Genomic DNA, 55258 nt, shown 5'->3' with positions numbered 1-55258 from the left:
GGCCAAACCCAGGCCGAGCTGCGGCCCGCGCCTTGCGAGCGCACGCACCACGGCCCGCGGGCTAACCGACGCGAATTTGAAGACACTCCCTAGGCGCTCCCGGCAGCCCCGGCGAGGCCAGGCGCCCGGACGGCCTGAGGACCCTGACGGCCCGCGACCGGTGAACGCACCGCCCGTCAGGCGGTGCCGGGCTTCGGGTTGCGGCGCGGCGGAAGAGGGCGGTCCGGCGGCCACGCCTCGGGGCGGATGCGGGACGCCATCAGGGCGATGTCGTCCTCGGCGCCCGAGCCGAGTTCGTCGAGGATCGTGTCCACGAGCACGTCGAGCGACGCGTCGCGCGGGAGGCGCAGGGCGGTGAGGCGGGCCAGCGACGCGTCGATGTCCTCGCCGCGCCGTTCGACCAGGCCGTCGGTGTAGAGCAGGAGGACCGGGCCCGGCCACGACGGGATCACCATGGACTCGTAGCCGCCGACGCCGGTGCCCAGGGGCGGCCCGGCGGGGACGTCGAGCAGGCGTACGCCCTGCTCCAGGATCGCCGCCGGCGGCAGGTGCCCCGCGTTGGCCAGCGTGCACGCACCCGCCGCCGGATCGACGATCGCCAGCAGGCAGGTCGCCGCGCGTTCGAACCCGGCGGCCGCGATCATCTCGTCGAGCCGGTCCAGGATGGTGTGCGGCGGCAGGTGCGCCGCGGCCAGCGCGCGGAGCATCGATCGGTAGTGGCTCATCGCCACCGCCGCTTCGACGCCGTGGCCCATGACGTCGCCCATCACCTGGAGTGTGCGCCCGCCCGGCAGCGGGATCGCGTCGAACCAGTCGCCGCCGACCAGCACGGACGCCCCGGCGGGCCGGTAGCGCGAGGCGATCTCGACGTCGGGGTGCGGGCCGCGCGGCTCGTTCAGCAGGGCCTGCTGGAGTTCGAGGGCGACCGCGTGCTCGTGTGTGTAGTGCACGGCGCTGTCGAGGGCGACCGCGGCGCGTCCGGCCAGCTCGCGCGCGGCCACGACGTCCTGCGCCGAGAACCCGGGGGAGTCGCCCGCGCGCAGCACGGTCAGCGTCCCGATCGCGTGGCCGCGCGCGGACAGCGGCACGAGGAGGCCGGAGTGCACTCCGGCGGCCAGGTAGGGGGCGAGGCGTTCGGCGTTCGGCGCGTGCCGGCGCATCGACTCGTGGGACGCGAAGTTGTCCATCACCGGCGCCCCCGAGGCCAGCCCCCGGTGGACGGCCGAACCCTCCTGGTAGTCGATGGGCCGCCCGGGCGGGTGCACGACGTCGGCCACCGACTGGAGCGCCGGCACGTAGGCCAGCGCCGCGCGGTGCATGCGCAGCGTCCCGTGTACGACTCCGCGTCCGATCTCCGCATGGCCTTTGGGGAACACGTCGACGGCGACCATGTCGCCCAGCAGCGGCAGCGCGAAATCGGCGAGTTCGACGCACGTGGTGTCCATGTCGAGCGTCGTGCCGATGCGCTGCATGGCGGCGTCGAAGATCTCCAGGCGTTCGCGGGCCCTGATCAGCTCGTGGTGCTCGTGCTGCGCCTCGCTCACCTCGACGACGACCGCCGCGACACCGCGGACCCGGCCGTCGTGTTCGAGGCGGTGGTAGACGCCGTACCAGTAGCGCGTGGGGTGCGGCGAGTCGGCGTGCGTCTGGCCGCTCGTGGTGATCTCGCGGGGGCGGCCGTCGACCAGGAGGGCGCGCAGTTCCTCCTCGCCCGCGTCGAGCCCGGGCAGCACTTCCGCGATGGTCCTGCCGATGTGGTCCTCGGCGGGTACGCCGTTCATGCGGGCGAGGGCGGGATTGACGAACGCGTACTTCAGGTCCAGGTCCAGGATCCCGACTCCGGCCGCCGTGCCGTCGAGCAGGAGTGCCAGGATCTGCTGGTCGACCCACGGCTGCGCACCCGAAGTCACAGGCGTCCTTCCCCGGGCGCGACCGACTTGGGGACGGGCGCCCGGAGTCCATCGTGCGTCGTACCGCGCCGGGGCGCACGTGCTCCCACCCAGATGGGCGTACGCATTCCGGTCCTCCCTTGCGCGCCTGCCTCCCAACGGGCGCGCCGCCACGCGCCCGTGCGCCCCGCGGCGTCCGCCCGGTCCGTGATCAGCGGATAGAGTTGTGTGCCGCGTCCATCCGGCGAACCGGGGCGTTCGCTGTGCGGCCGCGCAACATCGCGCCGAGCTGCGGGGACGTTATTGTGCCGGGGGCTGGACGCACATGCGCTCGCTCCCCGACAGGTCGCCTGATTCGAGGTCAATTCGTGTCCCTGGTGCTTCGCCGAACCCGCTCGGCAACGAGCGACGACGAGACGACGGCCACCCGGTCCGGCGGGCCGGACGGGGCGCCGCCCGCGGAGGCGGAGGGACCACTTGGACGGCGGCACATCTGGGCGATGACGGCGGCCGCGCTCGCGTGCGTGCTGGTCGCGGCGTACACCGGCATACGGATGCCCAACGCCTGGTCGGCGACGTTGCAGTCGGTCTCGTTCCAGGACGGCTTCCACCGCCGGTTCCTGGTCGGCACGCTGATGGACCCGATCGCGGACGCGGCCGGCTACCACTACCGCATGTACGCGCTGCTTTCGTTCCTGATCCTCGCCGGCCTGCTGGCGGTGCTGGTGTACCAGGCCGTCGTGACGCGGCTGCCGGCACGTCGCTTCCTGATCCTGGCGTTCTTCCTGCTGCCGACCGGCGGCTACCTGTTCCACGAGGTCGGCTACTTCGACCAGGTCCTGTACCTGCTGCTGTTCGGCGCGCTGTGGATGCTGGGCAGGGGCTGGTGGATCCCCGCGTCGCTGACGATGGTCCTGGCGATGTGCGTGCACGAGATCACCGCGCTGACCGTGCTGCCGCTGTTCTTCGTCGCGTGCCTGCGCGTGCTGCCGCTGTCCCGCACGATCGTGGCCGCGGTCCCGGCGTGTGCCACGGGGCTGCTCATCCTGACCGCGAAGCCCACCTCGTCCGGTACCTCCCTTGCGCTCCAGCGCAAGCTGGAAGAGGCGCACTTCCCGGTACGCCCGGACGCGCTCGAACTGTTCTCGCGCACGCAGGAGGACAGTTGGAAGATGTACTCGCAGAAAGAGGTCTTCCTCTATCTGCTGCCGCTGATCGTCTTGATCGGCGTCGCGCTGCTCCTGTTCGCGCGGGCGGGCGACCGCCCGGCGAAGCTGCTGGTCATGTCGGTGCTCGCCGCGCTCGCCCCGGCCATGGCGACGTTTGCGGGATGGGACCGCGAGCGCTGGGCCTTCCTGCTGATCGTCAACTTCTTCGTCATCCTCTGGTTCTGGTTCGGCGATTACCAGGTCGGATTGAAGTCCGTGCAGTTCGGGGTCGTCGTGGTGGCGCTGCTGCTGACCGTGCACGTGCCGCTGACGTACTTCGACGGCTTCGAACCGCGTTCGCTGACCGGTCGCGGCATCAGCGACTTCTACGAGTACGTGACCTCGGGCGACTTCTTCGACAAGCCGCGCCTGTAACGCCCGACGGCCCGAGTGCGGCCCGGCTTACTGGAACGCGTTCCAGTTCTGCCGGGTCGTTTCGGCATGTCCCGACTGGTCCGCGACCTTCCCCCTGTCGACACGGAACCGGGCCGATCCAAGACCGAGCGGGTCCGGTCAAAAGCGAAACAGGTTTCACCTCGACCCGCGGCGACGGACGGCTTCCGGCGAATCGTCGCGCCGGTCAATCGCCGTGCCCCAACCGCCGGTTCGGTCGCTTTGGCGACTCACGGGGCACTCTTCACATCGTGCGGCGCTGCTGTTACACAAGCCTCCCGTTGCGGAACCGGATGATCAGGTTCCGTCCCGAGACCGTGTCGTCCCCTCGGTCTGCTTCGCCATGCCCACCCGTACAGCCATAGCCCGCTCGGGGAGGAAACGCGTGTCCGACAACAGCGAGAAGCCGACTGAGACGCCAGGCGAGAGCCCAGGTGAGAACCCGGTCGAGAAGCCCGGGGAGAACCCGGCGGCGAGCTCCGGGGAGCCCCGGCAGGAAACTCCGCAGGAGGCGTCGGCCGAGAAGCCCGACGCGGCCGCCGCCGCTTCCGGTTCGGCCGCCGAGCCGCCCTCCGGACCGCCCGCGAAGACGGCGGTGGCGGACGGTCCGTCCTCCGGAGACCCCGCGTCCGGGGACGACGTCACCGGACGCCTCGAAGGTGCCTCGAAAGCCCGCGTCTTCAGCGTGCTCGCGGTCATCGTGCTGTTCTCCGAGGTCGTGCCGCTGCAGTACTCGATGGTCTCCACCGCGGTGCAAAAGGTCGGCCAGGACTTCCCCACGGCCGGCGACAACGTCAGCTGGATGATCATCATCCTGGGCCTCGTCGGCGGTGCCACGACGCCCATCCTCGGCAAGCTCGCGGACCTCGTGGGCAAGAAGCTCGTGCTGATGGCCAGCAGCATCGCCTTCCTCGCCGGATCGCTGATCTGCGCGCTGACCGAGAGCTGGGCGGTCTTCCTGATCGGCCGCGGCCTCCAGGCGACCGCGTTCGCCATGGCCGCCATCGCGGCCGGGCTCATCCGCGACCTCATGCCGCGCAAGTACGTGCCGCTCGCCATCGGCGTCATCGCCACCGGCTTCGGCGTCTCGGCCCTCGCGTCGCCGTTCCTGACCGGCTGGCTCACCGACCACTGGAGCTGGCGCTCGATCTTCTGGTTCCTGACGATCTACATCCTGGTCCTGATCCCGATCTTCTGGATCGTCGTCCCGGAGACCAAGCTCAAGGTCAAGCAGAACCTCGACTGGTTGGGATCGGTCCTGGTCGGGGCCGGCGCGGCGCTGGCGCTGGTCTACCTGTCCAACGGGCAGCAGTGGGGCTGGGGCGAGTTCACCGCGTACATCTACCTGATCGGCGGCGTCGCGCTGCTGGTGCTGTTCTACTGGTGGGAACTGCGCGCCCCCGAGCCGATCATGGACCCGAAGCTGCTGCGCACGCCGCGCGTGTCGATCGTGCTCGCGATCGGCCTGTTCTCCAACATGATCATCGGCGTGCAGGCGTACGCCGTCGCGTACATGGCGCAGATCGACAAGGAGGTCGTCGACAACGGCGTCGTCCAGGGCTTCGCCGCCCAGTCGGGGGTCTCGGCCGACGCACTGCGGCAAGTCCTCGTGTTCGACGGCGACCTGGCGTACGCACTCGGGTTCAGCCTCATGGCGCTGGCGGTGCACATCACCGCGTGGCAGGCGATCCCGGGCATGTTCACCGGACCGGCCGCGGGTGAGTGGGGCAAGCGCCGCGGGCTGCGGGAGCCGTACCTCTGGGCGATGATCCTGATGACGGCGACCATGGTCATGTACGCGCTCTGGCACGGCACCTGGGTGCAACTGCTGCTGATCAGCATCGTGTTCGGCATCGCCTTCGGCATGTACTACGGCGCCGCGAACAACCTCATCGTCGAGGCGGTGCCGCAGGAGCAGCAGGGCATCGGGGCCAGCATGCTCGGGCTCACGCAGTCCTTCGGCAGCGCGGTCGGCACCGCGATCCTCACCGCGATCGTGTCCGCACACCCCTACCAGGTCATCGCGCCCTCGCAGACCGGAGGACCGCCGACAACCGTCGACGTCACCCAGGTCTACACCGACGAAGGCTGGACGCTCGTCTTCTGGGCGATGGCCGCGGCCGGCCTGGTGAGCGTCGTCCTGGCGTTCGTCATGCGCGCCGGACGCACCCCCGCGACCGGCGGCACGCTGCACTGACGCGGCGGCTCGCACGGTAAGCACAAAAGAGGAGGGGGCGGCCCGGGGCCGCCCCCTCCTCCGCTGTCGTATGTCGGCCTGCCGCTGGTGCTGTTGTTTCGTCCGTTCTGCTGATTCTGCTGATTCTGCCGATTTTGCGGTCGCCGGTTCCGAGGCCCGGCAGGACCAACGTGTTCGTCGGTTGGCGGGCGCGAGGCTCGGCCTCCGATGCTACTGTCGGTGATTCTTGTGATGCTCAAGGTGACGGTGGGGTGGGCATGACGCGCTCGTGAGCCGTGCCGGTGCCCGGAGCGCGGCGGCGCCCCGCGCGAGGGTGAGGGATTCCGGTGATCCAGCAACTGACGGCCGACCCGCGTGCCGAGACCCGTCCGCCCGGCACGGACGCCGTTCGCGAGGCGGTCGCCGCGGAGATCGCGGCCCGCTTCCCCCGCGGCACGAACGGCCTCGACGACATCGCGCGGTACGCCCTGCAGACGCCGGGCAAGCTGCTGCGCCCGCTTCTCGTGTGCCACAGCGCACTCGCCTTCGGCGCCGACCTGCACCAAGTCCTGCCCGCGGCCGCCGGGTTGGAATGCGCGCACGTCGGAAGCCTCGTCCACGACGACATCCTGGACGGCGACCTGGTACGCCGCGGCAAGCCGACCGTGCAGGCGCTGCACGGACCCCGCCAGGCGATCCTGGCCGGATCCGCCTTGTACTTCACATGGTTCGCCGCGCTCGCCGACTGCGCGGAGCGGGGCGTCGGAGACCGCCAGATCCGCCAGGCGCTCGCCATCCAGGCACGGGCCGGAGCCGAGGCGTGCCGTGGCGCGTCCGCCGAACTCGACCTCGCCGGCGACATGGACAGCGGTGCGGCCGCCTATCTCGCGATGGCCGGTCGCAAGACCGCCGCACTTCTCGCCGCCGCCTGCCAGGTGGGCGCCGCCCTCGCGGACGCGCCCGCCGACGCGCAGGCGAGCATGGCGGCGTACGGCGAACACCTCGGCCTCGCCTTCCAGATCCGCGACGACCTGCTGCCGTATGCCGACGCCGACGGCCACGCCGGGAAGCCCCGCGAAAGCGATCTGCGCAACCGCCGCCCCACGCTGCCGGTGTTGCTGGCACTGGACATGGCCGACGCGTGCGACCGGCAGGCGATCCGCCGCCTGTTCGCGGGCGAAGCCGACGACGAGGGAACGGGCGCCAGGTCTGTCGAGGGCGGCGTCGCGACAGGCGCGCGGTCCACCTCGGACACCGCGGCCGAAAGCCCTGACCGGCGCGACGCCCACCGCGAACTCCGGGACCTGGTACGGCGATGCGGAGCCGCGGCCCGGACGCGCGACATCGCCGAACAGCACGCGGCCCTCGCCCGGGCGGCGCTCGCCGACCTGCCGCCAGGGCCGCACGTACGCGCGCTCGAAGGGCTGACCCGCGCGCACGCGCTGCCTCAGCCCGGGAGGCCGTCCGCCGGGGAGCCGGCCCGCACCGACGAGTCCGGGCACCGGACCTGACGCAGCAGGCGCCAGCAGGCCCACGGGTCGTCGCGGTACGCCCGCCGCGCCAACGACGGCCCGAGCGCTGCCACTCCGGCAAGCCGCTGGCGGTACAACTCCACCGCGAAGCGGTGCAGCGGAAAATGCGCCTCGGGGGCGCCGGTCACGAACCCGTCGGCCGCGCCCAGCGCCGTACGCGCCTGCCCGACCACCTCGGCCAGCAGCGCCCGGACGCCCGGTGTGTCCCGGCCTTCCGCGAGGTCGGCGCGGGACACTCCGTGCCTGGCCAGCGCGTCCAGCGGGAGATAGAGGCGACCTCCGCGCATGTCCTCGGCGAGGTCCATGAGGAAGTCGCTGCGCTGGCAGCCGTCGGCCAGCCACCGGCAGCACTCCGCCCACTGGTCGCCGCCTCCACCGGGATGGACCAGCCCGGCCGTGGCCATGGCGAACGGCCAGGACAACTGGTCGATGTAACGCTGGTAGTCGGCTTCCGTCGCGAACTCCGAGAAGTCGAGGTCCACGCGGGCGCCGGTGAGGTACTCCTCGACCCAGCGCCACGGCAGCCCGCGAGTCTCACACGAGTTCAAGTAGGCGCGCATCAACGGGTGGTCGGCGGTGCCGCCGCCCATGGCCGCACGTGCGCGTTCCGTCCAGTCGTCGAGCCGGCGCACCCGGCTTTCCACGGTTCCCCAGTCGCAGAGGTCGTCGGTGAAGCCCGCGAACGCGTAGCCCGCGCAGACGTGTGGCTGGAACTCCGGCGGCGCGAGGAAGCGGACGGCGGCGAACAACGCCGGTTCGCGGCGGCGCAGGAACCGCGCCGCCGCGCGGTAGTCGGCCCGCAGGCCCTGACCGTCGATCAGCGCGGTGTCGAGACAACTGCCCCACGATCGCACGCCTTCGCCTCCCGTGGACGTGTCCCCGGACACCCGAACGGCAACAGGATGGTTCGCCGGCACTGCCCAACGAACCCGGTATTCGCAGGTCACGGACACACGACCAATCGGTCGGTCGGGCAGCGCGGGTGCCGGGCGTGGTCGGCGCGGTGCCCCAGGGAGAGCCGCGCGGCGGATGTGCCGGGCGCGCGCGTAGGGTGCGGGGCATGGGCAACCTGGTGGTGGGCTTCGACCTGGACATGACGCTGATCGACGGGCGCGCCGGAATCGGTGCGGCGTGGCAGGTCCTGGCGGAGGAGACCGGCGTACCGGTCGACGTCGAACTCGTGGTGTCGCGACTGGGGCCACCGCTCGAGCACGAGATCGCGGAGTGGTTCCCCGCCGAGCAGGTGGTTCCGGTGGCCGCGCGCTACCGCGAGATCTACCCCGAACTCGCGCTCCCGGGGACGGTCCTGCTGCCCGGCGCGCGCGAGGCCATCGCCGCGGTGCACCGGCACGGAGGCCAGGCCATCGTCGTCACCGCCAAGGCGCTCGGCAACGCCGAGGTGCACATCCGGCACCTGGACCTGGCCGTCGACAAGGTGGTCGGCGGCCTGTGGAGCGACGGCAAGGCGATTGCCCTGCGAGAGCACGGCGCGTCGGTGTACGTCGGCGACCACCTCGGCGACGTCGCCGGCGCCCGCGCGGCCGGGGCGACGTCGGTGGCCGTGGCCACCGGGCCGATCGCCGCGGTCGACCTGCGCGCGGCGGGAGCCGACGCGGTGCTCGACGACCTCACCGCGTTCCCGGCGTGGCTGGACGCCTTCCAGGCCGCGGCGCGCTGACGAGACCGCTCGGCGCCCGCCGGGCCCCCTGCGGGTGACCGGTCAGGCGTTCGGGTGCGACTCCCACGGCGGGCGCTGCTCGGGCGGGTAGGCGGCGGCGCCTCCGCCGTACGGGCTCGGCCCGGCGTACGGCTGCTGGGGAGCAGCACCGGGCGCGGGTGCGCGGAAGGGGTCGGCGGGCGATCCGCCCATCGGCGCGCCCGCCGCGCCGCCCACCGGTCCGGGCGCCGTCCCCGGCGCGTGGTGCGCGCTGTAGGCGTCGGCGTACGTCGGTCCGCCCAGCGGTCCGCGCGCGTCCGCGGCCGCCTGCCACTGCTGTTCCGTCCAGCCGTCGCTGGTGACGCGTCCCGCGGTGACCCGCGCCGCCTGGCGGAAGACCTCGCGCAGCGCCGCGTCCGCGATGCGGTCGTGCCCGAACAACGCGACCTCGCCCAGGCCGTGGCCGCCCGGCACGGCGTCGCCCAGGCGCTGGACGGTCGCCGGGTCGCGCACCAGGTTCCACAGGTGGAACAGCGACGAGTCGTTGAGCGGCGCGCGGAGGTTGTTGTAGCGCGTGAACAGGAAGAACAGCAGCGCGCAGCACGCGCCGGTGACGATGAGCACGGCCCCGAGGTTGGCCGACCACAGCGCCGTGTCGTCGGAGGGCGAGCCGGACAGCGGCTCGGCGAACAGGCCCGCGATTGCGACCAGCGGGATGAGCGACAGCACGATGCGAACAGTCCGCAAGCTGGCGGTTCGCGCAGGCGGGTTGAGCAGACCCATACCGAACAGCGGGTCGCGCAGCGTGCGTACGGCCGGGGCGTCGGCGACGGCGAGCCGGACGCCGGCGACGGTCGCGGTGCCGCCCGCCCCTCCCACCGCGCTGCCGACGGCCGCGTCGAAGGCGGCGGACGGCGCGGCAGCCCCTCTCGGGGTCGCATCGGGCACTGCGCTCGGCGGTGCGCCTGGTGCGGTGCCCGAGACTGCCGGGCCCGGGGCCACGCGGCCGTCCGGCGTGATGGTGACCGCGCTGCGGGCCCATGCGGTCAGCACCGCCACGTCCGCGACCCGTGCGGGTCCGCCGGCCAGGAAGGCCAGACGGTGCAGGTCCAGTGCGTCCTGGGCATCGGGCGCGTTGCCGCGGGCGCGGCCCGCGCGCAGGACGGATCTTGCGTACCAGACCGCGACGGCCAACAGGACCGCGCTCACCACCAGCCACACCACGTCGAGGCCCCCTCGGACATCCCGTCGACCGACATTGCGCCGAACACCGTCGCCGACCGCACGAGTGCGCCCGGCGACCGCGAGCCGCGACCCGCCCTCCCCGAGGGGCCGCGTGTTCACGCGTCCACGTGTCCGCTGTCCGACCAACCGACGTGGTTCACCGGACCGGCACCACGATCGCATGCCGGGCGCGCCGCCGCTGATCCGCGGCGCCGGCTGCGCTTCGGCGCACGCGAATCGTCAGGCGGTGTTCAGCCGGCGTTCCACAGTTCGTCGTATCGCTCCGCCGTGGGCGCGTGGCCGGGCAGCGGGAAGTCGGCGTTGTCCGCGCGGGCCCGCAGACCGTCGAGGACGAGGGCGACCAGCCGCTCGCGCGCGTTCGCGTCCTCGGAGGTCGGCACCGGCGGACGCCGCGAGAACTGCTCGATCACCAGGAACACGTCGATGGTCGTGGCGTCGGCGCGCAGGACGCCCGCGCGGTGGGCGCGCGCGACGACCTGCTCGGCGAGTTCGTCCGAGCGGCGGCCGGCTTCCGCCATCTCCTCGGTGAAGCGCACGGTCCCGGCGATCGGCGCGAGGGAGCCTGGGCCGAACGCGACGCACTCGCGCACGTAGTGGCACAGGCCTTCCCACGGGTCCTCGACGGCGAGCGCGGCGCGGGCCGCCTCCGAGTACTGCTCGGCGGCCAACACCGTGAGTCTCTGGAGCAGTTCCTCTTTGGTGCCGTACCGCCGGTACAAGGACGCGATGCCCACGCCCGCGCGCTCGGCGACCGCGGAGACGGGGGCGTCGGCGCCCTGGGTGGTGAAGACCTCGCGGGCCGCGGCCAGCAGTCGCAGGTCGTTGCGCGCCGCTTCGGCCTGGCGGCCCCGCCTGCGCGGCCGTTCGCTCGTGCTCATGGTCACCAGGATAGTCATTGCGGAGCGCTCCACTCCGTTATAGTTTAACGGAGCGCTCCACTCCGTTATTTTTCGAGAGGCAGGCCACCATGAAGGCGGCAGTCGTCACCACGTTCGGCGGACCCGAGGTCCTGCACATCGCCGAGATCCCCACCCCCCACGTCGGGCCCGGCCAGGTACGCGTCAAGGTGCGCGCCGCCGGCGTCATGCCCTTCGACACCGGTCTGCGCGCCGGGCGGTTCCCGCCCGCGATGACGCCCGGCTTCCCGGAGAGGCCCGCCGTGCCGGGCAACGAGTTCGCAGGTGTCGTCGACGAGATCGGGGAGGGGGTGACCGGCCTTGCGCCGGGCGCCGAGGTCCTCGGGTTCGCGACCACGGGCGCGTACGCCGAATTCATCGTCGTCCCCGCGGACCAACTCGCCCGCAAGCCCGCCGACATGCCCTGGGAGATCGCCGCGGCGCTCTCCGGAAACGGCCAAGGCGCACACATGGCGCTCAGCCAACTCGCGGTCGGCCCGGGCGACACCGTCCTGATCAACGCGGCCGCGGGAGGCCTCGGGACCATCGCCGTGCAACTCGCCAAGGCGCGCGGAGCGGCGACCGTGATCGGCACCGCCAGCGAGCGCAACCACGACTACCTGCGCTCCCTCGGAGCCGTCCCGGTCACCTACGGCCCCGGCCTCGTCGACCGCGTGCGGGCGATCGCCCCGGACGGCGTCGACGCCGCACTCGACGCCGCCGACCCCGAGGCGCTGCGCGACTCCGTCGAACTCACCAAGGACCGCAGCCGGGTCCTCACCATGGTCTCCGACGAAGCCGCCCGGGAACTCGGCCTGCGCGAGTGGAGCGGCGCGCGCAGCGGCGAACGCCTCGCCGAACTCGCCGACTTGTGGACCAAGGGCGTGTTCGCCCTGCACATCCGCGGCACGTACGCACTTGCCGACGCGGCCGACGCCCACCGCGAGGTCGAGACCGGCCACGGCCGCGGCAAGGTCGTCATCGCCGTCGACCTGCCCTGAAGCGCGACCGGCGGCCGGGCGGATCCGCGCCCGGGGGCGGGTGACCGCGGGACGGCACAGGCGACGGGTCCGGGCCGCCGGCGCGCGTACGAATACGACAGCACGGATGAAGAGGGGTGGTGCGCCGACATGTTCGGTCGCAAGCAGAAGGCACAGGCGGGCGCGCGGACCGCCCGGGAGCAGGCCGTGCGCGCGCAGGCCGGCCAGGCACAGGCACAGGCTGTCCACGCGCAGGCCGTGGGGGTCGCGCGTATCGACGGATCGGAGAACGGCGCGGTGGTGCCGGGAGGACTGCCGAACGAGACCCCCGACGCCGTCACACACGGCGGGCCACGGCGTGGCTCGCCACCTCGGGACGACGCGCGCATCCGGGGACGCGACCTGTTCGCCGACCCGAGGTTTCGGCTGCTGTTCCTGGCCCGCACCATCTCCGTGCTCGCGGCGGCGTTCGGGCCGGTGGCACTGGCGTTCGGCGTACTGGATCTGCCGGGGGCGAACGCGACCACCCTGACCATCGTCCTGACGTCCCAGACGGTGCCGCAGATTGCGCTCATGCTTTTCGGCGGGGTCATCGCCGACCGGATCTCCCGTACGCGTCTGATGATGACGGCCGAACTCGCCTCGGCCGCCGCGTTCTTCGCCCTCGCGGCGATGTTCGTCACCGGGCATGCGCCGGTGCCGGGGATCGCGCTGCTCGCCGCCGTCACGGGCATCGCCCTCGCGCTCTACTACCCGGCGCTGACCGGCGTGGTCCCCGACGTCGTCCCGGACGAACACCTGCAGACGGCCAACGGCGTACTCCGCCTCGGCGTCAACAGCGCGCGCCTGCTCGGGATGGCCGCGGCGGGCGGCGCGGTGGCACTGGTCGGGTCCGGGTGGGCGCTGGCGGTCAACGGCGCGGGCTTCGTGGTCTCCGCGCTGCTGCTCGCGGCCCTGCGCCTGCCGCGCGGAACGTCGCGCGGCCGCACCTCCATGGTGAGCGATCTCCGGGAGGGCTGGCGGGAGTTCTCGTCGCGCCAGTGGCTCTGGGTGATCGTCCTCCAGTTCGCCTTCGTCATCGCCGCGATGCAGGCCGCGTTCGGAGTGCTCGGTCCGGTGGTCGCGAAGTCCGACCTCGGCGGGGCCCCGGCGTGGTCGATGATCCTCGCCGGGCAGGGCCTCGGCACCCTCGCGGGCGTGTTCCTCGCCATCCGGATCCGGCCGCGGCGGCCGCTCATGGTCGCCACCGTGATGATCTTCGCGGTGACGCTGCCCATCACGCTGCTGGGCATCGGCGCCCCGGTGTACGTCGTCGCGCTCGGCGCCTTCGTCACCGGCGCCGCCTTCGACGTCTTCGGCGTCATGTGGGAGACGACGATGCAACGGGAGATCCCGCGCGAGGCACTGTCGCGGGTCGCCGCGTACGACGGGCTCGGCTCGTTCATGTTCGGCCCCCTCGGACTCATCGCCGCCGCGCCCCTCGCGGACGCGGTCGGCCCGCGCACCGCGCTGCTGCTGTGCGCGGCGCTGATCGCCGTGGTGACCGCGGCCGCACTGGGCGCACCCGAGGTACGGAACCTCCGCGCCCCGACCGGCGGCCGCGTCACCTCCCGGACCGCCGGTGCCGACCCCGCCGCTCCCGCCGATCGAGCCGACGGCGACAACGCAGGTGCTCACGAGCCGAACACCTCCGCCGCCGCTGCTGCCACCGCTGCCGCCGCCGCTCATTGACACGTAGGGGCCGGCCGGGACCCGCGCAAGCGGCAGGGACCGGGCGGAGCACGGAACGCGGAGCACGAGCAGAGCCCGGCCCGGTTTCGGGCCGGGCTCGCTGCCGCGGAGTTCCGACCGGCAGCCATGGCGCGATCTGCCTCAAGTACGCCCCCCGGCGATTGCGGTAACTCGGGAACCCACGGGAACTCACGGGGAGCACGGCCACGGACAGAAGCCACGACGACGCCGACGACACCGCCATGACGCCGCGTGCGCCGACAGCATTGCCGAGCGTCGGCATGCCGCGCGTGGGCCTTCGCACAAAGGGTGCTGCTCGGCTTCCTCATCATCCCGTGGCTGTTCCACGCCTTGGTGCTCCACCCCGATCACGACGGTCTCGACAACGATGTAATGCCGCCGCTGACCGGAAGCGTGCTGGTGCTCGGGATGTTCGCCCTCTGGCCCTGGCTTCAGCCTCTGCGTCGGCGCGGCGGATAGGCGAAGTTCGTGCGCGTCAGGGCGCCTCGCGGTTCGTCGTCCTTGGAAACGGCGGAGACGGCGGTGCGTCGGGCTGGAGGCGTGCGGTGACGGCTATGCGGTTCAGGGCGTTGGTCACCGCCACCGTGAGGATCAGGTTGCCCAACTGCTGGGGGCCGAAGTGGCGTTCGGCGTCGGCGTACACGGCGTCCGGTACGCCCTCGGGCCCCAGATGTGTCACCGCCTCCGCGAGGGCGAGTGCGGCGCGCTGCGACGGAGAGAACAACGGTGACTCCCGCCAGCCCGCGAGGTGGTGCAGGCGCTGCTGGGTCTCACCGAGCCGCAGGGCCTCGCGCGAGTGCCATTCCAGGTGCAGGGCACAGCCGTTCATCTGCGACGTACGCAGTTTGACCAGCTCGCGCAGCCGGTCGTCCACCAGCCCGTCGCGGCGGATCAGGCTGTCCAGCCGGGCCAGCGCCTGGTAACCCCCGGACGCGGCCGCCGGAAGGTCGATGCGCTGACGGTACACAGTGACTCCTTGCAGCGGATGTACCGCGGATGTGCCGCGGCCGTCGACGGGACGGATGTCGACGGCCGCGGCGGGACGTGCCGGTGCATGTCCGGCGGGGAGCACCGGACATGCACCCGACAGGCACCGCACCTCGGCCGGGAAGATGCCACGGGGGACGTACATCCCGCGGCCGGTGCGCGGTGCCTGGGTTCGAAGGGGTGGTGACCTCGGCGGGTTATCGGCGGGTGCTCGGTCGTTCGGGTCGGCTCAGGCGGCGTACGGGTGCCGCTCGCGCCCGCGCCGCAGCGTGACCGCCCACCACGCGAGCTGGTCGAGCATCGCCTGCGCGGCCTCCTCGGTCGCGGCGGCCTGCCGCGAGGAGGCGTCCTCGTCGAACAACTCCCAGGCGTACGGCAGCGTCACCTGCCCCCGCACCGGAACCGCGTGCAGGTCGGCGAACAGCGGGCGCAACTGGTCGACGGCGTACCCGCCCCTGGTGGTGCCGCCGTACGCCACAAAGCCCACCGGCTTTGCCTGCCACGGCCTCCCGTGCCAGTCGACGAGGCGCCGCAGAGCCGTCGTGTCGTGGTACTCGGGGGTCACGACCACGTACGCGTCGGCCGCGTCGAGACGGCGGCGCACGGTGAACGCGGACGAGACGGCGTGACCGGGATCGTGGGGTTCCGATTCCGCCCGGCCTTCCACCTCGAATGGCAGGTCGACCTCGGCCAGGTCGATCACGTCGATGTCCAGCTCGTCGCGCCGCTCGACCTGGCGGATGAACCAGTCGGCGACGACGTTGCCGAACCGGCCTTCGCGCACGCCGCCGATGATCACGGCCAACCGGAAGGTCTCGACTCCGACCCTGTGGTGGTGGTCGGTCTCCGGCATCGTGCTGCTGCCCATCAGGTCCGCTCCCAGGAATGGCATTGGTCTTCCGCCACTCCACAATCGGGTACCCAAGGGCCCCGAACAACGCCGATCCTCGTAACGAGCGTTAAGCCGGGCTAAGCAATGCCGAGGTAGGGGGCCTCGCAGACGGCGCGGTGTCGAAAGCGAACGGCCGCGACCAGCCGGTGTGGTCACGATCAGTCGGGGGCGGCCGCGATCAGCCGGGATCGGTCGTGATCAGTCGTCACCGGCCCGGACTCGGCCCGGACTCGACCGGTCAGGCTGCCGGCACCACCGCCGCGCGTACGCACAGGACGTCGGGCAGGTGCTCGGCCACGCGGTGCCACTGCGCGCCGCCCTCGCGCCCTATGTAGACCTCGCCCGACCGCGTGCCGAAGTAGACGTTCGGCTCGGCGGTGTCGTCCATGCACAGCGCGTCGCGCATCACGCCGGTCCAGAAGCCCTCGTCGGGCAGGCCGTCCTCGAGGCCTGTCCAGGTCTCCCCGGCGTCGTCGCTGCGGTAGATGCGGCAGCGGCCCTCGGGCGGGAAGCGCATCGCGTCGGCCACCAGCGGAAACGCGTAGACCGTTTCCGGACGGTCGGGATGCACCGCGATCGGGAAGCCGAAGTCGCTGGGCAGGCCCTCGGCGATCGAGTTCCAGGTCGCCCCTCCGTCGTCGCTGCGGTAGACCCCGTGGTGGTTCTGCAAAAAGAGGCGGTCTGGATGCTCCGGATGCCGGGCCACCTTGTGCACGCACTGCCCGAACTCCGGGTACTGGTCGGGCAGGAAGTACGCGCGGATGCCCGTGTTGGACGCCTCCCAGGACTTGCCGTCGTCTCGCGTGCGGTAGACGCCACCGGTCGACATCGCCACCGTCATGTCGCCGGCCTCGGTCGGATGGGGGAGCACGGTGTGGATCGCCATGCCGCCGAACCCAGGTGTCCACTGCGGACGGTGGGGATGGTCCCACAGCCCCCGCACAAGCGACCAGGAACGGCCGCCGTCCTCGGATCGGAACAGCGCGGACGGCTCGACTCCCGCATACAGCGTGTCGGGGGAGCCGGGCGCCCCGGGTTGCAGCTGCCAGACCCGCTCGACCGACGCATCCGCATCTTTGGGAAACGCGATCGCCCCTTCGCTCGGTGCGCCCCAAGTGGCCCCGAAGTCGTCGGTCGCGGCGACCGCCGGCCCGAAGTGCTCGCTGGTCACGCCCGCGAGCAGCCGTGGGGCCGGGCCACGCTTGTCGATCAGCACCGAGTAGACGCCCGTCATCGGATGGTGCGGACCGGTGAAGTCCCAGGCCTGGCCGCCGTCTTCGGAACGGCCGAGCCACAGCCCCTTTCGGGTGCCCACGGCGAGGACGATGGGGTCGGTCATGGCCGCCTCCTGATACGGGATTCGGGTCCGCTACGTCTTCGACGCTACGCCGCACGGCGGCCCCGAGCGAGGAATCACGGCGCGATTCGATCGAACGAGTGAACGAATCCGATGCGCGGAAATTTGTTCGAGCCGAAGGGTCGCGAGAGGCGCCGACTCAGCACGGTTCCGGCCCGGTTCCGGCCCGGAACCGGCCTCGCGCCGCCCCCGAACAGTCGCCGACGCAGGCGCGCCCTCGCCCCGCGGCGGCCCCGCGCCGCGGCTGAGCCGACCATTGTGGAACGCCGTTCCGCGTCAATAGCATGTGCCGGTCCGCTCGTCGGGGCGGCGGGGGAGGTACCGGTGATCCACCTCGTGTACCGAATGAAGCTGACGGAGCGCTCGCGCCGCGACCAGAAGGCATTCTGGGCCTGGCTGGAGCAGCGCGAGCGGTGGTTCTACCGCGATCTGCCGATGGTCCGCGAAGTGCGCTGGTACTACAGCGTGGTCGGCGACGTGTACGTGCTGGAGAACTGGGCCGCGTTCGAGGACGAGGCCGCCTGGGGCGCGTACCGCAAGGCCCTCGCCGGGCTCAAGTCCGAGGCCGCCTGGGAGTCCGAGCGCGTGACGCAGGACGACTGGTGGGAGTTCCTCGACACCCGCATCGTGACCGACCCGCCCGTGCCGGTCGGCTTCCGCGCCGCCGCCCTGCCGGCGACCTGAAAGAGCGGGTCCGCACGGACAGGCCTGAGCCGACCGGCCCGGGGGTGGCCGATCGGCTCAGGTGTGGTGCGTCAGAAGGTACGTGGGGCCCGGTTCGCGCACCGGGAGGTGCCGGGCTGCGGGACGCCGCGGTCGGCGTCAGGCCGCGACCACGACCGCGCCGCGGTCCAGGGCCGACACCGGTGCGATGGCCAGCTTCTCGGTCGGACGGGACGCCGCGGCCTTGCGGCGGTCGGCGGCGAAGACGTACACCCGCAGGACCGCGAAGCGGCCTATGCCGGCGAGGCCGGACGCCGTCAGGTACACGGCCTGCTCGGTGACGACGTTCGGGCTCGCGGCCACGGCGTGCAGGACCACCATCGCGGTCGTCGTGAACAGGTAGCTCACCACGACGGTTCCGGTCGACTTGACGTGCATCCGCCAGCCGGTCTGGCCGCTGCGGAAGGTCAGGCGGCTGTGCAGTTCGTTCGCGACGACGGTCGAGGCCACGGTCACCAGCGCGTTGGCCGCCGCCAGGGACATGTGCTGCGCCAGGACCAGCAGTACGGCGCTCGCCGCCAGGCCGGTCCCGCCCCCGAAGACCACGAACCGGATGAAGGAGGCCACCGGGCCGTCGCCGCGGGTCGCGGCGGCAGTTGCGGTGCTCGCGTTGTTCTTCACAAGTGTCTCCTTCGCCCCCGGGCGGTCCGTCGCCCCTCTGCCTTCCTGCACTCACGACTCTAGGATTCAAATAGGAAGGGTTCGTTCCTCAATGCTTCCTGGTGCCGTCCCTTCTTTCGACCGGTTTTCCGGGTCGAACTCATCGCTCCTGACAACACAAAACCCCGGCCGGGACAGTCCCGGCCGGGGTGTGGTTCGCAGCACATCTGACAGCCGCTCAGTTGTCGGCGGTGCCACCGTCTCCCGCACGATCCCGGGGGCACGCGCGCGTCCGCCGAAGACCCGGTGGCGCTCCCTCAGGCGGTGCGCTTGCTCCGCCGCCCCCGCCGCTCGATCCACTTCGCGAGGCCCGACAGCGCCATACACATGCCGATGTAGACGGGTGCGATGACCATCACGACCGGGATGAACGGCAGGCTGTAGTCCAGGTTGGTGGCGATCTGCTTGCCCGCGTAGAGGAACTCCTCGTACGAGATCAGGAAGCCAAGCGAAGTGTCCTTCAGCGCCACCACCAGCTGGCTGATGATCGCCGGCAGCATCGTGCGCACGCCCTGCGGGATGAGCACGTACGACATCACCTGCGTCTTGCGCATGCCCAGCGCGTACGCCGCCTCGCTCTGCCCGCGCGGCACCGCGTGCACGCCCGCCCGGAAGACCTCCGCCAGCACCGAGCCGTTGTAGAGCGTCAGGCCCGCGATCAGCGCGATCCTCGGCTCCGTCTTGAGCGCGATGAAGATGAAGAAGATCATCACCAGGACGGGCATCGCCCGGAAGAACTCCACGACCAGCGTCGAGAACCACCGCACGACCCGGTGGTCCGACAGCCGGCCGGCCGCGAACACCGCACCGAACACCAGGGACAGGACCGCCGCCCACGCGAACGCCCGCAGCGTGTTGCCGAGACCGCGCAGCAGCAGTTCCTGGATCCCCTTGTAGGTGAAGGCGTTCCACTTGTCCGCGGTGAACTGCTCGGTGTCGAACAGCTTGTAGACCACCCACGCGACGATGCCGGCCAGCACCAGCGACGCCACGATGCCGTACGTCCGGTGGCGCGCGAGCGCCTTGGGCCCGGGCTCGTCGTACAGCGCCGTGCTCTCCAGGGCCCCCTGGCGGCGCATGCGCCGCCCGGCCTTCGCCGTGCCGTCCTTCGCCGTGCCGTCCTTCGCCTGGTCCACCTGGTCCGCCTGGCCCATCTGGCTGCCGGTCACCGGGCCACCTTCCAGTGCTTCTCCATGAGGCCGAAGGCCGCGCTGATCGACAGCGTGATGATCAGGTAGCCGACCGCGATCCACACGAAGGTCCACACGATGCTGAAGCCGAGTTCATTGAGCGTGCGGTACGTGCCGAGCAGTTCGACCACGCTGAACGACCCGGCGATCGCGGAGTTCTTCGCCAGCGCGATCAGCGTGCTGCCGATCGGCGGGATGACCGCCCGGAACGCCTGCGGCAGCACGATCAGGCCCAGTGTCTGGCCGAACGTCATGCCCAGACTCCGCGCGGCCTCGCCCTGCCCCGCGGGCACGGTGTTGATGCCCGACCGCACCGCCTCGCAGATGAACGCCGACGTGTAGCAGCCGAGCGCGAGCACCGCGAAGACGAAGAACGGCATGACGACGCCGAAGCGCGGCAGGCCCAGCACGACCGCGAAGAACAGGAGCGTCAGCGGTGTGTTGCGCAGCACGTTCACCCACACCGCGCCGAACACCCGCATGGGTGCGACGGGGGAGACCCGGCACGCCGCGACCAGGACGCCGAGCGCCAGCGCGAGCGCCGACGCGACGACGGTCAGCTTGAGCGTGCCGAGAAACCCTTCCCAGTACGTGTCCCAGTTGTCGAAGAGGACGTTCATCGTCGGCAGCCCCTGCGCTAGTACCGGTCGATCGGCGGCGGCGTGGGCGCGGGGACCCCGGACAGGCCGAGGGTCGCGTCGTACGCCCGCTTCCAGTCGCCGTTCGCCTCGTGCTTCTCGATCGCGTCGTCGACCGCGAGCCGGAACGCCCGGTCGTTGCGCGGCACCCCGATGCCGTAGGGCTCCTGCGAGAACGGCTGCCCGGCCATCTTCAGCTGGTCGGGCACCTTGGCCGCATAGCCCATGAGGATCGTGTCGTCGGTGCTCACCGCGTCCACCTGGAGGCTGATGAGGTTGTCGACGCACACCGAGTAGCTGTCGTAGCCGATCAGCTTGACCTTCGGGTAGTCCTTCTGGAGCCGCTGGTACGGCGTCGAACCGGCCGCCGAGCAGACCTTCTTCCCGTTGAGGTCCTGCGGCCCGTTGATGCCGTCCTCGTCCTTGCGCACCAGGAGCGACTGCCCGGCCATGTAGTACGGCCCGGCGAACCCGACCGTCTTCTTGCGGTTGTCGTTGATCGTGTACGTGCCCGCGTAGTAGTCGACCTGGCCGTTCTGGATCGCGGTCTCGCGGTTCGCCGACGCGATCGACTTGAACTCGATGCGGTCGACGCCGAAGCCGAGGTCGGCCGCGATCATCTTGGCGATCTCGATGTCGAACCCGGAGTAGAACCCGGTCGCCGGGTCCTGCTGCGCGACGTACGGCTGGTCGGCCTTGGTGCCGACGATCAGCCGCCCGCGCTCCTTGGCGTTGCGCCACGTGGGCGAATCCGGCACGTCGGCGTCGACGTTGACCTCGTACGTCGGCAGGTCGCCCTGGTCCGGCCCCTTCGGCGGCGGGGTGCCCTCCTTGCCGCAGCCGACCGCCGCCAGCAGCGCCGCGGCGGCCGCCAGGGCGGCCAGACGCCGACCGGGCCGCCGAGCGAGCGCACGAGCCGGCTCGCGACCCGGCACGCGGCCCAGGGCGGGGCCCGGGGCGCGGGCGGGCGTACGTGAACTGTTGCGCATGTCCCTCCCGCTCCTCAGTGGTGGAGGATCTTGGACAGGAAGTCGCGCGCCCGTTCGCTGCGCGGCGACTCGAAGAACTCCAGCGGCGGCCGCACCTCGACGATCTGCCCGTCGGCCATGAACACGACGCGGTTGGCCGCCGAACGGGCGAACCCCATCTCGTGGGTGACCACGATCATCGTCATGCCCTCGGCCGCGAGCGACCGCATCACCTCGAGCACCTCGTTGATCATCTCCGGGTCGAGCGCCGAGGTCGGCTCGTCGAAGAGCATGACCTTCGGGTCCATGGCCAGCGACCGCGCGATGGCGACGCGCTGCTGCTGGCCGCCGGACAGCTGGGCCGGGAACTTGTCGGCCTGATCGGCGAGTCCGACGCGGTCCAGCAGTTCACGCGCGCGCTTCTCGGCCTCCGCCTTGCCGAGCTTGCGCACCTTGATCGGTCCGAGCGTCAGGTTGTCCAGCACCGTCTTGTGCGCGAACAGGTTGAACGACTGGAACACCATGCCGACCTCGGCGCGCAGCCTGGCCAGCGGGCGGCCCTCCTCGGGCAGCGGCCGGCCGTCCAGCGTGATGGTGCCGGACTCGATGCTCTCCAGGCGGTTGATCGTGCGGCACAGCGTCGACTTGCCCGAACCGGACGGCCCGATGAGCACGACGACTTCGTTGCGGTCCACGGTCAGGTCGATGTCGCGCAGCACGTGCAGCGACCCGAAATGCTTGTTGACACCCTTGAGGACGACCAGCGGTTCGTCCGAGGAAGGGGACGGACCCGGTGGCGTCTGGGCGGTTGGCGCGTCGGTCACACCGGCAACCCTGCCCCGGTGACGACGCCGGGGACGGCGCGGCGCAGGGCCTGCACCCGTAAGACTGACAGCGTCGACCCGTCCGGCCGAGCGCGCGCTCCGCCGAACGGGTCGGGGTCACGCGTCCTTGCGCGTGAACCGCCACCACCCGAGCACGAGCAGTACGCCCACCTCCGCGCAGAACACGCCGAAGCCGACCCACGGGCTCAGCAGCGAATCGTCGTACTGCCGCGCCGCGGTGACCGCACCGCCCGCGTTGCCCGGCATCAGCTTGCTCACCCAGTCGCCCCACGAGCCGGGCAGCAGCGAGACCAGCGAACCCACCACGAAGATCATCGCCAGGCCGACCGTGATCGCACCCGCGGTGTGCCGCATCAGCAGCGCCAGCGCGAAGCCGAACAGGCCGAGGACGGCGACGTACAGGCCGTTGCCGATCAGCGCGCGCGTCACCCCGGGGGAGTCGAGCGAGACGCCGATGTCCTTGTTCTCGAAGAAGGCGTTGCCCGCGAAGTAGCCGATGAACGCCACGACGGTGCCGATGACGAACAGCAGCGCGACCAGCACCACCGCCTTCGCGACCAGCACCGAGGTACGCCGCGGCATCGCCGTCAGCGTCGCCCGGATCATGCCCGTCGCGTACTCCGACGACATCACCATGACGCCCAGCACCAGCGCCGCGACCTGTCCGAAGACCACGCCGACGCTGATCAGTTCGTCCGGGTGCGCGTCCGCGTCGGGCGGCGTCTCCGCGAGGTCCTTGGCCAGCGAGTCGGCGGACAGCGCGCAGATGAGCACCGTGAGGCCGATGCTGACCACGGCGAGCGAAACCAGCGTCCAGAACGTCGAGCGCACCGTGCGGATCTTGATCCACTCGGCGTTCAGGAAGGCGCCGAACCCGATCCTGCCCTCCGGGACCGAATCGCCTTCGGGGACGTTCACGACCTGCGTGGCCGCCGTCATCACTTGCCCTCCTGTCGGCTGCCGGGAGCCTGCGGCGGACCCCACCCGGGCACGCCGCCCGGTTGCGGCGCCGAACCCGGGGTCGCACCGGGATCCGTTCCCGGCCCCGCGCCCGGAGGAGCGCCCGGAACCGCCCCCGGAACCGCGCCCGCGCCCGCAGCGGGCACAGCACCGGGCACGGCACCGGCCACCCCACCCGGCACCCCCGCGTGGTACTCCACGCTGTCCGCCGTCAGCCGCATGAACGCCTCCTCCAGCGAGGACTGCACCAACGTCAGTTCATGGAGCCAGATGCCGGCCTGCCCGGCCGCGTCGCCGATCCGCACGGTGTTCGCGCCCTCAACGCGCAACGACCCGTCGCCGTTCGCCGACGTCTGCAGGCCCTCCGCGTGCAGCAGGTCGCGCAGGGCCTCCTGCTGAGGAGAGCGCACCCGCACATAGTTCGTGGAGTTCTGGTTGATGAACGTGACCATGTCCGTCTCGGCCAGAATGCGGCCGCGGCCGATCACCACCAGGTGCTCGGCGGTCAGCGCCATCTCACTCATCAGATGGCTCGACACGAAGACCGTGCGGCCCTCCGACGCGAGCTGCTTCATCAGATTGCGGATCCACAGGATGCCCTCGGGGTCGAGGCCGTTGACCGGCTCGTCGAACATCAGGACACCCGGATCGCCCAGCATCGCCGCCGCGATGCCCAGCCGCTGGCCCATGCCGAGCGAGAACCCCTTCGCCGGCTTCCGTGCGACCTCCCCGAGGCCGACCATCGCGATCACCTCGTCCACGCGGCGCCGCGGCAACCGGTTCGACGCGGCCAGCCAACGCAGATGGTTGTACGCGGTACGCCCACCGTGCATCGCCTTCGCGTCCAGCAGCGCGCCCACCTCGTGCAGCGGAGCGGCCAGCTGCGCGTACCGCTTCCCGTTGACGGTCACATCGCCCGCGCTCGGCCGGTCCAGGCCGAGGATCATGCGCATTGTGGTCGACTTGCCGGCGCCGTTCGGACCGAGGAAGCCCGTCACCGTTCCGGAGGGGACCGTGAAGTCGACGCCGTCGACGGCCGTCTTGTCCCCGTACCTCTTGGTCAGACCCTGCGCGACGATCATTCGTCCACGGTGCGACCAGACTGGCGATTGCGCCACCTGACGGGCCGTCGCACGCCCCGAACGGGCGATCGGCAGCACCCGTTTGACCGTGCGTCAGCCGGACCCGCGAGCACGCGTCCGGCCCCGCGACGACCCGCCTTCCCCCATAACTGACGCCCTCGGCACGTACTCGCGTTGCACGATTTCGGCCACCGAAATATCTCGGAATTTCCGCTCGGAAATGTGCAACACAAACCCGCCGACCCGGAGTCGCAAGGAACGACGGGACACCGAGAACGCTCGTCGGAGGGGATACGGATCATGGCCACACTGCTGCGCACCCCGAGCGCTCCGCCGATACCCGGGCGGAGCCTCGTCCTTGCCCCGATCGACCGCCGCGAGCACTTCGCGTACCTGCGCTCACGACCTGATCCCGCATTCCTGCAGTACCCCGCCTGGGCGGAGGTGAAGACCGGCTGGCGCGGCGAAAGCGTCGGATGGTTCGACACCAACGGCACGCAGGTCGGCGCCGCCCTCGTGCTCTACCGCAAGGTGCCGAAGCTGCCGCTGTGGTTCGCCTACCTGCCCGAAGGCCCCGTCATCGACTGGGACGACCACGACATCGACCGCTGGCTCGACCCGCTGCTCGCCCACCTGCGCGCACAAGGCGTGTTCACGGTACGCATGGGCCCCGCACCCGCCCACCGGCGCTGGTACGGCGAGACCGTCAAGGACGCGGTCAAGCGCGGCCTGACCCACCTCGACCAGGTCACCCCCGACGAGATCGACCCGGTCGGCGCCACCCTGGCAAACCGCCTGCACACACGCGGCTGGCGCGCCGCCGGCTCGGGAGGCGGAGACGACGCCCAGCCGCGCTACGTGTTCCACCTGCCGATGCAGGGCCGCGGACTCGACGACATACGCGCGGGCATGAACCAGGAGTGGCGGCGCGGCCTGGCCAAGGCCGAGAAGTCGGGCGTCGAGACGACCGTCGGCGGCCCCGCCGACCTCCCCCAGTTCTTCGACCTCCTGCGCGTCACCGAGGCCCGCAACGGCTTCCGCCTCGGCCGCACGCTCGAGTACTACAGCCGCCAGTACCGCGTCCTCAACACCGAAGAACCCGGGCGCATGCGCCTGTACCTCGCCCGCCACCAAGGCCGCCTGCTCGCCGCCCACACCATGCTCAGCGTCGGGAACCGCGTCTGGTACCAGACCGGCGCGTCCGCCGACCAAGGCCGCGAGGTGCGGCCGAGCCACGCCCTGCAATGGCGGATGATCCGCGACGCCCACGCGCGCGGCATCCCCATCTACGACATGCGCATGGTCAGCCCCGTCATCGACGCGGACGACCGCAGATTCGGCGTGCTGCGCTGGAAGCTCGGCACCGGCGGGCACGTCGTGGAGAACATGGGGGAGTGGGAGTACGCCCTCAACGGCCCGCTGCACCGCGCCTTTCAGCTCTATCTGGCGCGCGGCCGCTGACATGGCGCGCGGAAGCGACGTACCGGCGTGACCCGCCCGCAGCTGATTCCCGCCCAGCCTCCACGGTCCGGCAGACTGTCCCCGTGACGGAAGCGAACGGGAAACCGAACGGAACAGTCCTCGTCCTCGGCGGCCGCAGCGAGATCGGCCTGGCCGTCGCCGTACGCCTCGCCCGGCGCGGCGCGCACCGCGTCATCCTCGCGGCACGCCGCAGCGCGGACCTCGACGCCCAGGAGGCCGAACTGCGTTCGGCGGGCGCCTCCGACGTCGTACGCGAGGAGTTCGACGCCGACGACACCGCGGGGCACCGGGACTTCCTGGACCGCATCGCGCAGACGTACGGCCCGCTGGACGTCGTCGTCACGGCATTCGGCATCCTCGGGGACCAGCAGCGCGCCGAGACCGACGCCGAGCACGCCCTCGCCGTCGTGCACACCGACTACGTCGCGCACGTCAGCATCCTCACGCACCTGGCGACCCTGCTGCGCGCCCAGGGCCGCGGCAGCCTGGTGGTGTTCTCGTCCGTCGCGGGGGTGCGCGTACGCCGGGCCAACTACGTCTACGGCTCCGCCAAGGCCGGACTCGACGGATTCGCCTGCGGCCTCGCCGACGCCCTCGCCGGCAGCGGTGTCCATCTCCTGCTGGTCCGCCCCGGTTTCGTGATCGGCCGCATGACCGAGGGCATGAAGCCCGCGCCGCTGTCCAGCACCCCGGACCAGGTAGCCGACGCGACCGTCAAGGCCCTGGTGCGCGGGAAAGGCGAGGTCTGGGTCCCCGGAACGCTGCGCCCGGTCTTTGCGGGAATGCGCCTGATGCCCCGCCCGTTGTGGCGGCGTCTGCCCCGCTAGAGGGCAGCCCGGCGTCCGGGCGTCAATACCCCGAGTGTGCGGTGACCGAACCGTGATGCTGGGATAGCACGTGGAACCGATCGAGACACGACCGAGAGGGGCAATCGGCATGGCCGACGGACATTTCGACGTGGTGGTCCTGGGGGCGGGACCGGGCGGCTACGTCGCCGCGATCCGCGCGTCGCAGCTGGGGCTGCGCACCGCGATCGTGGAGGAGAAGTACTGGGGCGGCGTCTGCCTCAACGTCGGCTGCATCCCCTCCAAGGCCCTGCTGCGCAGCGCCGAACTGGCCCACATCGTCACCCACGACGCCAAGGGCTTCGGCATCGACATCGAGGGCCCGGTCACCCTCAACTACGGTGCGGCGCACGCCCGCAGCCGCCGCGTCGCGGACGGCCGCGTCAAGGGCGTCCACTACCTGATGAAGAAGAACGACATCACGCAGTACGCCGGCGTCGGCTCCTTCCTCGACGCCAACAGCCTCCAGGTCACCCACGCCGACGGCACCGCCTCGCGCGTCACGTTCGACAACGCCGTCATCGCCGCGGGCGCCACCACGCGGCTGCTGCCCGGCACGGAACTCAGCGAGCGGGTCCGCACCTACGAGGAGCAGATCCTCGCCGACAAGCTCCCCGCCAGCATCGTCATCGTCGGCGCGGGTGCCATCGGCGTCGAGTTCGCGTACGTCATGAACAGCTTCGGCGTCAGTGTCACCGTCGTCGAGTTCCTGGACCGCGTGGTCCCGCTGGAGGACCAGGAGGTCTCCGCCGAACTCGCCCGCCGCTACCGCAAGCTCGGCATCGACGTCCTCACCTCGACCCGCGTCGAGGCCATCGCCGAGGACGCGTCGGGCGTCACGGTCACCGTCACCGGCAAGGACGGCCAACGCCGGGAACTGCGCGCCGACCAGGTCCTCCAGGCCATCGGCTTCCAGCCGCGGGTGACCGGCTACGGCCTGGAGAACACCGGCGTACGCCTCACCGACCGCGGCGCGATCGACATCGACGCGTACTGCCGCACCAACGTGCCGCACATCTACGCCATCGGCGACGTCACCGCCAAGCTGATGCTCGCGCACACCGCGGAGGCCATGGGCGTCGTCGCGGCCGAGACCATCGGCGGCGCGGAGACCATGCCCGTCGAGTACGTCATGGTGCCGCGCGCGACGTACTGCCAGCCGCAGATCGCCAGCTTCGGCCTCACCGAGGCGCAGGCCCGCGAGCAGGGCTACGACGTCCAGGTCGCGAAGTTCCCCTTCACCGCCAACGGCAAGGCGCACGGCCTCGGCGAGGCGGTCGGGTTCGTCAAGATCCTCAGCGACGCCAAGTACGGCGAACTTCTCGGCGCCCACCTCATCGGCCCCGAGGCCACCGAGCTCCTCCCCGAACTCACCCTGGCCCAGCAGTGGGACCTCACCGTCCACGAGATCGCCCGCAACGTGCACGCCCACCCGACCCTCGGTGAAGCGGTCAAGGAGGCCGTCCACGGCCTCGCCGGCCACATGATCAACATGTAGCGCGCAACGGGCGCGGGTGCCGTTGCGGCGCCCGCGCCCGTTCCGTCCGCCGACCGAAGTCGCGCCCGCCCCAACGGCGGTCGGCTCAGTCGTAGATGTGGCCCGGGGTGGCGATCGTCGTGATCGCCTTCGCCAGCAGGGTGCTGGGCTCCTGCCCGTTGTGGAACGAGTCGGTGTTCAGCAGGACCACCAGCGTGGCGTCCTCCTCCGGCAGGTACACGGTGACGCTCTCGTAGCCGGGCAGCGAACCGTTGTGGCCGATCCAACCGTTGCTGTCGAAGATCCCGAGCCCGTACGAGGTGCCGGGGACGCCGATGGGCTGCATCGTCAGGCGCTCGGCCTGGGTGGCGGGGCTGAGCAGGGTCCCGGTGGCCAGGTCCTTCGCCCACACGCGCAGGTCGCGCAGGTTGGAGATCATGGCGCCGGCCGCCCAGCCCCAACTCGGGTTCCAGTCCGTGGCGTCGGCGGTCTCGCCGGTCAGCGTCTGGTTCGTGTAGCCGCGCGGGTGCGGCGACGGGAACTCCGCGCCCGTCGGGAACAGCGTGCGGTGCAGGCGTCCCGGCCGCAGGACGCGGTCGTGGATGACGTCGGCGAGCTTGCGGCCGGTCACCTTCTCCACCACCAGGCCGAGCAGCACCAGGTTGCTGTTGGAGTAGTCGAAGGCCGCCCCCGGCGGGAACTTGTTCTCGTGCTTCATCCCGTACGGCAGCAGCTCCTCGGGAGTCCACTGCCGCTCGGGGTCCGACAGCAGGGCCGTGGCGAAGTCGGCGTCCTCGCTGTACGAGAACAACCCGCTGCGCATGCCGGCCAGTTGCCGCAGGGTGATGTTCTCGCCGTCGCGGACGCCGTCGACGTACTTGGCGATCGGGTCGTCCAACCCGACCAGGCAGTCGTCGACGAGCTGGAGCAGCGCGGTCACCGTGAACGTCTTCGTCTCGCTGCCGATCCGGAAGTTCATGTAATCGGCGATCGGCGCGCCGGTCGTGGTGTCGGCGACGCCGAACGAGCGCACGTAGTCGGGATGGCCCGGCCGCCACAGGCCCACGACCACGCCCGGGATGCCGGCCTCGTCCATCGTCTGCCGGATCGCCGCGTCCAGGCGGCCGGGAAGGCCCGAGGCCCCGGAACCCGCCTGCGCGGGAACCGCGGTCGGCACGACCGCGGCCAGGACCAGGGCACCGGCCGCGACCGCGCGGCGCAGCGGGGACAGCGTTCTCACGTAAGGGTCTCCTCCGACTCGTTGCGGCCCGTCCTGACGATCATGGGGCGGGTGCGGCGAGCCGTCGGGCGGGCGCACCGGGCCGTTCGGGTGGATGCGTGCGCCGAAGCGTCCGTGGTTCAGGGTTTTCTGAATTCAGGGTTCCCTGTACGCTCCTGCCATGCCGCCCTCAGTCGCTGCCCCTGCTGCTCCCGCTGCCCCCGAGGCCACTGCTGCCGTGCTTGCCGCCGACGAAGACATCGACGCGCTGGTCCGCTTCGGGCGCGCGCTGGCCGACCCGATCCGCTGCCGCGTCCTGCTGATGCTGAAGGACACCCCCGCGCACCCGGCGGACATCGCCGACACCCTCGGCATCTCGCGCACGCGCCTGTCGAACCACCTTGCGTGCCTGCGCGATTGCGGCCTCGTCGTGGCCGTCCCCGTCGGGCGGCGCACACGGTACGAGCTGGCCCGCCCGGAACTCGCCGCGGTCCTGGAGACGTTGCGCGGCGTACAACTGTCCGCCCAGGACCCGCCGACCTGCCCGGACGCCGCGAAACAAGGCTGCTGCCGATGACCGCGCCCCTGGCCGTGTCGCTCGGCCCCGACCCGCGCCGACGCGACGCCTTGGCCCGGCGCATACGCCTTTTGGTGGCCGCGACCATCGCCTACAACGTCGTCGAGGCCATCGTCGCGCTTGTCGCGGGCACCGCGGCGTCGTCCACCGCACTGATCGGGTTCGGCCTCGACTCCGTGATCGAGGTGTCCTCGGCCGCCGCCGTCGCCTGGCAGTTCGCCGCGCGCGACCACCACGCGCGGCACGCCCGGGAGCAACGTGCGCTCCGCGTCATCGCGTTGTCGTTCTTCGTGCTCGCGGCGTACGTGGCCGTCGACGCCGTTCGCGCACTCGTCGCAGGCGGCGACGCGGACCGGTCGGTCACCGGAATTGTGCTGGCCGCCGTGTCGCTCGCGGTGATGCCGTTCCTGTCCGCCGCGCAACGCGGTGCGGGCCGCGAACTCGGTTCCGCCAGTGCGGTCGCCGATTCCAGGCAGACACTGCTGTGCACATACCTGTCCGCCGTACTCCTGGCCGGGCTCGTCCTGAACGCCGCACTCGGCTGGTCCTGGGCCGACCCGGTCGCCGCGCTGCTCATCGCGGCCATCGCGGTCAAGGAGGGCGTCAACGCCTGGCGTGGTGAAGGCTGTTGCGTCGCGGTCCCGGCCACCGGAACGGCCGTCGACGGCACCGAGGACGGCGGCGGGTGCGCGTGTGCGGACGGCTGCGCCTGCTGCTGACGGCAGGCGCAGCCGAGTGCGGCTACTTCTTGGTGACGGTGACCTCGTCGAGCACGATGAGGGCCTTGGGCGGGCCGTCGCCCGAGCCGTCCCACACGCCGTCGGCGGCCACCTGCTCCAGCACCTCCATGCCGCCCGTGACGGTGCCGAACGGCGTGTACTGCGGCGGCAGTTGGGAGTCCTTGTAGACCAGGAAGAACTGGCTGCCGTTCGTGCCCGGACCGGAGTTGGCCATCGCGACCGTGCCGGCCGGGTACGTCGCCCCCGCGAGGTTCTCGTCGGCGAACTCGTAGCCGGGACCGCCCGAGCCGGATCCGGTCGGGTCACCGCACTGGAGCACGAAGATGCCCTCGGTGGTGAGCCGGTGGCACGGCGTGTGGTCGAAATAGTTCTTGCCGGCCAGGAACGCGAACGAGTTCACCGTCGTCGGCGCCTTGGCGGCGTTCAGCTTCACGGTGACGGTGCCGCAGCTGGTCACCAGGTTCATCGTGTACGCGGCGGACGTGTCGATCGTCATCGGCGGCGCGCTCGGGTACGTCGTCTTCCCCGGGGCCCCGGGCGCCGGGTCGCACTTCGCCGCACCGGGTGCCGCCCCGCCCGCGGTCGACGAGGCCTCGGGGCCCGCGGTCCCTGTTCCGGTCGCGCCGGTCGTCGCCTTGCCGGTGCCCGTCTTGCCCGTCGCCGAAGACGGCGTCTTCGGCGACGCGGCCCCGGGTGTGTCGTCCGAGCCCGGAGGAGGCGAGGCGGGTGCGAGGTTGCCGATCGGCTGCTGCGCGCTCCCCGACTTGGGTGCGTCGTCCCCGTCGTCGTCGGTGAGGAACCAGATTCCTCCGCCGATGAGGGCCGCCACTACGACCGCCGCGCCGATGCCGAGCACGAGGTTGCGGCGGCCGCGCCCGCCGGGCCCGCTGCCGTGCCCCGGGCCGCCGGGGCCGCCCGGACCGTTACCGGGGGCGCCGGGGCCCCCGGGCCCCGGCGGGTACTGCGGCCGCGCCGGACCGGGGTGGTCGGAACCGGGGGGACCGGCGGCGTGCGCGGGATCCGGCGCGTACCCCGGCATGGGCGGCGGACCCTGCGGTGGCTGCCCTTGCGGCGGCTGCCCGTGGGCGGACTGCCCCTGGGCCGGCGGCGGCGCTCCGGGCCCCTGCGGGGGCGGGAACCCCTGAGGAGGCGGGGACCCCTGCGGATCCTGCCACCCGGGCTGCTGTCCCCACCGCTGCTGGTCGTCCACGTACTGCCCCCAACTCCGCTGCCGGTTCCGGGCGATGCCCGCCATCGCATACCGCGCCGAGCCTACGGGGTCCCGGCGGACGCCGGAGGCCGACGTCCCGGGCGCGCGAGGACCGCGCCTAGACCCCACCGGGGCCGCGCCGACGGTGTGCGCTGAACGCGCCCCGGATGCGCACCGTAACCACTGGTCACATCATGGTGTCGGTGGACCCGCTCCCGAATCCGAGGCGCGCGCACGGCCAGGGAGGCACCGCATGACCGGCGATCCGAAGGCGAACCCCGATCCGGATCCGGCCCCCACCGGCACCGGGCTGAGCCCCGACTTCCCCGGGCCCGACTCGCTGACCTGGCGCTACCTCGGGCAATGGCGGCTGATGCTGGTGATCGGCCGCGCGCTGGTCCTGGAGACCGGGCACCCGATGGTCGGTGCGGCCGTCGCCGACCACTCGACCTACCGCAAGCACCCGTGGCGGCGCGCCGAGCAGACGGCCGTCAGCCTCCAGCGTCAGGTCTACGTGCCCCGGCTCGACCGGGCCAAGGAGTACGCCCGCCTCCGCCGCCTGCACAGGCGCATCCACGGCACCGACGAGTTCGGCCGCACGTACTCCGCGGTCGACGCGGAGGCGATGGCCTGGGTGCATCTGACGCTCTACGACGCGATGGTCACCATGTGCGCGACCGGCGGCGAGCCGCTGAGCGCCGACGACGAGGCCCGCCTGTACCGGGAATGGCGGGCGGTGGCGGTCGAGTTCGGCATTCCGGAGCACGTACTGCCGAAGACCGCGGCGGACTTCCGGGTGTACTTCGACCGCATGGTCCGCGAAGTTCTCCGCGACACGCGCGGCGTGCACCAGCTCATCGAGTCCGTGCAAACGGAGTTCCCGCCGCCGCAGTGGCTCGCCTTCCTGCCTGCCCCGGTGTGGGGGGCCGTGCGCGGCGTCGCGGCCAAGGCGTACATCGTCGGCACCGTGGCCATGCTGCCGTCCCCGTTCCGGGAGCAGATGCCCGTGACGGTGCCGCGCGGCGCCGCGGCGGCGGTCTCGCTCGTGACGCGCGCCGCGGCCCTGGCGGCACGGCACTTGCCGGTGCGCCGGGCGTACATGCCGCTCGCCGCGACGCACATCGACGCGTACCGCGGCTCACGCGCGGTTCCCCGCCGTGTACACCCGGACCTGGCGGGCCTGTTCGCCCGCATCCTCGACCGCACCGGCGACGGGCACGTCAGCTGGTCCGACATGGCCGGAATGGCGCGCACCATCGTCACGCAGCTCGACGCCGACGAGGCCGCCGAGGCCGAGCTGTACGACGCCTTCGCGCAGTGGTGGCAGGAGCTCAACGCACACGCCGCCGCGCACGACCCCGACCGCCGACCGGGCCCGGCGGGCGACGACCAGGTCAGCGCGGCCGAGTACGCCGCGTTCGTCGAGGCCGGCCGCGACCACGTCCTGCACACGACGATGCTGGCGGTCGCGCGGGCGGCCGACCGGGACGGCGACGGGTTCATCGACCGGGACGACTACGCGCGCCTGCTGCGCGCCGACATCGCCGAGGTGGAGTTGCGAACCGGCTTCGAGCGCCTGGACCGGGACCGCGACGGGCACGTGAGCCTCGACGAGTTCGCGGCGGCGCTGACCGCGTACCTGACCGGGCGCGCCGACTCGGAGGTCGGCGAATACCTGCTGGGCCGCGCCTGAGCGGGTAGACGCGGTACGGGAGCAGGTTCGGACCCGACTCCGCGGCAGGATGCGCGGCGCGTGGCCCGGCCGCCGCTCCCCGTGCGAGCGGTCCCGTACCGACGTAGCGTTTTGTAGAGATTTGACGGGTCGTACGGCGGATGGGCCGCGTCTCAGGCGGGCCCGGCGGTTCCGCCGCGTGGCGACAGCGGCGTCCGCCTCCGCGTGCGGCGGCGGACCGGAGCAGGGAGACCGTGATGCGCGGGCGTTCACTCGCCGACGAGGTGCTCAAACGGCTCGGGGACGACCGGCTCAACAAGATCGCCGGGGTGCTCGGCGTGGACGACGCCGCGGCCCGCAAGATCGTGCAGGAATCCGTGACCCCGATCGCCAGCGCCCTCGTGGAGGACGCCGAGCGCAACAAGACCGAGGCCACGCGCGTCGCGGGCGCCATCAACGAAGCCATGCCGGTCGCGGCGCCGGCCGGTCCGCGCGCCGGCAAGGCGGTGCTGCCGCTCGCGGGCATCAAGGGCGGCATCCTGGCCCTGGTCATCCGGCGCGCGGCGGGTCCCGCGGCGCGGCGCATCGCCAAGAAGACCGGCCTTCCCGCGCACGTCGCGATCACCCTCGCCGAGACGCTGCTGCCGGTGATCATCGCGGTGCTCGCCAAGCGGCTGAAGGCGCGCGGGGCGGGCAAGGGCGTGGGCGCGGTGGACGTGGGCGGCGCCATAGCGACCGAGGCGTCCGTACCGCTGCGCGCGCCGCGCGGCGGACTCGGCGGCCTCGTCGACCGGGTCACGGGCATACTGCGGCGCTGACCGCCCACAAGTAAGGACGGCGGCGCGACTCGGGCCGCGACGGCCCGTCGGGCGGGCGTGCGGGAGCACCGCACGCCCGCCGCGGCGCGGCTCAGCCCGAGTCGGACGAGTGCCCCGGGAACACCTTCGCCGCCGGGTCGATCACCGTCATCGCGTTGTTCACCGCGGTCGCCGCCTCGCCGAACCCGGTCGCGATCAGCTTGACCTTGCCGTCGTAGTCGGCGATGTCACCGGCTGCGAAGACGCGCGCGTAATTCGTACGCATCGTCGAGTCGACGAGGATGTGCCGCTTTCGCTGCTCCAGCCCCCAGCGGCTCATCGGCCCCAGGTCCGCGATGAACCCCAGGGCCGCGACCACCGCCTGCGCGGGGACCGTGCGCGTGGCGCCGTCGAGCTTCGCCACGATGTCCGCCGACTCGACGCGGCCGTTGCCGTGCAGCGCCGCGACCTCCGAGGACGTGATGACCTCGACGCTCGACGCCAGCACCCGCTGGACGGTGTGCTCGTGCGCGCGGAACTTGTCGCGCCGGTGCACCAGCGTCACCGACTTCGCCAGCGGCTCCAGGCTCATCGCCCAGTCGAACGCGGAGTCGCCGCCGCCGACGATCAGCACGTCCAGGTCCGCCAGTTCGGCGAGGCGCGGGACGAAGAACACGACGCCCTCGCCGGAGAACGCGTCGGCGGCCGGCAGCGGACGCGGGCTGAACGTGCCGATGCCGCCGCTGATGAGCACCACCTTCGCGGTGACGACCAGGCCGGTGTCGCACGTGACGGTGACAAAGTCCTCGCCGTGTTCGAGGTGTTCGGCGCGGTGGCCGAGCAGGTATTGCGGATCGAACTGCCCGGCCTGGGCGCCGAGCGCGTCGACGAGGTCCTGGCCCTTGACCGCCGGGAACCCCGCCACGTCGTAGATCATCTTTTCCGGGTACATCGCCGTGATCTGCCCCCCGATCTCGGGGAGTGAGTCGAGGACCGCGACCTTGAGGCCGCGGAACCCGGCGTAGTAGGCGGCGTACAGGCCGGTGGGACCGGCACCGATGATCAGCAGGTCCGCCTCGGCCGACGTCGCGGCGGATGCGCCGTCGGCGGACTCGACGGGCTGAACGGGCTGAACGGGCTGGGACACGCGTGCTCCCCTCGCTAAGGGCGTGCGTGGACGGCCGACTGCGAGCCCGTGCCGGAGCCCGCGCCGACCGGGTCCCTGACGGGGTGACCAGCCCTGAATGTGATCGCCGCAGGGGCCGCGACGACCATATCGACGGGCGCCTCGCACTACCTGGATACGTGCCCTGCGTCACAGCCCGGAAAGCGCCGAGACGCCCGCTGACGAGCAAGATGTCGCGAACGTCGAAGCGGTTCGCGACGCGCCGGGCGTACGCCGTCCGGGTGGCCGCCGCACCGGTGGCCCCGCGGCCCCCATCCGTCGCGTTCGTTGCCCGCGTGCCGCGACGGGAACCGTCACAACAAGAACCTGTTCTCTTTCCCCGCGCGGATCACTAGGGTCCCGGCCATGGAGATCTCGTGCGCCCTGCCCCCGTCGGCCGAAGCCCCCGCCCTCATCGCCGAGGCCGAACGCCTGGGCTACACACGGGCCTGGTGCTACGACTCGCCCGTCCTGTACGGCGACGTCTGGATGACCCTCGCCCTCGCCGCCGAACGCACCAGCACCATCGGGCTCGGCCCCGCGGTCCTGGTCCCCAGCCTGCGCCATCCGATGGCCAACGCCGCCGCCATCGCCCATCTCGCCGAACTCGCGCCCGGGCGTGTCGCGGTCACCCTGGGTGCCGGGTTCACCGGACGCATGATGCTCGGCCAGCGGCCCATGCCCTGGTCGCAGGTCGAACCCTACGTCGCGGCCCTGCGCGCGCTGCTGCGCGGCGACGAAATCCTGTGGGAGGGCAAGACGCTGCGCATGCTGCAACTGCCCGGGTACGGCGCGCCGCGCCCGCTGTCCGACGTGCCCATCCTCCTCGGCGCCGAAGGCCCCAAGGGACTTGCCGCCGCCGAACGCCTCGCCGACGGCGTCTTCTCCGTCGGATCGGTCCAGAAGGCGGGCGCGTTCGCCTGGCGGGCCACCCTCCAGTTCGGCACCGTCCTCGAGGACGGCGAGCACCCCACGTCCGACCGCGTGCGCGAGGCCGCCGGACCCGCCGTCGCCGTCATCTACCACGCCGTCTACGAGCGCGCCGGGGCCGGCGTGGACGGCTTCCCCGGCGGCCAGGTCTGGCGCGAGTCGGTCGAACTCGCCCCCGAGGACGCCCGCCACCTGTCCGTGCACGACGGCCACCTCGTCGCCCTCAACCGCCACGACCGGCTCATCTGGGAGCAGTCGCGCGAGCTCGCGCCCCAGCTGACCCTGACCGGCACGCGCGACCAGGTCCGGGAGCGGATCGAGGAAATGGCCGCCAACGGGGTCACCGAGATCGCGTACCAGCCGGTCGGTCCGGACAAGAACCGCGAACTCCGCGCCTTCGCCGAGGCCGCCGGAATCGGTTAGCGGGGGTGGCGCACGGCGGGAACAGATCCCGGGAAAGGCACCGAAGGCGGACAATTCAACGGTGCCGGGTGCGGACCACCGAATGGATTTCTCGCACTGCCGGGCAAAACCGCTACGCATTCAACGACGCGCGACGCTATGTTCTCCTTCCCGCAGGACCCCGGGTGAATCTCGGGGGCTACGACCATGCGACGGAGAACACCCATGTCTTTTTCCCCGCCTCCCGGCCCCGCCCCGCAATCCCATCCCGGATACGGGCAGGCCGGCGCCCCCGGATACGGGCCCCCGGCCGACATCGCGAACTGGTATGCGCCCTGGGGCACCCGCGTCAGCGCGACTTTCATCGACGGGCTGATCAGCCTGCTGTTCACGCTGCCCTTCGAGATCGCGTCCCGCACGACTGACCAGGCCGCCCTGGGCGTTCTCGGCACCCTCGTCGGATTCGGGTGGTTCATCTACCAGATGTATCTGCAGGGCACCACCGGTGCCACGATCGGCAAAAAGCAGATGGGTATTCGGGTGGTCCGGGAGAGCGACGGACAGGTCACCGGATTCGGAATGGCGGTCGTCCGCGGCCTCGCGCACATTCTCGACGCCCTGACGCTTTTTCTCGGGTTCCTGTGGCCGCTCTGGGACACGAAGAAGCAGACTTTCGCCGACAAGGTCTGCGGCACACTGGTCATCAAGAGCCGGTAGCAATACCAGCAAAAGGGGCCGACCGCCGAGGAATCGGTGGTCGGCCCGCATTGCTGTCGGTGGTCCCGAGAATGCCGACGGTCATTCTTCCGGTCCGGCGCCATCCGGGCCGCCGCGATCCGCCGCCGGGACTCCGGGTTACTGCCCCGGGCCCGGCTCGCCGCCCTTGCGGCGCAGATACCGCTCGAACTCCAGGGCGATCGCCTCACCCGAGGCCTCCGGGAGGTCCTCGGCGTCCCGCGCCGCCTCCAGCGCCTGCACGTACTCGGCCACCTCGGTGTCCTCGGACGCCAACTGGTCCACTCCGAGCTGCCATGCGCGGGCGTCCTCGGTCAGGTCGCCCATCGGGATGGACAGGTCGAGGAAGTCCTCCAGCTTGCGCAGCAGCGCGAGCGTCGCCTTGGGGGAGGGGGCCTGCGACACGTAGTGTGGAACCGCCGCCCAGAACGTCAGCGCCGGCATGCCCGCGTGCGCACACGCCTCCTGGAGCACGCCCACGATGCCGGTCGGGCCCTCGTACCGGGTCTGCTCCAGGCCCAGCCCGGCCGCCACCACCGCGTCCGACGTCGTGCCGGTCACCGGCACCGGACGCGTGTGCGGCGTGTCGCCGAGCAGCGCGCCCAGCGTCACCACCGTCTCGACGCCCAGCTCGTGCGCGAACCCCAGCAGTTCGTTGCAGAACGACCGCCAGCGCATGTTCGGCTCGATGCCGTGCACCAGCACGATGTCGCGGCGCGGCTCGGGGACCCGGACCACCGACAGGCGCGTCGTCGGCCACGTGATGCGCCGCTGGTCGCCCTCCATCCACACCGTCGGCCGATTGACCTGGAAGTCGTAGTAGTCCTCCGCGTCCAACGCCGCGAAGACCTCGCCTCCCCAGACCTGGTCGAGGTGCGCGACGGCGCCGGACGCGGCGTCGCCCGCGTCGTTCCACCCCTCGAAGGCGGTCACCATCACGGGGTCGACCAGCTCGGGGATGTCGTCGAGCTCGATCAAGTCCGGTGCCTCCTCGCCGGCGCGGTGCCGGTCCAATCGTCGATCCGTACGGTCGTTCTTACCCAGGTCCGTCGCGTCAAGCCTACGGCTTAGCCGGAATGCGTCCGGGACCGCCCGCACGGTGTGACCGTGCGCCCATCTGGTGGGACACAACGCGGCAACCGCCCGCCGCGCCGTTAGGCTGTTCGCCCGGCCCGATTTTCGAGCCGCAGGCCCACCACGGGCCACCAAGCCGACAGCCGTCGCACCCAGGGAGAATCCTGATGACCGCAGCATCCGCGACCCCCCAGCAGCTCCGTGAAGCACTCGCCACCCGCGTCGTCGTCGCGGACGGGGCCATGGGCACGATGTTGCAGGCGCAGGACCCCACGCTCGACGACTTCCAGGGCCACGAGGGCTGCAACGAGATCCTCAACATCTCCCGCCCCGACATCGTCCGCGCGGTCCACGAGGAGTACTTCGCCGTCGGCGTCGACTGCGTCGAGACCAACACCTTCGGCGCCAACTTCGCCAACCTCGCCGAGTACGACATCGCCGACCGCATCTTCGAACTCTCCGAGTCCGGCGCACGCCTCGCCCGCGAGGTCGCCGACGGCTACTCGACGGCCGACCGGCCCCGCTGGGTCCTCGGCTCCATCGGCCCCGGCACCAAGCTCCCCAGCCTCGGCCACACCACGTACGCCGTACTCCGCGACGCCTACCAGGCCAACGCCGCCGGCCTCATCGCGGGCGGCGCCCACGCCCTCCTCGTCGAGACCACCCAGGACCTCCTGCAGACCAAGGCCTCCATCATCGGCGCCCACCGCGCCAACCAGGCCGCCGGAACGGACCTGCCCGTCTTCGTCCAGGTCACCGTCGAGACCACCGGCACCATGCTGCTCGGCTCGGAGATCGGCGCCGCGCTCACCGCCCTGGAACCGCTCGGCGTCGACCTCATCGGCCTCAACTGCGCCACCGGCCCCGCCGAGATGAGCGAGCACCTGCGGCACCTCGCCCGGCACGCGCAGACCGGCATCTCCGCGATGCCCAACGCGGGCCTGCCCGTGCTGACCAAGGACGGCGCGCACTACCCCCTCAGCCCCGAGGAACTGGCCGACGCCCACGACGTGTTCACCCGCGAGTACGGCCTCTCGCTGGTCGGCGGCTGCTGCGGCACCACGCCCGAACACCTGCGGCAGACCGTCGAGTGCGTACGCGGCCGCGAGATCGCCCCCCGCGTCCCGCGCCACGAGGCGAGCGCCGCGTCCCTCTACCAGTCGGTGCCGTTCCGCCAGGACACCTCGTACCTCGCCATCGGCGAGCGCACCAACGCCAACGGCTCCAAGGCGTTCCGCGAGGCCATGCTCGCCGAGGACTGGGAGAAGTGCCTGGAGATCGCGCGCGACCAGTCCCGCGACGGCGCCCACATGCTCGACCTCAACATCGACTACGTCGGCCGCGACGGCGCCCGGGACATGCGCGAACTGGCGTCCCGCCTCGCCACCGCCACCACGCTGCCCATCGTGCTCGACTCCACCGAGCCCGACGTCATCCAGGCCGGCCTGGAGCACCTCGGCGGCCGGGCCGTCGTCAACTCCGTCAACTACGAGGACGGCGACGGCCCCACCTCGCGCTTCGCCCGCATCGCCGCGCTCGCCAAGGAGCACGGCGCCGCACTCGTCGCCCTCACCATCGACGAGGAGGGCCAGGCACGCACCGCCGAGTGGAAGGTGCGCGTCGCCGACCGCCTCATTTGCGACCTGCGCGACAACTACGGCTTCGACGTCGGCGACATCATCGTCGACGCCCTCACCTTCCCGATCGGCACGGGCCAGGAGGAGACCCGCCGCGACGGCATCGAGACCATCGAGGCCATCCGCGAGATCAAGCGGCTCCACCCGCAGGTGCAGACCACGCTCGGCCTGTCCAACGTCTCCTTCGGCCTCAACGCCGCGGCCCGCATGGTCCTCAACTCGGTGTTCCTCAACGAGTGCATCGACGCCGGCCTCGACTCCGCCATCGTGCACGCCTCCAAGATCCTGCCCATGGCCCGGATCCCGGAGGAGCAGCGCGAGGTCGCCCTCGACATGGTGTACGACCGGCGCCGCCCCGACTACGACCCCCTCACGCGCTTCATGGAGCTGTTCGAGGGCGTCGACGCCAAGTCGGTCAAGGCGTCCCGCGCCGAGGAACTGGCCGCCCTGCCGCTGGGCGAGCGCCTCGAGCGCCGCATCATCGACGGCGAACGCCAGGGCCTGGAGGCCGACCTCGAAGAGGCGCTGGCCTCCCGCCCCGCGCTGGAGATCATCAACGACACGCTGCTGGAGGGCATGAAGGTCGTCGGCGAGCTGTTCGGCTCCGGCCAGATGCAGCTGCCGTTCGTGCTGCAGTCCGCCGAGGTCATGAAGACCGCCGTCGCGTACCTCGAACCGCACATGGAGAAGAGCGACGACGACGGCAAGGGCACCATCGTGCTCGCCACCGTCAAGGGCGACGTCCACGACATCGGCAAGAACCTCGTCGACATCATCCTCAGCAACAACGGCTACAACGTCGTCAACATCGGCATCAAGCAGCCGGTCTCCGCGATCCTCGAAGCCGCCGAGGAGCACCGCGCCGACGTCATCGGCATGTCCGGGCTCCTGGTCAAGTCGACGGTGATCATGAAGGAGAACCTCCAAGAGCTCAACCAGCGCGGCCTGGCCACCGGATACCCGGTGATCCTCGGCGGCGCCGCACTGACGCGCGCGTACGTCGAAGAGGACCTCTACGACATCTACGCCGGCGAAGTCCGCTACGCCCGCGACGCGTTCGAGGGTCTGCGCCTGATGGACGCCCTCATGGGCGTCAAGCGCGGCGTGCCCGGCGCCGCCCTCCCGCCGCTCAAGCGCCGCAAGGTCGCCGCGAGCTCGCTCGTCGAGACCGAGCCCGAGAACATGCCGGCCCGCTCCGACGTCTCCACCACCAACCCCGTGCCCACCCCGCCGTTCTGGGGGGACCGCGTCGTCAAGGGCATCCAGCTCGCCGACTACGCCTCCTGGCTCGACGAACGCGCCACGTTCATGGGGCAGTGGGGCCTCAAGCCGACCCGCGGCGGCAACGGGCCGACGTACGAGGAACTCGTCGAGACCGAGGGCCGCCCCCGGCTGCGCTACTGGCTCGACAAGCTCGTCACCGAGAACCTCCTCGAAGCGGCCGTCGTCTACGGCTACTTCCCGTGCGTGTCCAAGGGCGACGACCTCATTGTGCTGCACGAGGACGGCTCCGAGCGCACCCGCTTCACCTTCCCGCGCCAGCGCCGCGACCGGCACCTGTGCCTAGCCGACTACTTCCGCCCCGAGGACTCCGGCGATGTCGACGTCGTCGGCTTCCAGGTCGTCACCATGGGCGGGCGCCTGTCCGAGGCCACCGGCAAGCTCTTCGCCGACAACGCATACCGCGACTACCTCGAACTGCACGGCCTGTCCGTGCAACTCGCCGAGGCACTGGCCGAGTACTGGCACGCGCGCGTCCGCGCCGAACTGGGCTTCTCCGGCGAGGACCCCGGCGACATCGACGGCATGCTCAAGCTCGAGTACCGCGGCGCACGCTTCTCGCTGGGCTACGGGGCCTGCCCCGACCTGGAGGACCGCGCCAAGATCGTGAGCCTGCTCGACCCGTCGCGCATCGGCGTCGACCTGTCCGAGGAGTTCCAGCTGCACCCCGAGCAGTCCACCGACGCGATCGTGCTGCACCACCCCGAGGCGAAGTACTTCAACGCCCGGTAGCCCGACAGCGAGCCGGCCGGACAAGCCGGCACGGTACGCGGACGGCCGCAGCCCTGCCCGGGCGGCGGCCGTTCGCGCGTACCGCCCGCACCTGCCAGGATCGACCGGGATCCAGGACCCCAGGACCCGGCACCCGGGCCCGACCCGGGCCGCACGCACCCCAGGAAGGCCGCAGCAGTGCTCCACGACGTCGTCGCCCTGCTGCGCTGCCCGCACTGCGGCGCCGACCTCGCCGCGGCCTCGGACGCCCGCGTACTGCGCTGCACAGCAGGCCGCCACACCTTCGACATCGCGCGCCAGGGGTACGCCAACCTCCTGGCCGGCGACGCCCGCACCGGCACCGCCGACACCGCCGACATGGTCGCCGCCCGCGACGCGTTCCTCCAGGCCGGCCACTACAAGCCGATCGCCGAAGCGCTCGCCGCCGAGGCCGCCGCCTCCGAAGCCCCGTCAGGCGCCGTCGTCGACGTCGGCGCGGGGACCGGCCACTACCTCGCCCACACCCTCGACGCCGCCCCGGACCGGGTCGGACTCGCCCTCGACATCTCCAAGTACGCGCTGCGCCGCGCCGCCAAGGCCCACCCGCGCGCGGGCGCGCTCGTCTGCGACGCGTGGCGCCCGCTCCCGGTACGCGACGCCGCGGCGGCCCTCGTACTGAACGTGTTCGCCCCCCGCAACCCCGCGGAACTGCGGCGCATCCTGCACCCCGGCGGCACTCTCGCGGTCGTCACCCCGACCGCCGCCCACCTCGCCGAACTCGTCGGGGCCCTCGGCCTGCTCCGCGTCGACGACGACAAGAAGACCCGCCTCGACGCCGCGCTGGCCCCGCACTTCACCCCCGACCGCGCCCACCGCGTCGGCTTCACCCTCGACCTCGGCCACGACGACATCGCCACCGTCGTCGGCATGGGCCCCTCCGCCTGGCACACCGACCCGGCCGAGCTGCGCACCCGCATCGCGGCCCTGCCCGATCCGCTCGCCGTCACCGCGGAGGTCACGCTGTCGCGGTACCGCCCCCGGTAGACACGCTCCGGGAAACCGGGCGACAACACTCCGCCAACACTCCGTGACGCGCGTAGCTATGCGCTTGCCTCCAACCCGCCGGTCACGGACAATCGAGGGCCCATCACCAGCGAGTGAGCCGAGTGAAGGAGGGGGAGCGACGACGCGCCGCCCGGCCGGGAACCGCCGGGCCGACAGGAGAGGCAGGTGGCCATGACGGCTCTCGAAGCCCGGGTGTACCCCGGTTCGGACCTCCAGGCGGTGCTGTGCGACATGGACGGCACCCTGGTCGACACCGAGCGCAGCTGGTTCGCCACCGAGGTCTCGGTCATGGCCGACCTCGGATTCCACCTCGGACCCGAGCACGCCGAGCGGCTGCTCGGCAGCCCCATGGACCCCGCCGTCGCGTACCTCATCGGCATCTCCGGCGTCGACGTGGCCCCCGAGGAACTCGAGCGCCGCATCAACGCGCGGATGGTCGAGATCCTGCGCAGCGGCGTCGACCTGCGCCCCGGCGCCAAGCGCCTGCTCGCCGAGCTCGACGCGGCCGGTGTACCGCTCGCCCTGGTCACCGCGTCCTACCGGGACATCGTCGACGCGGTCCTGCCCTCACTCGGCGCGCACCACTTCAGCGTCACCGTCGCGGGCGACGAGGTCGAGCGGCCCAAGCCGAACCCCGACCCGTACCTGGTCGCGGCCGCGGCCCTGGGCGCCGACCCCGCGCAGTGCGTCGTCCTCGAGGACTCGCCTACCGGGGTCGCCTCCGGCGAGGCCGCGGGCTGCGTCGTCATCGCGGTGCCGAGCATGACCGACATCCCGGCCGGACCACACCGCACCGTGCTGCCGTCCCTGGAAGGCATCGACCTGGCCCTGCTCGACGGGCTCGTACGCCGGCGCGCACTGCGCTGAGGCAACCGCCGAGCCCGCCGGCTCCGGCCGCGACTTGAGACCGCATCCGCCGGGCGCCGGGCGCCGGGAGCACACGGAAACGGACGGGCCCTTGGACCCGTCCGTTCCGCTCCCCGTGCCGTACCCCCGCTGACGTCCCCCGAGCCCGTTCCTCCGGCTGCCGCCCCCGCGACCGCCTCCCCGTTACGGGCCGTCGGACCCGGTCCTCGGCGATCTCCCCATCGCCGACGACCGGACCCGTGTGCTCCGCCGCTCCCCGTGAGGCGCGGCCCCCGTTCCCCGTGCTCTCCCGCCCGCCCCCGCGGCCGGGCGCCGCACAAGATCCCCCGTGGACCCTGTGCGACGTGTGGACGACGGAGAACCGCCGTCCGTGGTGCCAGGTCTCCCGCCGCGGCGGATCCCCTGTGCACCGTCAGTCTGTCGGCAACGCGGGTAGACCGTCGTCAGGGAAATCCCTCGACCTCACCTGGCACCAATCCGGCAGGACGGAAATTCAGGACAGAAATCCAGGGCGGAAGGAGCCATCCGTACCGCGGAGTTCACCGTGCGCGTCGGCACCCCCGGCCAGGCCGGAAGCCGAGACACCCGACCGGGGTGGTCGGCGCGGTCCTCGGCGGAGTGCCGCGACCGCGCCGCCCCCGTCCGCGGGCGCCCTGCTCCGCACCGAGCAGGCCGCCGCTCCTCCGCAGGTCGCACAACCGTCCCAGCCACGTCCTCCGTGCGGACGAGACCTCCCCCGGAGGGCGAAATCTCCTGGTCACAGCCTCTACGGTGGACCTGTGACACCCGCCCACGACGACGCGCGCACCGGCACGCCCGCCCCGGCCGATCCGCCCGCCGTCCCCGCGACGCGCACGGACCGGCTCCGCGACCACGCCGTCGGCTGGATCGACGAGCTGCGCCAGGGGGAACGCCCCCTGCTGCGCCGGCCCGCCCCCCTCGACGTCCTCCTCGTCGTGATCCTCGGCATCCTCGCCGTCGGCGGTCTGTTCATGGACGACCTCGGCAACGACGCGCGCCGCGACCCCGACGCGTTCGGCGTCATCCTCGCCGTCCTGTGCGTGCTGCCGCTCCTGTGGCGCTCCAACCACTCGCTGCGCGTCCTGATCGCCGTCACGGTCCCGTTCCTGATCCTCGCCGGCAACCACTACGGCGCGGCGGGGGCCAGCCTCGGCCAACTCGTCGCGATGTACAGCGCCGCCGTCAGCCGGCCCCGCATCCCCGCCGCCTTCGCGCTGTTCTTCGCCGAGGGCACCACGATGATCTGGCTCGCCATCGGGCGCCGCAACATCGGCTTCGTCGACGTGCTCGCCAACCTCGCCGCGCTGTTCGCCGTCTGGGCGTTCGCCCGTAGCGTCGGGTTCCGCCGCGCGTACACCGCGGAGCTCGAGGCCCGCGCCGACCGCCTCCTGCACACCCGCGAAGCCGACACCCGCGCCGCCCTCGCCGAGGAACGCGGCCGCATCGCCCGCGAACTCCACGACGTCGTCGCGCACCACGTGTCCGTCATGACCGTGCAGGCCTCCGCCGCGCAGCGCACCATCGCCCGCAACCCCGACCGCGCCCGCGAGGCCATGGCGGCGGTCGAGCAGACCGGCCGCGCCGCCCTCGTCGAGATGCGCCGCCTCGTCGGCATCCTGCGCGGCAACGACGAGGAGGTCGGCGGCACCGTCCAGCTCAACGAGGGCCACAACGCGCCGCAGCCCGGCCTGGACGCACTCGAGGTGCTGGTGCAGCAGGTCCGCGAGGCGGGCGTGTCGGTCGAGCTGTCCATCGAAGGCGTCCCGACCGAACTGCCGCCCGGCATCGACCTCGCCGCGTACCGCATCATCCAGGAAGCCCTGACCAACACCCTCAAGCACGCCGGACCGGCCGGCTCGCGCGTGCTGCTGCGCTACCGCCCTGAGGAGATCCTCGTCCGCGTCGCCGACGACGGCCGCGGCGCCGCCGCGAGCCTGGACTCGCGCGACAGCGAGCGCACCGGGCACGGCCTGCTCGGCATGCGCGAACGCGTCGCCCTCTACGGTGGACGCCTGTACGCCGGACCCCGCGCCGGCGGCGGCTTCGAGGTCCTCGCCCGCATCCCGCTGGCCCCCGGCGACCGTCCCACCGCCGGGACCGGCGAACGCGCCGACCGACCCGAACGCCCCGACCGTGGCGACCGCACGGACCGGACCGACCGACCCGACCGACTGGAGCAGAACCCAGCATGACGATCCGTGTGATCCTCGTCGACGACCAGCCGCTGCTGCGCACCGGGTTCCGCATGATCCTCGAGGCCGAGCCGGACATCGCCGTGGTCGGCGAGGCGGCCGACGGGCTCCAGGCGGTCGAACTCGTCCGCACCCTCCAGCCCGACGTCGTCCTCATGGACATCCGCATGCCGCGCATGGACGGCGTCGAGGCCACCCGCCGCATCGCCGGCACGGGCCAGGCGGGCGGCCCGCCCGCGGCCGGCACAGCGCGCGTCCTCGTGCTGACCACCTTCGACCTCGACGAGTACGTCGTCGAAGCGCTGCGCGCCGGAGCCAGCGGGTTCCTCCTCAAGGACGTGCCCGCCGACGACCTCATCGCGGCCATCCGCGTCATCGCCGACGGCGACGCGCTGCTCGCGCCCAGCATCACGCGCCGCCTGCTCGACATGTACGCGGCCCGGCTGCCCGCCGCGGAGGACCCCACCCCCGACACCCTCGCCATGCTCACCGAGCGCGAGGTCGAGGTGCTGCGCCTCGTCGCCCGCGGCATGTCCAACGCGGAGATCGCCGCGGAACTGTTCGTCAGCGAGACCACGGTCAAGACACACGTCGGCCACGTGCTCACCAAGCTCGGGCTGCGCGACCGGGTCCAGGCGGCCGTGTACGCGTACGAGAGCGGGCTCGTCCGTCCCGGGGCGCTGTAGGCCCGCGCGCCGGGGCCGGTGGGGGCCGGTCGGGCCCCCTCCGGTGGTGCCGCGTCCGGTGCCCTGCGTCGCGGCTGCGTGGCGGCCGCGGCCGGCTGTAGGGGCTGTGGGGGGCGCCGCCGTCAGAAGCGGGCGTACCCGCGCGGCGTCACTGCTCCGACTCCTGCTGCTGTGCGGGGATGATCGGCAGCGGGTACACCGGGGGAGTGCCGCCGAACTCCGGGCACACCGCCTGGTGGTCGCACCAGCCGCACAGATGCGTGCGCTTCGGCCGCCAGTCCCCGGTGCGCGTCGCCTCGCGGATCGCCTCCCACAGCGCCCGGAGCTCGCGCTCCACGGCCAGCAGGTCCGACTCCTCCGGGTCGTACCAGATGACGTCGCCGCTGCCCAGGTAGACCAGTTGGAGGCGGCGCGGCATGCGGCCGTGCTGACGCCACAGCACCAGCGCGTAGAACTTCATCTGGAACAGCGACTTGCGCTCGAACTGCTGCGACGGCGCCTTGCCCGTCTTGTAGTCGACCACCCGAAGGTCGCCGTTCGGCGCCACGTCGAGCCGGTCCACGTAGCCGCGCAGCGTCAGACCGCCGTCGACGCCCTCCAGCGGCGCCTCGACGTACAGCTCGCGCCGCGCCGGCTCCAGCGCGTTCGGATCCTCCAGCGTGAAGTAGCGCTGGACGAGCTTCTCCGCGCCCGCCAGCCAGTCGGCCAGCTCCTCGACCTTCACCGCCCCCGCGCCGTCGTCGAACAGCTCGGCCAACTCCGGGCGTTTGACGAGCAGTTCGTCCCACGCCGGACGCAGCAGCCGCAACGCCGCCTCCGGTGTGCGCTCGCCCTTCGGAATGTCGAACAACCGCTCCAGCACCGCGTGCACGACCGTGCCGCGCGTCGCGGCGGCGCTCGGCTTCTCCGGCAGCTTGTCGATCACCCGGAACCGGTACAGCAACGGGCACTGCTTGAAGTCGCTCGCGCGGGACGGCGACAACGACACCGCACGCGAATCGGGCGCGGGGCCGGCAGTGGGGGAGTCGGTTCCGGTCGTACTCATGGCCAGCAGCGTACGGCCACCGGGGGACAACCACCCATCCCGCCGCCCGGACCACCCCTCAACGGTGAAGGCCACCTGTTCGAACGAACACGCGTACGCCGCCGCAACACCCCGCCGCGTCTGGGAAGTTGCCGCTACCGCCAGTAACATCCGACCCGCTCGCGCACCGCCGCCCCAGCCGTCGCGTCGAAGGGTCCGTGCATGCGCCCCACCTCCCTCCGGTACGCCCTGACCGCCGCCGTCACCGCGCTCCTCGTCGGCATCCTCCCCGCCGCACCCGCCGCCGCCCACCCGGGGAACCATCCCGGCGGCGCGCGTACCCCAGACCGCGTCACCGTCGGGGACCGCACGTACATCGCCGACGACCGCGGACGCGCCACCCAGTGGCGCGGCTTCAACCTCGCCGACAAGGGCCACCGCGGCCCCGACGCCTTCGCCGACATCCAGGAACGCGACCTGCGCGACATGTCCCGGCGCGGCTTCAACCTCGCGCGCCTGGTGTTCTTCTGGGACGACCTCGAACCCGCTCCCGGCCGCTACGACCGGGCGTACCTCGGCAAGATGCGCCGCATCATGGACTGGGCCGACCGCTACGGCGTCAAAGTCATGCTCGACGCCCACCAGGACGTCTACGGCCCGCACTTCGGCGGCCACCGCGGCGCACCCGCCTGGACCACCCGGGACGACGGGCTGCCCTACGCCCCCAACCCCGACGACTGGTTCTCCGAGTACTTCCAACCGTCCGTCCAGGCCGCCTTCGACCACCTCTACACCGACGACGACCTCCGCAAAGCCCACGCCCGCATGTGGACCACCGTCGCCGCCACCCTCGGCCGCCACCCGGCCCTCCTCGGCTACGACCTCATGAACGAGCCCTTCGCGAAGTTCCGCGACGGCGAAGACCTCCCCACCGCGGCGGCCCGCTTCGAATCCACCCAGCTCACCGACCTGTGGAACCGCCTCGCCGACGCCGTCCGCCTCGTCGACCGGCGGTCCTGGGTCTTCGTCGAGCCCACCGTCATCGTCGGCCTCGGCGTGCCCACCGCCCTCGGCACCGTCGACGACCCGCGCGCCGCGTACGCCCCGCACTTCTACGACACCGCGATGGAAGGCGGCGCCGACTACGACCCCGACGGGACCTTCATCCAGGCGTACGAAGCCGCCATCAGCGACTACCCGACCCGGCACCGCATGCCCGTCATCGTGGGGGAGTGGGGACCACCCGACCCCACACTCCCGAACATGCGCACCTTCTTCACCCGCATGACCGCCGCCATGGACCGCTTCGCCACCGGCTGGACCAACTGGCAATGGTGCCGCGGCGGCGGCTACTGCACCCTCACCGCCGACGGCGGCCTGAAACCGAACCACGACCTGCTGGTGCAGCCGTACGCGAGCGCCGTCGCCGGGAACCCCACGCAATACGCGTACGACCCCGCCACCCGCACGTACCGGATCACGTACACCACCCGCGCCGACACCCGCGGCCCCACCGAGATCACCGTCCCCCGCGACGTCTACCCGAACGGCTACCGCGTCAAGATCGAAGGCCACAAGGCGAGTTGGCACGCCCACGGCCAGACGGTCGAGGTCTCCGCGAACGGCCGTCCGGGCACGACCTACACCGTCACCGTCATCCCGCGCTGACCCCGGACGGGACCGGCGGACCGCCGTCCGTGCGTCGGTGCGTCGTGTGTCGGCGGACGGTCAACCCGCCCGTCGCACCGGCTATTTCAGGCCTTCGCCGGCGACCGGGACAACAGCCGCATGAAGGCATGCTCCACATCAGAGCGCGACAGCACGCCATACACGCTGCCGTCCGCCTCCACCACCAGATACTCGCTCGCCGGCGTCGCCCGCAGCGCCGCCAACAGGTCCTCGCCCGCCAGATCCGCCGGCACGCGCATACCCGGCAACAGGTCCCGCGCCAAAGGCCCGACGGCCACCCACGGCCGACGCTGCACCGGCGTGTCCGTCACCCGCGACTCACGCACCAGCGCGATCGGACCGCCGTTGCCGTCCACCACCACCAGCGCCTGCGCACCCGCCTCACCGGCCCGCCGCAGCGCCTCCGCCAACGGCAGGTCCGCCGCCACCGGAATCGCCCGCCGGGTCAGCCCCCGCGCCTGCAGCCCCGGCAGCCGCTCGCGCAGCTGCTCGGCCCGCAACGACTGCATGGCCCCGGTCCACATGAAGCCGGCGATCAACCCGCCGCACACCACCGTGTAGACCTGAATCCACGTCGAGTCCTCCCGCGACCACCACACCGCCGCGAACAGCACCACCACGGACAGCACCCGGCCCGCCCACGACGCGGCGACCGTCCCGGCCATCGGCCGCTTCGTGGCCCCCCACACGCCCGCACGCAGCATCCGCCCGCCGTCCAACGGCAACCCCGGCAGCAGGTTGAACACCGCCACCATCAGGTTCGACACCGCCAGCAGCGCCACCATCCGCCCGGTGAGCGAATCCACGTCCAGCGCAAGGCCGATGCCCCAGAAGCCGCCCGCCAGCACCAACGACAACGCCGGCCCCGCCGCCGCCACCGCGAACTCGCGGCCCGCCGTCTGCGGCTTGTCGATCTCCGAAACCCCGCCCAGGAACTGGATCGTGATCCGGTGCACCGGCAGCCCGAAGCGCAGCGCCGTGACCGCGTGGGCCAGTTCGTGCACCAGCACCGAGATGTACAGCAGCACCGCGAACAGGAACGAGATCGCGTACTTCCACGAGTCCAACTGTGGGAACAGCCGCTCGAACGTCGGCGCGAACAGCAACGTGATCACCATCGCGATCACGAACCACGACGAAGACACATACACCGGCACGCCGAAGGGCCGGCCCATCAACAGGCCTCCGCCACGCGCGGCACCGCCACCCGGGGCCTCCGCCCCGTCCCGCTGCCCGCTTTGGCCCTGCGGCCCGCCAGAAACACTCACGTTGTCGATGTTATGCGGTGCGTGACCGAGCAGGAGATCCCCTGGCGGGAGCGGCCTCCCGTGACCGGTACGCTGATCCCCATGTCCGAACCGACCGGTGCCGCCCGCCGTCGCGGGCCCTTCCAGGTCGGGGACCAAGTGCAGCTGACCGACCCCAAGGGCCGCCACCACACCTTCACGCTCGAAGCGGGCAAGGCGTTCCACACCCACAAGGGATCGTTCCCCCACGACGCACTCATCGGCGCCCCCGAGGGCACCGTCGTGCGGTCCACGGGGAACTTCGACTACCTGGCGCTGCGGCCTCTGCTCCCCGACTTCGTCCTGTCCATGCCCCGCGGAGCCGCGGTGATCTACCCGAAGGACGCGGGCCAGATCATCGCCATGGCCGACATCTTCGCCGGCGCCCGCGTCGTCGAGGCAGGCGTCGGCTCCGGCGCGCTCAGCACCTTCCTCCTGCGCGCCATCGGCGACCAAGGGCAGCTTTCGTCGTACGAACGCCGCCAGGACTTCGCCGACATCGCCAAGAAGAACGTCGAGCGCTACTTCGGCGGACCCCACCCCGCGTGGCGCCTCACCGTCGGCGACCTCCAGGACAACCTGGCCGAGACCGACGTCGACCGCGTCATCCTCGACATGCTCGCCCCGTGGGAATGCCTGGAGGCCGTGCACAAGGCCCTCGTCCCCGGCGGACTGGTCTGCTGCTACGTCGCCACCACGACGCAACTCGCCCGCACCGTCGAGACCATGCGCGCCATGCGCTGCTTCACCGAACCCCAGTCGTGGGAGTCGATGGTGCGCACCTGGCACGTCGAGGGCCTCGCCGTACGCCCCGACCACCGCATGATCGGCCACACCGGCTTCCTCGTCACCGCCCGCCGCATGGCCGACGGGGTCGAGGCCCCGATGCGCCGCCGACGCCCCTCCAAGGGCTCCTACGGCGAGGACTACGAGGCCCCCGAGGTCTGACCCCGCCTCACCCGAGAAGGCCCGTCCCCGGGCCTCCTCGCCCGCCACGAAGGGGGCGGTTCCGCCCAACCCGGCGGAACCGCCCCCGCTCTCTTCCCCACGCCTCTTCACGGCACACCACCAGCCCACTAACGTTGCCGTCCGTGGCGGATGAACACACCGTGTCAGGGGTCGCGCACACCGGCCCGGAACCCTCCGAACCCACCCTCGCGAAAACCGCGGGCGCCCCCGTCCCCACCGGGCCGCCTGGCAGCGCCGACCTCGTACGCGGCGCCGCACCCGCACCGCGCGTGCAAAAGCCCGACGTGAAGAACTCCGTCGTGCTCGCACTCGCCGTCGTGATCCTGTTCTTCACCGGCATCAGCGGTGTCGCGATCTGGGCCGCCGCCAGCTTCGACGGAGGACGCCCCGGCATCACCGGACCCGCCGACGGGCACCGCGAACCCCCGGTCATCGAACCCGCCGACCGCACCAGGCCCCCGCAGACCCTGGAACCGGACGAGGCCGCAACGGCTCCCGCAGCCGCCGAGACCGGAACGGAACGGCCCGGAACCGAGCCCGCGCCCCTCGCACCCGCCACCGAACCCGCAGCGGGCGAACCCCGGGCCGGGCAGCCCCAGACCGGACGCGACGCCGCCCGCGGCGCAGCCGTCGACTGGAACACCGTGGCCTACCCGCAGGACTGCCCCGGCGCCCCCTACGACGTCCGGGACGCCCGCCCCCTCACCGAGGACGCCCGCACGTACATCGTCCAGGTCCGCTGCGCCGCCGGATCCGGCACCGCGCCCGACGGGCTCTACACGTACGCGCTCGCCCCCGACGGCGGCCCTCCGGCACTCCTCGGGACGCTGCTCGCGGCCGGCGAGGACCGCGTCGTGAAGGAATTCGCCATCCGTGACGGCAAAATTCACGCCACGTTGCAGGGCTGGTCCACGGAAGAAGTACCCCGCTGCTGCCCTGACACGGAGGAGACCCGGGTCCTCACCCCGTGACCGCCCGAGCGGGCCGGACCGCACCTCCGCACGGCGTCCCGGCTGTGCGCCGACGCGTCCGCCGAGCGCCGTAGGCCGCCGTCCAACCGGCCGCCAACCGCGGGCCAACCGCCCGCCAACGATCAGGCGGCGTCCGGCCCGTACACCTCGACGCCGTCCGACACGCGACGCACATGGATGCATTCACCTGGGCATTTGCGTGTGGCGTCGATCACTTCGACCACCAGCGGGGCCGGCACCGGCACCGCCGCGCCCGCGTCCGTCCGCAGCTCGTCGTCGTCGCCCTTCACGTAGGCCAGCCCGTCGATGTCCAGCTCGAACACCTCACGGGCGAACTGCACGCAGATTCCGTCACCGGTGCAAAGATCCTGGTCGATCCACACCTCAAGCGGTTCATTCTCGGTGGACATCCGGCCTCGCACTTCACCGTTTCGTAGCAGGAACCGACCAAGAGACCCTACCCCCGACGGCTTCTTGATGTTGTCCGGTGGGTATCTGCACCTCACAACAGTGGGGGCAATCGCAAGGGTGAAGATCGGACACGCCCACATCGTCTTTTGATCAAGGGGTTTCAACCCCTCCTGCCACAGGTAGGGTCGGAGACGTCGCAGCTCCCAGGAGGAGGTGAGGACCGTGGCAGCCCACGACGACGACATGAACCGTGGCGGGAGGCCGGCTCGGGGTACGGACGACCTCATGAGCCAGGTGTCCTTTCTTGAGCAGGAAGTCGCCGTCCTGCGTCGCAAGCTCGCCGACTCGCCGCGTCAGACGAGGATGCTGGAGGAGCGCATTGTCGAGCTCCAGACCAGCCTCGCCGGTCTGACCACGCAGAACGAGCGGCTGGTGGCGACGCTCCGAGAGGCCCGCGATCAAATCGTGGCCCTCAAGGAGGAGGTGGACAGGCTCGCGCAGCCACCTTCCGGATTCGGTGTCTTCCTCAACGCAAACGATGACGGCACGGCCGACATCTTCACCGGAGGCCGAAAGCTCCGCGTGAACGTCAGCCCCAACCTCGACCTCGAGGAACTTCAGCGTGGCCAGGAGGTCATGCTCAACGAAGCCCTCAACGTGGTCGACGCCCTGGAGTTCGAGCGGATCGGCGATGTCGTGATGCTCAAAGAACTTCTCGAAGACGGCGAACGGGCCCTGGTGATCGGGCACACCGACGAGGAACGCGTCGTGCGCCTCGCCGAACCGCTGCTCGACGGCCCGCTCCGGGCAGGGGACTCCCTGCTCCTCGAACCGCGCTCCGGGTACGTGTACGAACGCGTCCCCAAGAGCGAGGTCGAGGAGCTTGTCCTCGAAGAAGTGCCGGACATCGACTACACAAAGATCGGCGGTCTGCGCAACCAGATCGAGATGATCCGCGACGCGGTCGAACTGCCGTACCTCCACCCGGACCTGTTCAAGGAGCACGAACTCCGACCCCCCAAGGGCATCCTGCTGTACGGCCCGCCCGGATGCGGAAAGACGCTCATCGCCAAGGCCGTCGCCAACTCGCTCGCCAAGAAGGTGGCCGAGGCCAAGGGCGGCGAGACCGGCAAGAGCTACTTCCTCAACATCAAGGGACCCGAACTCCTCAACAAGTACGTCGGCGAGACCGAGCGGCACATCCGCCTGGTCTTCCAGCGGGCCCGCGAGAAGGCCAGCGAGGGAACCCCCGTCATCGTCTTCTTCGACGAGATGGACTCGCTCTTCCGCACCCGAGGGTCGGGCGTCAGCTCGGACGTGGAGAACACCATCGTCCCGCAGCTGCTGTCCGAGATCGACGGTGTCGAGGGCCTGGAGAACGTCATCGTCATCGGCGCCTCCAACCGCGAGGACATGATCGACCCGGCCATCCTGCGCCCGGGCCGACTGGACGTGAAGATCAAGATCGAACGTCCGGACGCCGAGGCGGCAAAGGACATCTTCGCCAAGTACCTGACGTCGAACCTCCCGCTCCACGAGGACGACCTGAAGGAACACGGCGACGACCGCGCCACCACCGTCGTCAACATGATCCAGCGTGCCGTCGAGCGCATGTACACCGAGAGCGAGGAGAACCGCTTCCTCGAGGTGACGTACGCCAACGGCGACAAGGAGACGCTCTACTTCAAGGACTTCAACTCCGGCGCCATGATCGAGAACATCGTCGGCCGCGCCAAGAAGATGGCCATCAAGGACTTCCTCGAACTCGGCCACAAGGGCATCCGCGTCTCCCACCTGCTCGCCGCCTGCGTCGACGAGTTCAAGGAGAACGAGGACCTGCCCAACACCACCAACCCCGACGACTGGGCGCGGATCTCCGGCAAGAAGGGCGAGCGGATCGTCTACATCCGCACGCTCGTCACCGGCAAGCAGGGTGCCGACACCGGCCGCTCCATCGACACCGTCGCCAACACCGGACAGTACCTGTGACACCAGCCGCCGCGGCCCACAGCGAGCTGTGCAGGGCGTGTTCGGCAATCCGCTGGCCGAACCCGGCGTCGTCGGGGTGTCCGCGGGCGCGACCGTCGGCGCGG

The 55258-nt window shown here is 71.6% G+C and carries 46 protein-coding genes and 2 pseudogenes; 27 read left to right on the top strand and 21 right to left on the bottom strand.

Features of this window, described 5'->3' with window-relative positions; translation table 11 throughout:
* Nucleotides 1–176: 176 nt before the first annotated feature.
* Nucleotides 177–1910, bottom strand: a complete 1734-nt coding sequence (locus tag AB0C36_RS19720) for a SpoIIE family protein phosphatase (protein WP_358355704.1) — start codon at nucleotides 1908–1910, stop codon at nucleotides 177–179.
* A 347-nt stretch (nucleotides 1911–2257) separates the two neighbouring features.
* Here AB0C36_RS19720 and AB0C36_RS19715 point away from each other — a divergent pair, with 347 nt between their 5' ends.
* The 3 genes from AB0C36_RS19715 (at nucleotide 2258) to AB0C36_RS19705 (ending at nucleotide 7177) form a co-directional block, all read left to right on the top strand.
* A complete protein-coding gene (locus tag AB0C36_RS19715) occupies nucleotides 2258–3472 on the top strand; it encodes a hypothetical protein (protein ID WP_358355702.1) in 1215 nt (404 codons plus the stop codon).
* 403 nt (nucleotides 3473–3875) lie between these two features.
* On the top strand, nucleotides 3876–5687 hold the full coding sequence (locus tag AB0C36_RS19710; RefSeq protein ID WP_358355701.1) for an MFS transporter: 1812 nt from the start codon (nucleotides 3876–3878) through the stop codon (nucleotides 5685–5687).
* A gap of 326 nt (nucleotides 5688–6013) precedes the next feature.
* Entirely contained in the window at nucleotides 6014–7177 is a 1164-nt protein-coding gene (locus tag AB0C36_RS19705) for a polyprenyl synthetase family protein (RefSeq protein WP_358355699.1), read from the top strand.
* On the opposite strand, the gene AB0C36_RS19700 is transcribed toward AB0C36_RS19705, so the two are convergent.
* A complete protein-coding gene (locus tag AB0C36_RS19700; RefSeq protein ID WP_358355698.1) occupies nucleotides 7114–8052 on the bottom strand; it encodes a squalene/phytoene synthase family protein in 939 nt (312 codons plus the stop codon). The two genes, AB0C36_RS19705 and AB0C36_RS19700, sit on opposite strands and share 64 nt — an antisense overlap.
* A 206-nt stretch (nucleotides 8053–8258) precedes the next feature.
* Between AB0C36_RS19700 and AB0C36_RS19695 the strand changes: the two genes are divergently transcribed.
* Nucleotides 8259–8876 carry an HAD family hydrolase gene (locus AB0C36_RS19695; RefSeq protein WP_358355697.1) on the top strand — a complete coding sequence of 206 codons (618 nt, stop codon included), beginning with the start codon at nucleotides 8259–8261 and terminating at the stop codon, nucleotides 8874–8876.
* 42 nt (nucleotides 8877–8918) lie between these two features.
* Here the strand turns inward: AB0C36_RS19695 and AB0C36_RS19690 are convergent, their stop codons facing one another.
* Both AB0C36_RS19690 and AB0C36_RS19685 read right to left on the bottom strand, forming a co-directional pair.
* Nucleotides 8919–10079 carry a TIGR04222 domain-containing membrane protein gene (locus AB0C36_RS19690; RefSeq protein ID WP_358355695.1) on the bottom strand — a complete coding sequence of 387 codons (1161 nt, stop codon included), beginning with the start codon at nucleotides 10077–10079 and terminating at the stop codon, nucleotides 8919–8921.
* A 251-nt stretch (nucleotides 10080–10330) separates the two neighbouring features.
* The gene (locus tag AB0C36_RS19685) at nucleotides 10331–10978 is read right to left on the bottom strand and encodes a TetR/AcrR family transcriptional regulator (protein ID WP_358355693.1); all 648 of its coding nucleotides are present in this window, start codon (nucleotides 10976–10978) and stop codon (nucleotides 10331–10333) included.
* 89 nt (nucleotides 10979–11067) lie between these two features.
* Between AB0C36_RS19685 and AB0C36_RS19680 the strand changes: the two genes are divergently transcribed.
* From AB0C36_RS19680 to AB0C36_RS19670, 3 genes are all read left to right on the top strand, one after another.
* Complete coding sequence (locus AB0C36_RS19680; protein ID WP_358355692.1) at nucleotides 11068–11997, top strand: NADP-dependent oxidoreductase; 930 nt, start codon at nucleotides 11068–11070, stop codon at nucleotides 11995–11997.
* Nucleotides 11998–12126: 129 nt separating this feature from the next.
* On the top strand, nucleotides 12127–13707 hold the full coding sequence (locus AB0C36_RS19675) for an MFS transporter (RefSeq protein WP_358355690.1): 1581 nt from the start codon (nucleotides 12127–12129) through the stop codon (nucleotides 13705–13707).
* Between the two features lie 309 nt (nucleotides 13708–14016).
* Nucleotides 14017–14187 carry a hypothetical protein gene (locus tag AB0C36_RS19670; protein ID WP_358355688.1) on the top strand — a complete coding sequence of 57 codons (171 nt, stop codon included), beginning with the start codon at nucleotides 14017–14019 and terminating at the stop codon, nucleotides 14185–14187.
* Nucleotides 14188–14203: 16 nt separating this feature from the next.
* Here the strand turns inward: AB0C36_RS19670 and AB0C36_RS19665 are convergent, their stop codons facing one another.
* The 3 genes from AB0C36_RS19665 to AB0C36_RS19655 form a co-directional block, all read right to left on the bottom strand.
* Nucleotides 14204–14695, bottom strand: coding sequence for a carboxymuconolactone decarboxylase family protein (locus AB0C36_RS19665; protein ID WP_358355687.1), 492 nt, complete (start codon nucleotides 14693–14695; stop codon nucleotides 14204–14206).
* A gap of 249 nt (nucleotides 14696–14944) precedes the next feature.
* Nucleotides 14945–15583, bottom strand: a complete 639-nt coding sequence (locus tag AB0C36_RS19660; RefSeq protein WP_358355685.1) for an NADPH-dependent FMN reductase — start codon at nucleotides 15581–15583, stop codon at nucleotides 14945–14947.
* A gap of 262 nt (nucleotides 15584–15845) precedes the next feature.
* Nucleotides 15846–16946: a beta propeller repeat protein gene (locus AB0C36_RS19655; protein ID WP_358355683.1), complete on the bottom strand. Its 1101-nt coding sequence runs from the start codon at nucleotides 16944–16946 to the stop codon at nucleotides 15846–15848.
* 342 nt (nucleotides 16947–17288) lie between these two features.
* Between AB0C36_RS19655 and AB0C36_RS19650 the strand changes: the two genes are divergently transcribed.
* Complete coding sequence (locus tag AB0C36_RS19650) at nucleotides 17289–17648, top strand: hypothetical protein (RefSeq protein WP_358355681.1); 360 nt, start codon at nucleotides 17289–17291, stop codon at nucleotides 17646–17648.
* 138 nt (nucleotides 17649–17786) lie between these two features.
* Here the strand turns inward: AB0C36_RS19650 and AB0C36_RS19645 are convergent, their stop codons facing one another.
* The 7 genes from AB0C36_RS19645 to AB0C36_RS19615 form a co-directional block, all read right to left on the bottom strand.
* Nucleotides 17787–18308 carry a GtrA family protein gene (locus AB0C36_RS19645; RefSeq protein WP_358355679.1) on the bottom strand — a complete coding sequence of 174 codons (522 nt, stop codon included), beginning with the start codon at nucleotides 18306–18308 and terminating at the stop codon, nucleotides 17787–17789.
* A gap of 296 nt (nucleotides 18309–18604) precedes the next feature.
* On the bottom strand, nucleotides 18605–19426 hold the full coding sequence (locus AB0C36_RS19640; RefSeq protein WP_358355710.1) for an amino acid ABC transporter permease: 822 nt from the start codon (nucleotides 19424–19426) through the stop codon (nucleotides 18605–18607).
* A gap of 86 nt (nucleotides 19427–19512) precedes the next feature.
* Nucleotides 19513–20157 (bottom strand): amino acid ABC transporter permease, encoded by a 645-nt coding sequence (locus tag AB0C36_RS19635; protein WP_358355678.1) that lies wholly within the window; start codon nucleotides 20155–20157, stop codon nucleotides 19513–19515.
* Nucleotides 20158–20174: 17 nt separating this feature from the next.
* On the bottom strand, nucleotides 20175–21164 hold the full coding sequence (locus tag AB0C36_RS19630; RefSeq protein WP_358355677.1) for a glutamate ABC transporter substrate-binding protein: 990 nt from the start codon (nucleotides 21162–21164) through the stop codon (nucleotides 20175–20177).
* Between the two features lie 14 nt (nucleotides 21165–21178).
* Complete coding sequence (locus AB0C36_RS19625) at nucleotides 21179–21907, bottom strand: amino acid ABC transporter ATP-binding protein (RefSeq protein ID WP_358355708.1); 729 nt, start codon at nucleotides 21905–21907, stop codon at nucleotides 21179–21181.
* A gap of 177 nt (nucleotides 21908–22084) precedes the next feature.
* Entirely contained in the window at nucleotides 22085–22927 is an 843-nt protein-coding gene (locus AB0C36_RS19620) for a DUF2705 family protein (protein ID WP_358355675.1), read from the bottom strand.
* Nucleotides 22927–24030 carry an ABC transporter ATP-binding protein gene (locus tag AB0C36_RS19615; RefSeq protein WP_358355673.1) on the bottom strand — a complete coding sequence of 368 codons (1104 nt, stop codon included), beginning with the start codon at nucleotides 24028–24030 and terminating at the stop codon, nucleotides 22927–22929. Before AB0C36_RS19615 ends, AB0C36_RS19620 begins: the two co-directional genes overlap by 1 nt.
* A 300-nt stretch (nucleotides 24031–24330) precedes the next feature.
* On the opposite strand from AB0C36_RS19615, the gene AB0C36_RS19610 reads away from it, so the two are divergent.
* The 3 genes from AB0C36_RS19610 (at nucleotide 24331) to lpdA (ending at nucleotide 27855) form a co-directional block, all read left to right on the top strand.
* Nucleotides 24331–25491 (top strand): lipid II:glycine glycyltransferase FemX, encoded by a 1161-nt coding sequence (locus AB0C36_RS19610; RefSeq protein ID WP_358355671.1) that lies wholly within the window; start codon nucleotides 24331–24333, stop codon nucleotides 25489–25491.
* Between the two features lie 83 nt (nucleotides 25492–25574).
* Complete coding sequence (gene dprE2 / locus AB0C36_RS19605; protein ID WP_358355669.1) at nucleotides 25575–26339, top strand: decaprenylphospho-beta-D-erythro-pentofuranosid-2-ulose 2-reductase; 765 nt, start codon at nucleotides 25575–25577, stop codon at nucleotides 26337–26339.
* A 109-nt stretch (nucleotides 26340–26448) separates the two neighbouring features.
* Complete coding sequence (gene lpdA / locus AB0C36_RS19600; RefSeq protein ID WP_358355667.1) at nucleotides 26449–27855, top strand: dihydrolipoyl dehydrogenase; 1407 nt, start codon at nucleotides 26449–26451, stop codon at nucleotides 27853–27855.
* Between the two features lie 85 nt (nucleotides 27856–27940).
* Here the strand turns inward: lpdA and AB0C36_RS19595 are convergent, their stop codons facing one another.
* The gene (locus tag AB0C36_RS19595) at nucleotides 27941–29074 is read right to left on the bottom strand and encodes a serine hydrolase domain-containing protein (protein ID WP_358355665.1); all 1134 of its coding nucleotides are present in this window, start codon (nucleotides 29072–29074) and stop codon (nucleotides 27941–27943) included.
* 217 nt (nucleotides 29075–29291) lie between these two features.
* Here AB0C36_RS19595 and AB0C36_RS19590 point away from each other — a divergent pair, with 217 nt between their 5' ends.
* Nucleotides 29292–29630 carry an ArsR/SmtB family transcription factor gene (locus tag AB0C36_RS19590; RefSeq protein ID WP_435839075.1) on the top strand — a complete coding sequence of 113 codons (339 nt, stop codon included), beginning with the start codon at nucleotides 29292–29294 and terminating at the stop codon, nucleotides 29628–29630.
* Nucleotides 29627–30349 (top strand): cation efflux transmembrane domain-containing protein, encoded by a 723-nt coding sequence (locus AB0C36_RS19585; RefSeq protein ID WP_358355661.1) that lies wholly within the window; start codon nucleotides 29627–29629, stop codon nucleotides 30347–30349. Before AB0C36_RS19590 ends, AB0C36_RS19585 begins: the two co-directional genes overlap by 4 nt.
* Before the next feature lie 22 nt (nucleotides 30350–30371).
* On the opposite strand, the gene AB0C36_RS19580 is transcribed toward AB0C36_RS19585, so the two are convergent.
* A complete protein-coding gene (locus AB0C36_RS19580) occupies nucleotides 30372–31409 on the bottom strand; it encodes a peptidylprolyl isomerase (protein WP_358355659.1) in 1038 nt (345 codons plus the stop codon).
* A gap of 424 nt (nucleotides 31410–31833) precedes the next feature.
* On the opposite strand from AB0C36_RS19580, the gene AB0C36_RS19575 reads away from it, so the two are divergent.
* Together AB0C36_RS19575 and AB0C36_RS19570 are read left to right on the top strand one after the other, a co-directional pair.
* Entirely contained in the window at nucleotides 31834–33273 is a 1440-nt protein-coding gene (locus AB0C36_RS19575; RefSeq protein ID WP_358355657.1) for an oxygenase MpaB family protein, read from the top strand.
* Nucleotides 33274–33509: 236 nt separating this feature from the next.
* Complete coding sequence (locus AB0C36_RS19570) at nucleotides 33510–34070, top strand: hypothetical protein (RefSeq protein WP_358355655.1); 561 nt, start codon at nucleotides 33510–33512, stop codon at nucleotides 34068–34070.
* A gap of 91 nt (nucleotides 34071–34161) precedes the next feature.
* On the opposite strand, the gene AB0C36_RS19565 is transcribed toward AB0C36_RS19570, so the two are convergent.
* Nucleotides 34162–35196, bottom strand: a complete 1035-nt coding sequence (locus AB0C36_RS19565; protein ID WP_358355653.1) for an NAD(P)/FAD-dependent oxidoreductase — start codon at nucleotides 35194–35196, stop codon at nucleotides 34162–34164.
* A 384-nt stretch (nucleotides 35197–35580) separates the two neighbouring features.
* On the opposite strand from AB0C36_RS19565, the gene AB0C36_RS19560 reads away from it, so the two are divergent.
* Together AB0C36_RS19560 and AB0C36_RS19555 are read left to right on the top strand one after the other, a co-directional pair.
* Nucleotides 35581–36567 carry an LLM class flavin-dependent oxidoreductase gene (locus AB0C36_RS19560; RefSeq protein WP_358355651.1) on the top strand — a complete coding sequence of 329 codons (987 nt, stop codon included), beginning with the start codon at nucleotides 35581–35583 and terminating at the stop codon, nucleotides 36565–36567.
* A 204-nt stretch (nucleotides 36568–36771) separates the two neighbouring features.
* On the top strand, nucleotides 36772–37263 hold the full coding sequence (locus AB0C36_RS19555; RefSeq protein ID WP_358355649.1) for an RDD family protein: 492 nt from the start codon (nucleotides 36772–36774) through the stop codon (nucleotides 37261–37263).
* A gap of 144 nt (nucleotides 37264–37407) precedes the next feature.
* Here AB0C36_RS19555 and AB0C36_RS19550 read toward each other — a convergent pair.
* A pseudogene (locus tag AB0C36_RS19550) lies at nucleotides 37408–38259 on the bottom strand (PAC2 family protein); the annotation flags it as partial.
* 263 nt (nucleotides 38260–38522) lie between these two features.
* Here AB0C36_RS19550 and metH point away from each other — a divergent pair.
* From metH to AB0C36_RS19525, 5 genes are all read left to right on the top strand, one after another.
* On the top strand, nucleotides 38523–42005 hold the full coding sequence (metH, locus tag AB0C36_RS19545; RefSeq protein ID WP_358355647.1) for a methionine synthase: 3483 nt from the start codon (nucleotides 38523–38525) through the stop codon (nucleotides 42003–42005).
* A 177-nt stretch (nucleotides 42006–42182) separates the two neighbouring features.
* A complete protein-coding gene (locus AB0C36_RS19540) occupies nucleotides 42183–43028 on the top strand; it encodes a methyltransferase domain-containing protein (RefSeq protein ID WP_358355645.1) in 846 nt (281 codons plus the stop codon).
* 192 nt (nucleotides 43029–43220) lie between these two features.
* Complete coding sequence (locus tag AB0C36_RS19535) at nucleotides 43221–43916, top strand: HAD family hydrolase (RefSeq protein WP_358355644.1); 696 nt, start codon at nucleotides 43221–43223, stop codon at nucleotides 43914–43916.
* 779 nt (nucleotides 43917–44695) lie between these two features.
* Nucleotides 44696–46129: a sensor histidine kinase gene (locus tag AB0C36_RS19530; protein ID WP_358355642.1), complete on the top strand. Its 1434-nt coding sequence runs from the start codon at nucleotides 44696–44698 to the stop codon at nucleotides 46127–46129.
* On the top strand, nucleotides 46126–46815 hold the full coding sequence (locus AB0C36_RS19525; RefSeq protein WP_358355641.1) for a response regulator: 690 nt from the start codon (nucleotides 46126–46128) through the stop codon (nucleotides 46813–46815). Before AB0C36_RS19530 ends, AB0C36_RS19525 begins: the two co-directional genes overlap by 4 nt.
* Before the next feature lie 148 nt (nucleotides 46816–46963).
* Here the strand turns inward: AB0C36_RS19525 and AB0C36_RS19520 are convergent, their stop codons facing one another.
* On the bottom strand, nucleotides 46964–47860 hold the full coding sequence (locus AB0C36_RS19520) for a RecB family exonuclease (protein ID WP_358355639.1): 897 nt from the start codon (nucleotides 47858–47860) through the stop codon (nucleotides 46964–46966).
* A gap of 201 nt (nucleotides 47861–48061) precedes the next feature.
* Here AB0C36_RS19520 and AB0C36_RS19515 point away from each other — a divergent pair, with 201 nt between their 5' ends.
* Complete coding sequence (locus AB0C36_RS19515) at nucleotides 48062–49507, top strand: cellulase family glycosylhydrolase (protein WP_358355637.1); 1446 nt, start codon at nucleotides 48062–48064, stop codon at nucleotides 49505–49507.
* An 86-nt stretch (nucleotides 49508–49593) separates the two neighbouring features.
* On the opposite strand, the gene AB0C36_RS19510 is transcribed toward AB0C36_RS19515, so the two are convergent.
* A complete protein-coding gene (locus AB0C36_RS19510; RefSeq protein ID WP_435839074.1) occupies nucleotides 49594–50805 on the bottom strand; it encodes a site-2 protease family protein in 1212 nt (403 codons plus the stop codon).
* 72 nt (nucleotides 50806–50877) lie between these two features.
* Here AB0C36_RS19510 and AB0C36_RS19505 point away from each other — a divergent pair, with 72 nt between their 5' ends.
* Nucleotides 50878–51762, top strand: coding sequence for a tRNA (adenine-N1)-methyltransferase (locus tag AB0C36_RS19505; RefSeq protein ID WP_358355633.1), 885 nt, complete (start codon nucleotides 50878–50880; stop codon nucleotides 51760–51762).
* A 143-nt stretch (nucleotides 51763–51905) separates the two neighbouring features.
* Complete coding sequence (locus AB0C36_RS19500; protein WP_358355632.1) at nucleotides 51906–52754, top strand: hypothetical protein; 849 nt, start codon at nucleotides 51906–51908, stop codon at nucleotides 52752–52754.
* A gap of 122 nt (nucleotides 52755–52876) precedes the next feature.
* Here AB0C36_RS19500 and AB0C36_RS19495 read toward each other — a convergent pair whose 3' ends face one another.
* Nucleotides 52877–53164 carry a ferredoxin gene (locus AB0C36_RS19495; RefSeq protein ID WP_358355706.1) on the bottom strand — a complete coding sequence of 96 codons (288 nt, stop codon included), beginning with the start codon at nucleotides 53162–53164 and terminating at the stop codon, nucleotides 52877–52879.
* A gap of 223 nt (nucleotides 53165–53387) precedes the next feature.
* Here AB0C36_RS19495 and arc point away from each other — a divergent pair, with 223 nt between their 5' ends.
* Nucleotides 53388–55154 carry a proteasome ATPase gene (gene arc / locus AB0C36_RS19490; RefSeq protein WP_358355630.1) on the top strand — a complete coding sequence of 589 codons (1767 nt, stop codon included), beginning with the start codon at nucleotides 53388–53390 and terminating at the stop codon, nucleotides 55152–55154.
* Nucleotides 55155–55182: 28 nt separating this feature from the next.
* Nucleotides 55183–55258, top strand: a pseudogene (locus AB0C36_RS19485) (iron chelate uptake ABC transporter family permease subunit); the annotation flags it as partial.

This window comes from Streptodolium elevatio, assembly GCF_040649515.1.
Lineage (GTDB): Bacteria > Actinomycetota > Actinomycetes > Streptomycetales > Streptomycetaceae > Yinghuangia > Yinghuangia elevatio.
Note: the sequence above shows the minus strand (reverse complement) of the source record. Positions and strands in the feature narration are given on the sequence as shown.

What these genes read in the sequence shown, in the direction of transcription:
- AB0C36_RS19695 (WP_358355697.1), top strand. Translation starts at nt 8,259, where the DNA reads ATGGGCAACCTGGTGGTGGGCTTCGACCTGGACATGACGCTGATCGAC.
- AB0C36_RS19685 (WP_358355693.1), bottom strand. Translation starts at nt 10,978, where the DNA reads ATGAGCACGAGCGAACGGCCGCGCAGGCGGGGCCGCCAGGCCGAAGCG.
- AB0C36_RS19680 (WP_358355692.1), top strand. Translation starts at nt 11,068, where the DNA reads ATGAAGGCGGCAGTCGTCACCACGTTCGGCGGACCCGAGGTCCTGCAC.
- AB0C36_RS19675 (WP_358355690.1), top strand. Translation starts at nt 12,127, where the DNA reads ATGTTCGGTCGCAAGCAGAAGGCACAGGCGGGCGCGCGGACCGCCCGG.
- AB0C36_RS19660 (WP_358355685.1), bottom strand. Translation starts at nt 15,583, where the DNA reads ATGGGCAGCAGCACGATGCCGGAGACCGACCACCACCACAGGGTCGGA.
- AB0C36_RS19655 (WP_358355683.1), bottom strand. Translation starts at nt 16,946, where the DNA reads ATGACCGACCCCATCGTCCTCGCCGTGGGCACCCGAAAGGGGCTGTGG.
- AB0C36_RS19640 (WP_358355710.1), bottom strand. Translation starts at nt 19,426, where the DNA reads ATGCGCCGCCAGGGGGCCCTGGAGAGCACGGCGCTGTACGACGAGCCC.
- AB0C36_RS19635 (WP_358355678.1), bottom strand. Translation starts at nt 20,157, where the DNA reads ATGAACGTCCTCTTCGACAACTGGGACACGTACTGGGAAGGGTTTCTC.
- AB0C36_RS19630 (WP_358355677.1), bottom strand. Translation starts at nt 21,164, where the DNA reads ATGCGCAACAGTTCACGTACGCCCGCCCGCGCCCCGGGCCCCGCCCTG.
- AB0C36_RS19620 (WP_358355675.1), bottom strand. Translation starts at nt 22,927, where the DNA reads ATGACGGCGGCCACGCAGGTCGTGAACGTCCCCGAAGGCGATTCGGTC.
- AB0C36_RS19615 (WP_358355673.1), bottom strand. Translation starts at nt 24,030, where the DNA reads ATGATCGTCGCGCAGGGTCTGACCAAGAGGTACGGGGACAAGACGGCC.
- AB0C36_RS19610 (WP_358355671.1), top strand. Translation starts at nt 24,331, where the DNA reads ATGGCCACACTGCTGCGCACCCCGAGCGCTCCGCCGATACCCGGGCGG.
- lpdA (WP_358355667.1), top strand. Translation starts at nt 26,449, where the DNA reads ATGGCCGACGGACATTTCGACGTGGTGGTCCTGGGGGCGGGACCGGGC.
- AB0C36_RS19585 (WP_358355661.1), top strand. Translation starts at nt 29,627, where the DNA reads ATGACCGCGCCCCTGGCCGTGTCGCTCGGCCCCGACCCGCGCCGACGC.
- AB0C36_RS19580 (WP_358355659.1), bottom strand. Translation starts at nt 31,409, where the DNA reads ATGCCGGGGTACGCGCCGGATCCCGCGCACGCCGCCGGTCCCCCCGGT.
- AB0C36_RS19575 (WP_358355657.1), top strand. Translation starts at nt 31,834, where the DNA reads ATGACCGGCGATCCGAAGGCGAACCCCGATCCGGATCCGGCCCCCACC.
- AB0C36_RS19570 (WP_358355655.1), top strand. Translation starts at nt 33,510, where the DNA reads ATGCGCGGGCGTTCACTCGCCGACGAGGTGCTCAAACGGCTCGGGGAC.
- AB0C36_RS19560 (WP_358355651.1), top strand. Translation starts at nt 35,581, where the DNA reads ATGGAGATCTCGTGCGCCCTGCCCCCGTCGGCCGAAGCCCCCGCCCTC.
- AB0C36_RS19555 (WP_358355649.1), top strand. Translation starts at nt 36,772, where the DNA reads ATGTCTTTTTCCCCGCCTCCCGGCCCCGCCCCGCAATCCCATCCCGGA.
- metH (WP_358355647.1), top strand. Translation starts at nt 38,523, where the DNA reads ATGACCGCAGCATCCGCGACCCCCCAGCAGCTCCGTGAAGCACTCGCC.
- AB0C36_RS19535 (WP_358355644.1), top strand. Translation starts at nt 43,221, where the DNA reads ATGACGGCTCTCGAAGCCCGGGTGTACCCCGGTTCGGACCTCCAGGCG.
- AB0C36_RS19525 (WP_358355641.1), top strand. Translation starts at nt 46,126, where the DNA reads ATGACGATCCGTGTGATCCTCGTCGACGACCAGCCGCTGCTGCGCACC.
- AB0C36_RS19520 (WP_358355639.1), bottom strand. Translation starts at nt 47,860, where the DNA reads ATGAGTACGACCGGAACCGACTCCCCCACTGCCGGCCCCGCGCCCGAT.
- AB0C36_RS19515 (WP_358355637.1), top strand. Translation starts at nt 48,062, where the DNA reads ATGCGCCCCACCTCCCTCCGGTACGCCCTGACCGCCGCCGTCACCGCG.
- AB0C36_RS19505 (WP_358355633.1), top strand. Translation starts at nt 50,878, where the DNA reads ATGTCCGAACCGACCGGTGCCGCCCGCCGTCGCGGGCCCTTCCAGGTC.
- AB0C36_RS19495 (WP_358355706.1), bottom strand. Translation starts at nt 53,164, where the DNA reads ATGTCCACCGAGAATGAACCGCTTGAGGTGTGGATCGACCAGGATCTT.